The organism is Lentzea sp. NPDC051838 (assembly GCF_040681245.1).
GTDB lineage: Bacteria > Actinomycetota > Actinomycetes > Mycobacteriales > Pseudonocardiaceae > Lentzea.
The window spans coordinates 184-56,279 of record NZ_JBFAYI010000040.1; the positions used below are offsets into that span (position 1 = coordinate 184).

At 68.2% G+C, this 56,096-nt stretch carries 57 protein-coding genes and 5 tRNA genes (1 of these 62 running past the window's edge); 30 read left to right on the forward strand and 32 right to left on the reverse strand.

Going from position 1 to position 56,096, the window contains the following annotated elements; all coding sequences use genetic code 11:
- The 3 genes from AB0M24_RS42975 to AB0M24_RS42985 all read right to left on the reverse strand — a co-directional run.
- A partial coding sequence (locus AB0M24_RS42975; protein ID WP_363780198.1) for a YMGG-like glycine zipper-containing protein occupies window positions 1-100 on the reverse strand: 100 nt, incomplete at its 3' end.
- A 1,469-nt stretch (window positions 101-1,569) separates the two neighbouring features.
- Window positions 1,570-2,358: a M23 family metallopeptidase gene (locus AB0M24_RS42980; protein ID WP_363780077.1), complete on the reverse strand. Its 789-nt coding sequence runs from the start codon at window positions 2,356-2,358 to the stop codon at window positions 1,570-1,572.
- Window positions 2,359-2,566: 208 nt separating this feature from the next.
- Window positions 2,567-3,547 carry an alpha/beta fold hydrolase gene (locus tag AB0M24_RS42985; protein ID WP_363780079.1) on the reverse strand — a complete coding sequence of 327 codons (981 nt, stop codon included), beginning with the start codon at window positions 3,545-3,547 and terminating at the stop codon, window positions 2,567-2,569.
- A gap of 124 nt (window positions 3,548-3,671) precedes the next feature.
- Here AB0M24_RS42985 and AB0M24_RS42990 point away from each other — a divergent pair, with 124 nt between their 5' ends.
- The 7 genes from AB0M24_RS42990 (at window position 3,672) to purH (ending at window position 12,369) form a co-directional block, all read left to right on the forward strand.
- Window positions 3,672-5,360 carry a hypothetical protein gene (locus tag AB0M24_RS42990; RefSeq protein ID WP_363780081.1) on the forward strand — a complete coding sequence of 563 codons (1,689 nt, stop codon included), beginning with the start codon at window positions 3,672-3,674 and terminating at the stop codon, window positions 5,358-5,360.
- 208 nt (window positions 5,361-5,568) lie between these two features.
- Window positions 5,569-6,735: an ADP-forming succinate--CoA ligase subunit beta gene (gene sucC, locus AB0M24_RS42995; protein WP_189154469.1), complete on the forward strand. Its 1,167-nt coding sequence runs from the start codon at window positions 5,569-5,571 to the stop codon at window positions 6,733-6,735.
- Window positions 6,736-6,740: 5 nt separating this feature from the next.
- Window positions 6,741-7,628: a succinate--CoA ligase subunit alpha gene (gene sucD, locus AB0M24_RS43000; RefSeq protein ID WP_363780084.1), complete on the forward strand. Its 888-nt coding sequence runs from the start codon at window positions 6,741-6,743 to the stop codon at window positions 7,626-7,628.
- A 148-nt stretch (window positions 7,629-7,776) separates the two neighbouring features.
- Window positions 7,777-8,487 (forward strand): DUF5336 domain-containing protein, encoded by a 711-nt coding sequence (locus AB0M24_RS43005; protein WP_363780086.1) that lies wholly within the window; start codon window positions 7,777-7,779, stop codon window positions 8,485-8,487.
- A 120-nt stretch (window positions 8,488-8,607) separates the two neighbouring features.
- Window positions 8,608-10,128, forward strand: a complete 1,521-nt coding sequence (locus AB0M24_RS43010; RefSeq protein WP_363780088.1) for a DUF6350 family protein — start codon at window positions 8,608-8,610, stop codon at window positions 10,126-10,128.
- A gap of 52 nt (window positions 10,129-10,180) precedes the next feature.
- Window positions 10,181-10,801: a phosphoribosylglycinamide formyltransferase gene (purN, locus tag AB0M24_RS43015; RefSeq protein WP_363780200.1), complete on the forward strand. Its 621-nt coding sequence runs from the start codon at window positions 10,181-10,183 to the stop codon at window positions 10,799-10,801.
- The gene (purH, locus tag AB0M24_RS43020) at window positions 10,798-12,369 is read left to right on the forward strand and encodes a bifunctional phosphoribosylaminoimidazolecarboxamide formyltransferase/IMP cyclohydrolase (RefSeq protein WP_363780091.1); all 1,572 of its coding nucleotides are present in this window, start codon (window positions 10,798-10,800) and stop codon (window positions 12,367-12,369) included. The genes purN and purH overlap by 4 nt, the downstream gene beginning before the upstream one ends.
- A 56-nt stretch (window positions 12,370-12,425) precedes the next feature.
- Here the strand turns inward: purH and AB0M24_RS43025 are convergent, their stop codons facing one another.
- Entirely contained in the window at window positions 12,426-13,163 is a 738-nt protein-coding gene (locus AB0M24_RS43025) for a hypothetical protein (RefSeq protein WP_363780093.1), read from the reverse strand.
- A 224-nt stretch (window positions 13,164-13,387) separates the two neighbouring features.
- Between AB0M24_RS43025 and AB0M24_RS43030 the strand changes: the two genes are divergently transcribed.
- The 5 genes from AB0M24_RS43030 (at window position 13,388) to AB0M24_RS43050 (ending at window position 20,877) form a co-directional block, all read left to right on the forward strand.
- Window positions 13,388-14,131 (forward strand): hypothetical protein, encoded by a 744-nt coding sequence (locus AB0M24_RS43030; protein ID WP_363780095.1) that lies wholly within the window; start codon window positions 13,388-13,390, stop codon window positions 14,129-14,131.
- A complete protein-coding gene (locus AB0M24_RS43035) occupies window positions 14,128-15,630 on the forward strand; it encodes a DNA polymerase Y family protein (protein ID WP_363780097.1) in 1,503 nt (500 codons plus the stop codon). The genes AB0M24_RS43030 and AB0M24_RS43035 overlap by 4 nt, the downstream gene beginning before the upstream one ends.
- A 60-nt stretch (window positions 15,631-15,690) precedes the next feature.
- Entirely contained in the window at window positions 15,691-18,978 is a 3,288-nt protein-coding gene (locus AB0M24_RS43040; RefSeq protein WP_363780099.1) for an error-prone DNA polymerase, read from the forward strand.
- A 75-nt stretch (window positions 18,979-19,053) separates the two neighbouring features.
- Entirely contained in the window at window positions 19,054-20,163 is a 1,110-nt protein-coding gene (locus tag AB0M24_RS43045) for a serine hydrolase (protein ID WP_363780101.1), read from the forward strand.
- Between the two features lie 51 nt (window positions 20,164-20,214).
- Complete coding sequence (locus AB0M24_RS43050; RefSeq protein WP_363780103.1) at window positions 20,215-20,877, forward strand: Type 1 glutamine amidotransferase-like domain-containing protein; 663 nt, start codon at window positions 20,215-20,217, stop codon at window positions 20,875-20,877.
- Here the strand turns inward: AB0M24_RS43050 and AB0M24_RS43055 are convergent.
- The 5 genes from AB0M24_RS43055 to AB0M24_RS43075 all read right to left on the reverse strand — a co-directional run bounded on the left by AB0M24_RS43055 (window position 20,878) and on the right by AB0M24_RS43075 (window position 21,910).
- A tRNA-Ser gene (locus tag AB0M24_RS43055) sits at window positions 20,878-20,966 on the reverse strand.
- Between the two features lie 11 nt (window positions 20,967-20,977).
- Window positions 20,978-21,064, reverse strand: a tRNA-Ser gene (locus tag AB0M24_RS43060).
- A gap of 10 nt (window positions 21,065-21,074) precedes the next feature.
- Window positions 21,075-21,146 (reverse strand) — tRNA-Phe (locus AB0M24_RS43065).
- Between the two features lie 117 nt (window positions 21,147-21,263).
- Window positions 21,264-21,335 (reverse strand) — tRNA-Arg (locus AB0M24_RS43070).
- Window positions 21,336-21,559: 224 nt separating this feature from the next.
- Window positions 21,560-21,910 carry a nuclear transport factor 2 family protein gene (locus AB0M24_RS43075; protein WP_363780105.1) on the reverse strand — a complete coding sequence of 117 codons (351 nt, stop codon included), beginning with the start codon at window positions 21,908-21,910 and terminating at the stop codon, window positions 21,560-21,562.
- Window positions 21,911-21,974: 64 nt separating this feature from the next.
- Here AB0M24_RS43075 and AB0M24_RS43080 point away from each other — a divergent pair, with 64 nt between their 5' ends.
- Window positions 21,975-22,931: a YafY family protein gene (locus tag AB0M24_RS43080; protein ID WP_363780107.1), complete on the forward strand. Its 957-nt coding sequence runs from the start codon at window positions 21,975-21,977 to the stop codon at window positions 22,929-22,931.
- Here the strand turns inward: AB0M24_RS43080 and AB0M24_RS43085 are convergent.
- Window positions 22,916-23,479 (reverse strand): dihydrofolate reductase family protein, encoded by a 564-nt coding sequence (locus AB0M24_RS43085; protein ID WP_363780109.1) that lies wholly within the window; start codon window positions 23,477-23,479, stop codon window positions 22,916-22,918. The two genes, AB0M24_RS43080 and AB0M24_RS43085, sit on opposite strands and share 16 nt — an antisense overlap.
- 74 nt (window positions 23,480-23,553) lie before the next feature.
- On the opposite strand from AB0M24_RS43085, the gene AB0M24_RS43090 reads away from it, so the two are divergent.
- Window positions 23,554-24,123, forward strand: a complete 570-nt coding sequence (locus AB0M24_RS43090; RefSeq protein WP_363780111.1) for a TetR family transcriptional regulator — start codon at window positions 23,554-23,556, stop codon at window positions 24,121-24,123.
- Here AB0M24_RS43090 and AB0M24_RS43095 read toward each other — a convergent pair.
- From AB0M24_RS43095 to AB0M24_RS43105, 3 genes are read right to left on the reverse strand one after another with little or no spacing between them, the layout of a single operon-like run.
- Entirely contained in the window at window positions 24,113-24,406 is a 294-nt protein-coding gene (locus AB0M24_RS43095; protein ID WP_355559355.1) for a DUF3017 domain-containing protein, read from the reverse strand. The genes AB0M24_RS43090 and AB0M24_RS43095 overlap by 11 nt on opposite strands.
- A 13-nt stretch (window positions 24,407-24,419) precedes the next feature.
- Window positions 24,420-25,268: a bifunctional methylenetetrahydrofolate dehydrogenase/methenyltetrahydrofolate cyclohydrolase gene (locus AB0M24_RS43100; protein WP_363780113.1), complete on the reverse strand. Its 849-nt coding sequence runs from the start codon at window positions 25,266-25,268 to the stop codon at window positions 24,420-24,422.
- Window positions 25,265-26,221 (reverse strand): DMT family transporter, encoded by a 957-nt coding sequence (locus AB0M24_RS43105; RefSeq protein WP_363780115.1) that lies wholly within the window; start codon window positions 26,219-26,221, stop codon window positions 25,265-25,267. Before AB0M24_RS43105 ends, AB0M24_RS43100 begins: the two co-directional genes overlap by 4 nt.
- A gap of 87 nt (window positions 26,222-26,308) precedes the next feature.
- Here AB0M24_RS43105 and AB0M24_RS43110 point away from each other — a divergent pair, with 87 nt between their 5' ends.
- Window positions 26,309-28,972 carry a glycohydrolase toxin TNT-related protein gene (locus AB0M24_RS43110; protein WP_363780117.1) on the forward strand — a complete coding sequence of 888 codons (2,664 nt, stop codon included), beginning with the start codon at window positions 26,309-26,311 and terminating at the stop codon, window positions 28,970-28,972.
- On the opposite strand, the gene AB0M24_RS43115 is transcribed toward AB0M24_RS43110, so the two are convergent.
- Window positions 28,958-29,557, reverse strand: a complete 600-nt coding sequence (locus AB0M24_RS43115) for a pentapeptide repeat-containing protein (protein ID WP_363780119.1) — start codon at window positions 29,555-29,557, stop codon at window positions 28,958-28,960. The genes AB0M24_RS43110 and AB0M24_RS43115 overlap by 15 nt on opposite strands.
- 92 nt (window positions 29,558-29,649) lie before the next feature.
- On the opposite strand from AB0M24_RS43115, the gene AB0M24_RS43120 reads away from it, so the two are divergent.
- Together AB0M24_RS43120 and AB0M24_RS43125 are read left to right on the forward strand one after the other, a co-directional pair.
- Window positions 29,650-30,630 (forward strand): malate dehydrogenase, encoded by a 981-nt coding sequence (locus tag AB0M24_RS43120; protein WP_045313228.1) that lies wholly within the window; start codon window positions 29,650-29,652, stop codon window positions 30,628-30,630.
- Between the two features lie 21 nt (window positions 30,631-30,651).
- Complete coding sequence (locus AB0M24_RS43125; RefSeq protein ID WP_363780122.1) at window positions 30,652-31,464, forward strand: inositol monophosphatase family protein; 813 nt, start codon at window positions 30,652-30,654, stop codon at window positions 31,462-31,464.
- Here the strand turns inward: AB0M24_RS43125 and AB0M24_RS43130 are convergent.
- From AB0M24_RS43130 to AB0M24_RS43165, 8 genes are all read right to left on the reverse strand, one after another.
- Window positions 31,461-31,652, reverse strand: a complete 192-nt coding sequence (locus AB0M24_RS43130) for a DUF1918 domain-containing protein (RefSeq protein WP_363780124.1) — start codon at window positions 31,650-31,652, stop codon at window positions 31,461-31,463. The genes AB0M24_RS43125 and AB0M24_RS43130 overlap by 4 nt on opposite strands.
- 97 nt (window positions 31,653-31,749) lie before the next feature.
- Window positions 31,750-32,097: a hypothetical protein gene (locus tag AB0M24_RS43135; RefSeq protein WP_363780126.1), complete on the reverse strand. Its 348-nt coding sequence runs from the start codon at window positions 32,095-32,097 to the stop codon at window positions 31,750-31,752.
- A 46-nt stretch (window positions 32,098-32,143) separates the two neighbouring features.
- On the reverse strand, window positions 32,144-33,115 hold the full coding sequence (locus AB0M24_RS43140; protein ID WP_363780128.1) for an ATP-binding cassette domain-containing protein: 972 nt from the start codon (window positions 33,113-33,115) through the stop codon (window positions 32,144-32,146).
- A complete protein-coding gene (locus tag AB0M24_RS43145) occupies window positions 33,112-33,909 on the reverse strand; it encodes an ABC-2 family transporter protein (protein ID WP_363780130.1) in 798 nt (265 codons plus the stop codon). The genes AB0M24_RS43140 and AB0M24_RS43145 overlap by 4 nt, the downstream gene beginning before the upstream one ends.
- Entirely contained in the window at window positions 33,902-34,612 is a 711-nt protein-coding gene (locus AB0M24_RS43150) for an ABC-2 family transporter protein (protein WP_363780132.1), read from the reverse strand. Before AB0M24_RS43150 ends, AB0M24_RS43145 begins: the two co-directional genes overlap by 8 nt.
- A gap of 112 nt (window positions 34,613-34,724) precedes the next feature.
- Window positions 34,725-36,095 (reverse strand): serine/threonine-protein kinase, encoded by a 1,371-nt coding sequence (locus AB0M24_RS43155; RefSeq protein WP_363780134.1) that lies wholly within the window; start codon window positions 36,093-36,095, stop codon window positions 34,725-34,727.
- A gap of 38 nt (window positions 36,096-36,133) precedes the next feature.
- Window positions 36,134-37,060, reverse strand: a complete 927-nt coding sequence (locus tag AB0M24_RS43160; RefSeq protein WP_363780136.1) for a hypothetical protein — start codon at window positions 37,058-37,060, stop codon at window positions 36,134-36,136.
- A gap of 93 nt (window positions 37,061-37,153) precedes the next feature.
- Window positions 37,154-37,723, reverse strand: a complete 570-nt coding sequence (locus AB0M24_RS43165; protein ID WP_363780138.1) for an HhH-GPD-type base excision DNA repair protein — start codon at window positions 37,721-37,723, stop codon at window positions 37,154-37,156.
- Window positions 37,724-37,825: 102 nt separating this feature from the next.
- On the opposite strand from AB0M24_RS43165, the gene AB0M24_RS43170 reads away from it, so the two are divergent.
- A complete protein-coding gene (locus tag AB0M24_RS43170) occupies window positions 37,826-38,227 on the forward strand; it encodes a hypothetical protein (RefSeq protein WP_363780140.1) in 402 nt (133 codons plus the stop codon).
- Window positions 38,228-38,288: 61 nt separating this feature from the next.
- On the opposite strand, the gene AB0M24_RS43175 is transcribed toward AB0M24_RS43170, so the two are convergent.
- Both AB0M24_RS43175 and AB0M24_RS43180 read right to left on the reverse strand, forming a co-directional pair.
- Window positions 38,289-38,885, reverse strand: coding sequence for an RICIN domain-containing protein (locus tag AB0M24_RS43175; RefSeq protein ID WP_363780145.1), 597 nt, complete (start codon window positions 38,883-38,885; stop codon window positions 38,289-38,291).
- A gap of 214 nt (window positions 38,886-39,099) precedes the next feature.
- Window positions 39,100-40,215: a DnaJ domain-containing protein gene (locus AB0M24_RS43180; protein ID WP_363780147.1), complete on the reverse strand. Its 1,116-nt coding sequence runs from the start codon at window positions 40,213-40,215 to the stop codon at window positions 39,100-39,102.
- Window positions 40,216-40,321: 106 nt separating this feature from the next.
- Here AB0M24_RS43180 and AB0M24_RS43185 point away from each other — a divergent pair.
- The 4 genes from AB0M24_RS43185 (at window position 40,322) to AB0M24_RS43200 (ending at window position 42,612) form a co-directional block, all read left to right on the forward strand.
- Window positions 40,322-40,396, forward strand: a tRNA-OTHER gene (locus tag AB0M24_RS43185).
- A 147-nt stretch (window positions 40,397-40,543) separates the two neighbouring features.
- On the forward strand, window positions 40,544-41,779 hold the full coding sequence (locus tag AB0M24_RS43190) for a glycoside hydrolase family 18 protein (RefSeq protein WP_363780149.1): 1,236 nt from the start codon (window positions 40,544-40,546) through the stop codon (window positions 41,777-41,779).
- A gap of 92 nt (window positions 41,780-41,871) precedes the next feature.
- On the forward strand, window positions 41,872-42,132 hold the full coding sequence (locus tag AB0M24_RS43195; RefSeq protein WP_086669330.1) for a Prokaryotic metallothionein: 261 nt from the start codon (window positions 41,872-41,874) through the stop codon (window positions 42,130-42,132).
- A 9-nt stretch (window positions 42,133-42,141) separates the two neighbouring features.
- Entirely contained in the window at window positions 42,142-42,612 is a 471-nt protein-coding gene (locus AB0M24_RS43200; protein ID WP_363780151.1) for a DUF3995 domain-containing protein, read from the forward strand.
- Here AB0M24_RS43200 and AB0M24_RS43205 read toward each other — a convergent pair.
- Complete coding sequence (locus AB0M24_RS43205; protein ID WP_363780153.1) at window positions 42,531-43,145, reverse strand: helix-turn-helix domain-containing protein; 615 nt, start codon at window positions 43,143-43,145, stop codon at window positions 42,531-42,533. The genes AB0M24_RS43200 and AB0M24_RS43205 overlap by 82 nt on opposite strands.
- 60 nt (window positions 43,146-43,205) lie before the next feature.
- Between AB0M24_RS43205 and AB0M24_RS43210 the strand changes: the two genes are divergently transcribed.
- Entirely contained in the window at window positions 43,206-43,541 is a 336-nt protein-coding gene (locus AB0M24_RS43210) for a hypothetical protein (RefSeq protein WP_363780155.1), read from the forward strand.
- Window positions 43,542-43,544: 3 nt separating this feature from the next.
- On the opposite strand, the gene AB0M24_RS43215 is transcribed toward AB0M24_RS43210, so the two are convergent.
- The 3 genes from AB0M24_RS43215 to AB0M24_RS43225 are packed head-to-tail and all read right to left on the reverse strand — an operon-like array spanning window position 43,545 to window position 45,543.
- Window positions 43,545-44,069, reverse strand: coding sequence for an ABC transporter permease (locus tag AB0M24_RS43215; RefSeq protein ID WP_363780157.1), 525 nt, complete (start codon window positions 44,067-44,069; stop codon window positions 43,545-43,547).
- Entirely contained in the window at window positions 44,066-44,503 is a 438-nt protein-coding gene (locus AB0M24_RS43220) for a TetR/AcrR family transcriptional regulator (RefSeq protein WP_363780159.1), read from the reverse strand. Before AB0M24_RS43220 ends, AB0M24_RS43215 begins: the two co-directional genes overlap by 4 nt.
- Window positions 44,500-45,543 carry a medium chain dehydrogenase/reductase family protein gene (locus AB0M24_RS43225; protein WP_363780161.1) on the reverse strand — a complete coding sequence of 348 codons (1,044 nt, stop codon included), beginning with the start codon at window positions 45,541-45,543 and terminating at the stop codon, window positions 44,500-44,502. Before AB0M24_RS43225 ends, AB0M24_RS43220 begins: the two co-directional genes overlap by 4 nt.
- Window positions 45,544-45,644: 101 nt before the next feature.
- Here AB0M24_RS43225 and AB0M24_RS43230 point away from each other — a divergent pair, with 101 nt between their 5' ends.
- The 3 genes from AB0M24_RS43230 to AB0M24_RS43240 all read left to right on the forward strand — a co-directional run bounded on the left by AB0M24_RS43230 (window position 45,645) and on the right by AB0M24_RS43240 (window position 49,021).
- Window positions 45,645-46,265 (forward strand): TetR/AcrR family transcriptional regulator, encoded by a 621-nt coding sequence (locus AB0M24_RS43230; protein ID WP_363780163.1) that lies wholly within the window; start codon window positions 45,645-45,647, stop codon window positions 46,263-46,265.
- A gap of 76 nt (window positions 46,266-46,341) precedes the next feature.
- Window positions 46,342-46,839 carry a hypothetical protein gene (locus AB0M24_RS43235; RefSeq protein ID WP_363780165.1) on the forward strand — a complete coding sequence of 166 codons (498 nt, stop codon included), beginning with the start codon at window positions 46,342-46,344 and terminating at the stop codon, window positions 46,837-46,839.
- 250 nt (window positions 46,840-47,089) lie between these two features.
- On the forward strand, window positions 47,090-49,021 hold the full coding sequence (locus tag AB0M24_RS43240; RefSeq protein WP_363780202.1) for an NACHT domain-containing protein: 1,932 nt from the start codon (window positions 47,090-47,092) through the stop codon (window positions 49,019-49,021).
- A 2-nt stretch (window positions 49,022-49,023) separates the two neighbouring features.
- On the opposite strand, the gene AB0M24_RS43245 is transcribed toward AB0M24_RS43240, so the two are convergent.
- The 4 genes from AB0M24_RS43245 to AB0M24_RS43260 all read right to left on the reverse strand — a co-directional run bounded on the left by AB0M24_RS43245 (window position 49,024) and on the right by AB0M24_RS43260 (window position 52,879).
- On the reverse strand, window positions 49,024-49,968 hold the full coding sequence (locus AB0M24_RS43245; protein ID WP_363780167.1) for a ribose-phosphate pyrophosphokinase: 945 nt from the start codon (window positions 49,966-49,968) through the stop codon (window positions 49,024-49,026).
- Between the two features lie 11 nt (window positions 49,969-49,979).
- Window positions 49,980-50,462, reverse strand: a complete 483-nt coding sequence (locus AB0M24_RS43250; protein WP_363780169.1) for a hypothetical protein — start codon at window positions 50,460-50,462, stop codon at window positions 49,980-49,982.
- Window positions 50,459-51,916, reverse strand: a complete 1,458-nt coding sequence (locus tag AB0M24_RS43255; protein ID WP_363780204.1) for a PHP domain-containing protein — start codon at window positions 51,914-51,916, stop codon at window positions 50,459-50,461. Before AB0M24_RS43255 ends, AB0M24_RS43250 begins: the two co-directional genes overlap by 4 nt.
- Before the next feature lie 156 nt (window positions 51,917-52,072).
- Complete coding sequence (locus AB0M24_RS43260) at window positions 52,073-52,879, reverse strand: metal-dependent hydrolase (RefSeq protein WP_363780171.1); 807 nt, start codon at window positions 52,877-52,879, stop codon at window positions 52,073-52,075.
- A 115-nt stretch (window positions 52,880-52,994) separates the two neighbouring features.
- Here AB0M24_RS43260 and AB0M24_RS43265 point away from each other — a divergent pair, with 115 nt between their 5' ends.
- The 4 genes from AB0M24_RS43265 to AB0M24_RS43280 form a co-directional block, all read left to right on the forward strand.
- Entirely contained in the window at window positions 52,995-53,837 is an 843-nt protein-coding gene (locus tag AB0M24_RS43265) for an SDR family NAD(P)-dependent oxidoreductase (protein WP_363780173.1), read from the forward strand.
- An 89-nt stretch (window positions 53,838-53,926) separates the two neighbouring features.
- Window positions 53,927-55,150: an NADP-dependent isocitrate dehydrogenase gene (locus tag AB0M24_RS43270; RefSeq protein WP_363780174.1), complete on the forward strand. Its 1,224-nt coding sequence runs from the start codon at window positions 53,927-53,929 to the stop codon at window positions 55,148-55,150.
- Window positions 55,151-55,354: 204 nt separating this feature from the next.
- A complete protein-coding gene (locus AB0M24_RS43275; protein ID WP_363780176.1) occupies window positions 55,355-55,636 on the forward strand; it encodes an SH3 domain-containing protein in 282 nt (93 codons plus the stop codon).
- Between the two features lie 154 nt (window positions 55,637-55,790).
- Window positions 55,791-56,096, forward strand: the 5' portion of a protein-coding gene (locus tag AB0M24_RS43280; protein ID WP_363780178.1) for a LuxR family transcriptional regulator. 2,325 nt of this gene lie beyond the right edge of the window; the window shows 306 of its 2,631 coding nt (coding positions 1-306); its start codon is at window positions 55,791-55,793; its stop codon lies off the right edge, out of view.

Consider the following 56,096-nt stretch of genomic DNA (forward strand, 5'->3'; position numbering starts at 1 on the left):
CCAACGCACCCACCAACGCACCCACCAACGCACCCACCAACGCACCCACCAACGCACCCACCAACGCACCCACCAACGCACCCACCAACGCACCCACCAACGCACCCAGAAACGCAACCGGCAGCCGCCCAAAGCAACAGGCGTGCCATCAACCCGCGTATGGCGCTGGTGGGTCTTTGATCAGATTGGCGGGCAAGGGCAGAGCCCTCGCTTGAAACAGCACCCGCCCCACCCAAGGCGACCACCCACCAAACCCGCGATCGCAACCGCCGGGCACCCACGGAACCCGCCCACCCCACGGACACAAAACCGCCAGCCGCCAACACAAACCGGGGGACGACCTACGGAACCGGCGCGTGCCGCCAACGGCGGCCTCCAAGACCCACCCAACCCAAGACAAACCGGACAGCGCACACCACCCCTGACCAGCAAAAACCCAACCCAGCCAGAAATCTCAAGAAAATCCCAAGTTTCAGCGCAACGAACCCAACCTTCGTACGTCTATGTGGGTGTCGCAAGCAGCACAGCCGCGGGACGTTCGGGGCGATCCGCAGCAAGACGAGCAGCCTGCAGACACAAGGGGAGCGAAGGGAAGGCGGGGGCCTGACTTCGCGGCGAGTGCGGCCGGACCGAACGGGAGAGCGGTCCGGCCGTACGACAAGTTCCAAACATCAGCTTCAGGATCAGGCTTCAAGGCCCGGCCACAAGGCTGCCCAACTCAAGGCCCAGCCCAAGGCTCCGGTAGACGCTCAAGGTCCACCCCAAAGGCCAGCCCAAGGCCCAGCTAGGTGCTCCAGGTCCACCTCGAAAGGCCCAGCTCAAAGCCCCGGTAGACGCTCGATGTCCACCTCAAGGGCCGAGTTCAAGGCCCAGGTAGCTGCTCCGAGGCCCAGCTCAAGAGGCAAGCTCAAGCGGCCTAGCTCACGGCCCCAACTCACGGCCCCAGCGAGACGCTCACCCCCGGGCAGGCCCAAGTTCAAGCCATCCACGAGCCCAACCAGACCGCGACCCTCAAAAATTGTCAGACCCACGGAGCATCATCAACCGCGTGTGGACCAAATCCCCCGCGGGAGCGCTCTCAATGGATCACGTACTGGCCAACGTGCTGCACGAACGTGTGTTCGCAATCCTCAACCAGCTGGAATCCCCGGAGACCACCAGACTCACCACGGCCTGGCGCACCCTGCTGACCCTCCACGAGCCAACGGACTCCGGCGCCTGCAAAGCCTGCGGCCCGCGCTGGCGAAAACACATGTGCTCGGTCTGGCGAGTGGCGTCGGCCTACTTCGTCCGCCAAGACGCATGCCCACCATGACCCAAGCCCGCGATAGCCCGGACACGGACCTCGCGCAACAGGATCCGGCTCAACTCCGCCTCGAATCCGCCTCAAGCCGAGTAACGACTCGCGGAATACGAGCGACAGGAGCGCTGTTGGAGGCTTATGAGGCCCCTGGGGCCCCTGAACCGCTCACCCGCACCCCAGCGGGTGGGTCAACTCAATTCAGCCCGCGAGAAAGCTACTGAGCCGTAGTTCAGCACCGAGCGAACCGGCAGCGAATCAGCAGCAGATCAGACGGTCACACCGCGAGCGTTGAGCCACGTGAGCGGGTTGATCTTCTGGCCGCCGGGGTTCCACACCTCGAAGTGCAGGTGAGGGCCGGTGGAGAAGCCACGGTTGCCCATCCGCGCGATCTGCTGGCCTGCCTTGACCGCCTGGCCTTCGCGGACGCTGTAGGTGTCGACGTGGCCGTAGACGGTGATGGTGCCGTCCTCGTGCTGCACGCGGACCCAGAGGCCGAAGCCGGACGCGGGGCCTGCCTCGATCACGACGCCGTCGGCGGCGGAGAGGATCGGGGTGCCGATCGGGCCTGCGATGTCGATGCCGAGGTGCATGGTGCCCCAGCGGCCGCCGTAGCCCGAGGTGAAGTCGCCGGCGGCGGGGCGGACGAACTTCGGGCGCTTCTTCTCGGCCTCTACGGCCTCGCGCTCGGTGGTGAGCTGCTGGCTGCGCAGGAGCTTGGCTGCCTCGGCGGAACCCTCGGACGTGGTCTTGGAGACCGCGAGGATCTGCGGGGCGGGGGCGGTGTCGCCACCCTGGCCGGTGAACGCGGCGGAACCGTCGGTGTGGTTCGCGAGCTGGACGTCCTTGGCGTCGTCCGCGGCGGCCTGCAGGGTCTGGCCTGCGCCTGCTGCGGCGAATGCGCCTACTGCGACGGCGGCGACGACGATGCGTCCGCGGAGCGCGGACGGCGGCGGGGGGAGCCGGTGGGAGCTGACGGTGCGCGTGGAGGCGCGGTCGACTGCCTCGTCAAGCGCAGCACTGCGTTCATGGCCGCCGGGGGAGCGGTGGTGACTCAAAGCATGCCTTTCCGCCTTCGGGGAGCCTGATCGGTGGACTGCCGGGCGGGGGATTCCCGGTGAGTCAGATTTCGGGGTTCTGACTCGGTGTCCTTCTGTGATCAGACCGTGACAACGGACCGGGGGACAGTAACGGCGGGGAGCCTCGGAGGGCAAACCCCAGTTCGTTATGTCGTCTGAACGGGCGGCGACCAGGAGCTTTCAACTGTCAACTGTGACCGTCGGTCACTCCGGACGGGCGACACGCCTCACCGCCAGCGGCGATGGGGTGAGTCAGAGAGTCATCCGATCGGGTGATGGCGGTCACAACTACGTGAAGAGTCCTCGTGTCAACCGGCAAAGAAAGGTGACCTGAATCACGTATCTGGTGTTCCTCGACGAGTAACGACGAGTGCTCCAGTCGGGCGTTGCGCTGGGGCACGATGATCTGGTCCATCTCCGACCAGACCACGACGAACCGCGTGCGGCACGGGCGGCAGGGCTCGGCGAGTTCGGACAACAGCTCCGAACCGGGGCGCAGCTGCCGCGTCAGCGAGGTCGGCATCAGATAGGCGAGCAACGTGCCGTTGTGCGGCGTTCCGAGTGTTACGAGTGTGCGAACGCGTGAGTCGCCGTGCAGCCGTTGTACGTAATACCTGGCGATGAGCCCGCCGAGCGAATGGCCGACCACATGCACCTGATCCGCGCCGGTCTGCTCGCAGATCCGCTCGATGTGCGCGCCGAGCAGGGCGGCCGAGCGGCGGACGTCACCGGTCAACGCCGTCAGCACGCTGTAGTTGATGGCGTGCACCACCCCGAAGCCCCGCCTTCGCAGCGCCCCCGACAGCACCGCGAAGGCGGAGCGGTTGTCCCCGATGCCGTGCACCAACACGATCGGGGTGCCCACCGCGTCCAGCGCCGAAACCATCAGCCCGCGCTGGCGTGGCCCCAGCCCGTCGGTTCGGTAGTGCCGGAACTGGGCCTCCGGGCGAAGCTGCTCGGTGATCGCGCCCCATGGGTAGAGCACCGTGTGGGCCGTCAACCAGGCCGCTTCCCGCACGACTCCGCGCATCCCGCCGGGCGTGGCCATGGCGCGCAACGCGACCTTTACTTCTTCCGCGACGTCGCGCGCTGTGTGCACTCCCCAGTCGGCACGGTCGAGAACGGCGTCAGTCAGACGCGTCATCCACGACCGGCCGGTGTCGCTCATATGAGCGACGGTAAGTGATGGAGTCACCGACTAGGAGTACCCGCCGGATCTTTTCCACATGCGAACGAATTTCGTCTCAGTACGTCAACACAAGGGAACAACGGTGTTGCTAGGTTCGCCCGCGATGACTCGAACCGAGCTCGAGAACCAGACCCCTGCCGCCGCACGCCTGCGCACCTCCTGGGCCCTCGCCGCGGCGGGTGGTGTCCTCGCCGCTGTCGGCCCGCTGCTCGGCGTGGTCGACGGCGCGGAACCCGCCTTCACGTCGTGGCCGCTGCTCGCCCTGCTCGCGCTGGTGCCGCCGGCCGTGGCGGGTGTGCTGCTGTTCCGCGGCAGGCCTTTCGTGGCCGCGGGGCTGATCGCCGCGATCGGGGTCTTCGGCGTAGGACGCCTGCTGAGCGACCTCCAGGTCGTGTTCGCGCCGATGTCGGTGGCCCGCCCGGAGCTGTTCCGACCGGCCACGCTGGTCGCGGTCACGCCGTCGATCGGGCTGTGGGTGCTGATCGCCGGGCACGCGCTGGTGATCGCCGGTGGCGTGCTCGCGTCCGGCCGGGCCGGCATGCCCGCGGACGAGTCGGAGCCTCCTGGCCTCGTCGCGATCCACGTGATCATCGCCTTCTGGGTGACGGTCGGGCTGCTCGGTCAGCCGTTCACCTCGTCCGACCCGTTCCAGCTCGACCGCGGCCCCTGGGACCTGCCGGCGCTCGGACTGACCGGTGGCCTGCTGGTCGCACTGGCCGCGCCGCTCGCCACCGCTCTCGCCGCCAGCTCGCCCGACCCGGACACCCGCGAGGGCGGTATGTACGGCGTGACGCTCGCCGTGCTGGCCGTCGTGCTGCCGTCGCTCGTGGCCGGAGCGACCGTGCCCGGTCTCGGGCTGACTCCCGGCCCGTTCATCGCGCTGACCGCCGCGCTGCTGCTGCCCGCGGTGCCGCTGCTCGCCCGGCTCTGGCGGCTGGTGCGCGGCAAGCGCGACGAGACGCACGACCTCGCGTTGCCGACGGAACGGCGCATGCACGTCACGGCCGGTGTCTTCGCGATCCTCGCCGCTCTCGCCATGATCGGTGGTGCGATCGCGCCGCAGCTCGTCCTGACGACGGGCGACACCGCGCCGGAGCTGGCCTCCGCGAACCTGCTCTGGCCGGGCGCGCTCGCGTTCGGCGCGCTGGGCCTCGCCCTGTTCGTCCCCTCCATCGCGAGCACGGTTCGTCCCGCCCTGTTCTTCGGCTATCTCGCGATGCAGCTGGCCGCGGCGGGTGCGACGCAGCCGGTGCTGGCCGCCAGCCAGGCCGGCATCGCGCAGCCCGGCGCCGGCTTCTGGATCATGATCCTCGTCGCGCCGTTCGGCATCCTCGCCCTCATCTGCGCTGGTCTCGCGGGTGCCGGCGAGCGGGAGAACCTGGTGTCCGCCGCGCCTGCCAGGAAGCAGCAGGTGCCGATGCCCGAGATCGGCGCGGTGCTGCTGGGCGGGCTCTTCGCGATCGGCGCGTTCGCGTTGCCGAACGTGCTCGGCGACAACTACAAGGCGCCGACGCTGGTGCCGGACAACAACCCGGTGGTCTCGGCGGCGCTGCTCTCCTCTCTCGCCCTGTTGATCATCGGCCTCGTCATCGCGTTCCGGTCGAGGCCTGCTCGCGGTGCCGCGGTGTTCGCGGGCGCGGCGTTGCTTGTCGGCGTGCGGGCACTGGAGCTGCCGCTGACCGGAGCAGGAGTCGTGCGCGCGACCGCGGGTCCCGGCACGTGGCTCGCAATGGCGTCGGTGGCGGCGTTCGTGGTCGCGGCGGGGTTGACGGGAGCTCGCGCGACCCGCTGAAACGTGGCGAAGAACTCGTGTTTCCTTATATCGCGCGCGCACGCGTGATCGACCTCACCGCAGTTGAGACCGACCTCACCGAAGGTGGCGTGCGAGCAGTACGCGCAGCTCGATAGTGTCTGGGCCCAGCCGCGTCAAGTGGGTTCGCTTGGCCCCTTGAGGACCACCCAGGCGCGGTGTTCCGACACCGACGTCGCAGGAGACCCGAGTGGACCTGTACGAGTACCAGGCGAAGGACCTCTTCGCCGCCCACGGCGTCCCGGTACTGCCGGGCGATGTGGCCACCAACCCCGCCGACGCCAAGGCCATCGCCGCGAAGTTCGGCCAGGCCGTCGTCGTCAAGGCCCAGGTCAAGACCGGCGGCCGCGGCAAGGCCGGTGGTGTGAAGCTCGCTTCCACCCCCGAGGAGACCGAGGAGAAGGCGACCGCCATCCTCGGCCTGGACATCAAGGGGCACATCGTTCACCGCGTGCTGGTGACGCCTGCCTCGGACATCGCGGAGGAGTACTACTTCTCCTTCCTCCTCGACCGTGCGAACCGCACCTTCCTCGCCATGGCGAGCGTTGAGGGCGGCATGGACATCGAGGAGGTCGCGGCCACCAAGCCCGAGGCCCTCGCGAAGATCCACATCGACGCCATCAAGGGTGTCGACGTCGCCAAGGCCACGGAGATCGCCGACGCGGCGAACTTCCCGGCCGAGGTCAAGGACCAGGTCGTCGACACCATCGTGAAGCTCTGGGAGACCTTCGTCTCCGAGGACGCCACGCTGGTCGAGGTGAACCCGCTGGTCCGCGACCCGCAGGGCAAGATCGTCGCCCTCGACGGCAAGGTCACGCTGGACGAGAACGCCGACTTCCGCCACCCGGCCCACGCCGAGCTGGTCGACAAGGCTGCCGAGAACCCTCTCGAGGCGAAGGCCAAGGAGAAGGGCCTCAACTACGTCAAGCTCGACGGCGAGGTCGGCATCATCGGCAACGGCGCCGGTCTCGTGATGTCCACTCTGGACGTCGTGGCGTACGCCGGTGAGCAGTACGGCGTGAAGCCCGCGAACTTCCTCGACATCGGCGGCGGCGCGTCCGCCGAGGTCATGGCGAACGGCCTGGACGTCATCCTCGGCGACGAGGCCGTCCGTTCGGTGTTCGTCAACGTCTTCGGTGGCATCACCGCGTGCGACGCCGTGGCCAACGGCATCGTGAAGGCGCTGGAGATCCTCGGCGACTCGGCCACCAAGCCGCTCGTCGTCCGCCTCGACGGCAACAACGTGGAGGAGGGCCGCGCGATTCTCGCCGAGGCCAACCACCCGCTGGTGACCGTTGTCGACACGATGGACAACGCGGCCGCCAAGGCCGCCGAGCTCGCGGCTGCGGGGGTCTGACCGAAATGGCTATCTTCCTCAACGAGAACAGCAAGGTCATCGTCCAGGGGATGACCGGTGCCGAGGGCACCAAGCACACCAAGCGCATGCTCGCGTCCGGCACGAACATCGTCGGTGGCGTGAACCCGCGCAAGGCCGGCGAGAAGGTCGACTTCGACGGCACCGTGCTCCCGGTCTTCGGCACCGTCAAGGAGGCCATGGAGGCCACCGGCGCGAACGTGACCGTGATCTTCGTGCCGCCGGCCTTCTCCAAGGCCGCGGTCGTCGAGGCGATCGACGCGGAGATCGGCCTGGCCGTCGTCATCACCGAGGGCATCCCGGTGCACGACACCGCCTACTTCTGGGCGCACGCCGTCGCGACCGGCAACAAGACCCGCATCATCGGCCCGAACTGCCCCGGCATCATCAGCCCCGGCAAGTCGAACGCCGGCATCATCCCGGCGAACATCGCGGGCAGCGGCAAGATCGGTCTGGTGTCGAAGTCCGGCACCCTGACCTACCAGATGATGCACGAGCTGAAGGACTTCGGCTTCTCCACCGCGATCGGCATCGGTGGCGACCCGATCATCGGCACGACGCACATCGACGCCCTCGAGGCCTTCCAGGCCGACGACGAGACCGTCGCGATCGTGATGATCGGTGAGATCGGTGGCGACGCCGAGGAGCGTGCGGCCGCGTACATCAAGGAGAACGTGACCAAGCCGGTCGTCGGCTACGTCGCGGGCTTCACCGCTCCCGAGGGCAAGACCATGGGCCACGCCGGCGCCATCGTCTCCGGCTCGGCGGGCACCGCGCAGGCGAAGAAGGAGGCCCTCGAGGCCGCCGGCGTCAAGGTCGGCAAGACGCCGTCCGAGACCGCCGCTCTGATGCGCGAGATCATGAGCGCTCTCTGAGCACTTTGAGCACCACCAAGGGCCGGATTCCGAGTACTTTCGGAGTCCGGCCCTCGCTCGTCTGGCGGAACCGGCATGATCCGGTCATCGTCTGAGCATGTGCGTCAAGTAGCGTTTTGAAGCATCACTCGGTTGGAGGAGACCTGACATGTCCGTGCCTTACGGCGCACACCAACAGCAGCCGCCGGGTCCGGCACAGCACCAGGCACCGCCGCCGGCCCACGGGGCTCCCGGCACCAACAACATCAACCTGGGCCTGATCCTGCCGCTGGTCGGCGCCGGCCTCGGCCTCGTCGCCTACCTCGTCGCCTTCGCGGACGACGTGAGCAGCGGCAACGTCGTCTACCTGCTCGCCGCGGGTGCGCTCGCGGGCCTGTCGATCCTGCCGAGCATCCCGAAGGGCTTCGTGCCGGTCGCCGCGGTGCTGGCGGCCGTGCAGACGCTGCTGCAGCTGCAGGTGATCATCAAGTCGCCGTCGGTGCAGGGTCTCGACATCGTCCTGCTCATCGTCGCGCTGCTCGAGACCGCGGCGATCGTGCTCGCCTTCCTGCTCGCCGAGGGCATCGTGAAGTTCGAGCCGAAGCCGGCGAACCCGTACGCGGGTCAGCAGGGTCAGCCCGGTGGCTGGAACCCGCAGTCCGGCGCGTTCCCGCAGCAAGGTCAGCACCCGCAGCACGGTGCGCCCCAGCAGCAGGCACAGCCGCAGCAGCCGTCGTTCGGCCAGCAGCAGTTCGGTCAGCAGCCGCAGCAGCCCGCGCAGCCGGGTCAGCCGCCGCAGCAGACGAGCTTCATGCCGCAGCCCGGCCAGTTCGGTGCTCCGGGCACGCCGCCCGGCGGCTTCGGCGGACCGCAGCAGTAAGCAGTCCTTCAGGGCGTCTGCAAGTACTGCCAACTCGCAGTTGGTGGTACTTGCAGACGCCTTTTCGCATGACCGGCGTGCCTCACCCGAACGGCTCAGCTCGCCTGACACAGTGGAGAAGTGCCCGTGCTGCAACGCGATGTGACTCGCGAGGTGAACATCGTGCGCCCGCCGGAGTTCTCGCGCTCCGAACGCATGCGCGTGCTCGTCGCGGCCGCGATCGGGTCGGTGGTCGTCGGGTACGCGGCGGTGGCCGCGCTGCTCGCGCTGATCTCCGCGACGGCCACGTACGCCGCTTTCTCCACGGCCGGTGTGCTCAGCGCCGCGGCACCCGCGTGGCTCGCCGCGCACCACGTGCCGTTGCGCTTCGACGCGGGTCAGCTCGGCGTGCTGCCGCTGCTGCCCACCGCGTTGCTGATGCTGCTCGTCGCCCGTACCGCCGCCAGTGCCGCCGACCGGCTCGGGCTCTACGAACCACTCCAGGCTCGTGGTGTCGTGCTGAGCATCGCCGGTGCTCACGCGGTCGTCGGCGGCACGATCGCGCTGATCATGGGTGACGGCGTCGTGCGCGCCACACCCGCGGTGGCGTTCTTCGGCTGTGCGGCCGTGTCCGGTCTGGCCGCGACTCTCGGCGTCGCGCGCCGCTGCGGTCTGGTCGAGATCGTCTTCGACAAGCTGGATCCGGTGGCGCTGCACGGTCTGCGCGCCGGGTTCATGGCACTGTTCGCGCTGATCAGCGCGGGTGCGTTGGCGGTGGGGGCCGGGCTCGCGATCTCGTGGCCCAGGACCAGCGAGCTCTTCGCGGGAGCGGGTCCGTCGGTCGGCGTGGGCCTCGGCGTGTTCCTGCTGTGCCTCGGCTATCTCCCGAACGCGATCATCGCCGGCCTCTCGTACGTCGCGGGTGCCGGGTTCTCGATGGGCGCGGTCGAGATCACGCCCCTGCGGTTCGTCCCCGGCCCGGTGCCGTCGGTGCCGCTGCTGGCGGCGATGCCGGAAGAAGCGGTCGTGTGGAGCCCGGCCGTGCTCGCCGGGGCGGCGCTGATCGGCGGGTTCGTCGGCTGGACCTGCCGCAAGGTGTCGGACCGGCCGTCGTCGCGGTTCCGCGCGGTGCTCGTCGCCGCGATCACCGCCGCTGTCGGCTGCCTGGTGCTCGCCGCGACCGCCGGTGGACGGCTGGCGTCCGGCGCGTTCGACCCGGTGACGGTGCCCGCCGGTCTGCTCGCCCTGATGGTGGCGCTGTGGGTGCTGGTGCCGGGTGTGCTGGTCGCGTGGCTCGCCGGTTCGAAGGCCAAGCCCGCGGTGGTGGCCGACGACGCCGAGTTCGTCGAGTCGGACTTCGACGAGGAAGAAGCCGTCGACGAAGACGTCGTGTTCGAGGACGACGAGCTCACGGACCAGTTCGAACAGCTCGAAGTGGTGGACGAGGACGAGTTCGAGGTCGACGAGGACCTCGAGGACGACGACTACTACGACGAAGACGAGTACGACGAAGAAGAGTTCGAAGAGGACGTCGTCGACGAAGAAGAAGACGACGAAGAGCCGGAAGACGTTGAGGAAGAAGAGGAAGACCTCGACGCGGAGTTCGACGAGATGCTGGGCATGGAGCCCGAGGAGGACCTGGACGGCAAGCCGGAACGGTGACGGCCTAAACTGCCCCTGAGCTGCTACAACACGCCACGCCCAGGAGTAGACGCTGAGCACCGAACTTCGGCTTCCGACACCGGCGCGCGTCGTCGTACTCGTCTCCGGTTCCGGAACCCTCATGCAGGCCTTGCTGGACGCCACCGACCTCCCGATCGAGGTGGTCGCGGTCGGCGCCGACCGGGAGAACATCGAGGGTCTCAAGCGCGCCGAACGTGCCGGGGTGCCGCACTTCGCCGTGAAGCTGCGCGACCACGCGGACCGCACCGCCTGGGACGCCGCGCTGACCGAGGCGGTGGCTTCCTACGAGCCCGACCTCGTGGTGTCCGCCGGTTTCATGAAGATCATCGGCGAGCAGTTCCTCGCGCGCTTCGGCGGCCGCATGATCAACACTCATCCCGCTCTGCTGCCCGCGTTCCCCGGCGCCCACGGCGTGCGGGACGCGCTGGCGTACGGCGTGCACGTCACCGGATCGACCGTGCACCTGGTCGACGCGGGCGTGGACACCGGGCCGATCCTCGCGCAGGAGGCCGTTGTCGTCGAACCCGACGACACCGAGGAGACCCTGCACGAACGCATCAAGGTCGTCGAACGCCGGCTGCTCGTCGAGACGGTCGGCAGGCTGGCCCGTGAGGGCTGCACCGTGAACGGACGAAAGGTGAGCATCCCGTGAGCACTCCTGCCGAGAGGCGACCGGTTCGCCGGGCCCTGATCGGGGTTTCCGACAAGGCCGGCCTGCTGGAACTGGCCACCGGCCTGCACGCGGCCGGAGTCGAGATCGTGTCCACCGGCGGCACCGCGAAGGTGCTGGCCGACGCCGGCGTCCCGGTGACGCCGGTCGAGCAGGTCACCGGGTTCCCCGAGTGCCTCGACGGCCGCGTGAAGACGCTGCACCCGCGCGTGCACGCCGGGCTTCTGGCTGACCTGCGCAAGGAGTCGCACGTCCAGCAGCTGCGCGAGATGGACATCGCGCCGTTCGACCTGCTGGTCGTGAACCTGTACCCGTTCACGCAGACCGTCGCGTCGGGTGCTTCCGCGGACGACTGCGTCGAGCAGATCGACATCGGTGGCCCGGCGATGGTCCGCGCGTCGGCGAAGAACCACGCGAACGTCGCCGTCGTCGTCGACCCGGCGCGCTACGAGTGGGTCCTTTCGAACGTTCGTGACGGTGGCTTCACCCTGGCCGACCGCCAGCACCTGGCCGCGGATGCCTTCCGCCACACCGCTTCCTACGACGTCGCGGTGGCGTCGTGGATGGGCAACGTGCTGGCGCCCGACGACGAGGGCAGCGGCTTCCCGGGCTGGGTCGGCGCGACCTGGAACCGGTCGAACGTGCTGCGCTACGGCGAGAACCCGCACCAGAGCGCCGCGATCTACACGCAGGGCGACGGCCGTTCCGGTCTGGCGTCGGCGAAGCAGTTGCACGGCAAGGAGATGTCGTACAACAACTACCTCGACGGCGACGCCGCCTGGCGTGCCGCGTGGGACCACGAGCTGCCGTGCGTCGCGATCATCAAGCACGCCAACCCGTGCGGCATCGCGGTGTCCGAGGTGAGCATCGCGGACGCGCACCGCAAGGCGCACGAGTGCGACCCGGTCAGCGCGTTCGGCGGCATCATCGCGGCCAACCGCGAGGTCACGGTGGAGATGGCCGAGTTCGTCTCGGAGATCTTCACCGAGGTCATCATCGCTCCGTCCTATGCGGACGGTGCGGTGGAGGTGTTGCAGCGCAAGAAGAACGTGCGCATCCTCGTGGCGGAGGCACCTGCTCGCGGTGGTGCGGAGATGCGTCCGGTGTCCGGTGGCCTGTTGCTGCAGCAGCGCGACGCGATCGACGCTTCGGGTGACTCGCCGGCCAACTGGACGCTGGCGTGCGGCAAGCCCGCGGACGAGAAGACGCTGGCGGACCTCGAGTTCGCGTGGCGCTCCATCCGCGCCGTGAAGTCGAACGCGATCCTGCTGGCGGACGACGGCGCGACCGTCGGCGTCGGCATGGGCCAGGTCAACCGGGTCGACTCGTCGCACCTCGCGGTGAAGCGCGCGGGCGAGCGCGCCAAGGGTGCCGTGGCGGCGTCCGACGCGTTCTTCCCGTTCCCGGACGGCCTCGAGGTGCTGCTGGAGGCCGGTGTCCGCGCGGTCGTGCAGCCGGGTGGCTCGGTGCGCGACCCCGAGGTCATCGCCAAGGCCGAGGAGCACGGCGTGACCCTTTACCTCACCGGCACCCGCCACTTCGCGCACTAGCTCGATGAAGGGAACCTTCATCCACCTCACGTGGATGAAGGTTCCCTTCATCGTTTTCAGAGCTTGGTGACCATCTCTTCGACGATGGTCCGTGCGGCGGCCTCGAACTCCGGGACGTCCGGTTGCACGTTGGTGAACAGGCCCGCGTCCCAGCCGGAGTAGTCGATCTCGACGATGGTGTCGCCCTTGCGCACGATGATCCAGATGTCCGTGTACGCCGAGTCGCCCAGCACCAGCACCGCCGCGGCCTGGTCGCCGAGCCCGTCGAGCTTCTTCTGCTGAGGCACGCCCCTGGTGGACATGTGCTGCGACACCGACCGGTCGAAGTCGACCTCCGCCTGCTCCAGCCCGCTGGTGACGTAGACGTCGGTGCTGCGGTGGCCGGTGCCGTCGACGCCCTTGGTCTGGTTCCAGGCGCAGATCGTGCGCGTGCCGGTGGACAGCTTCGACTCGGACGAGCCGACGCTGTTCGGGTTCGTCGTGCGCGCCTCGGCCAGCGCGGCCTCGGAGATGTTGCCGCACAGCGAGGGCAGTTTGTCAGCGCGCTTGGGCGAGCCGCTGTCCTCGTGGACGTCGAGGTACAGCACGAGCGCGGTGATGCCGCCGCCGAGCAGCAGCACGACGGCGGCGATGATCCCCACGATCATCGGTGCCTTGCTCTTCTTGGGTGGCTGAGGCGGGCCCCAGCCCGGTTGCGGCGGGTAGCCCTGCTGGGGCGGGTAGCCCTGCTGCGGCCAGCCCTGCGGTGGCGGCGGCTGCTGCTGATGCCAGCCGTGCGGTGGTGGTTGGTTCACGGTTTCCCCAGTTCCCAATGGCGCTGAGGGCACCGTAGATGACCTTCCGGAGTCGTGTGGCGGTGTCCCCCAAAAGGGTGACGCCTTGGCATTGACACAAGGGTGTGTCCGCGCGCTACGATCATCCCGTTCGTTCGAACAGGAGTTCGAATAAGCAAGTCGCCGAACTTCCCGCGGCGGCCGTGCACAGGGGTGCGCACGGTCCGAGACGGGAGGTGGGTGGAGTGTCCAGGTCGGCAACGGCGTCGCTGTCCGAGCTCGGGGTGAACCCGGCCAGCGAGCTGACCAGCACCACCACCGACCACACCACGGGGCGGGTCTTGCCGGTTCGCGGGGAACTGGCGGGCCTGCTGCCGTGGGGCGGCTTGCGGCGAGGCAGCACGGTGTCGGTGGGCGGATCGACATCGCTGCTGCTCGCCCTGCTCGCGGGCGCGACCGCGGACGGCTGCTGGGCCGCCGTGGTCGGCCTGCCGCAGGTGGGCGTGCTGGCCGCGGCCGAGCTCGGGGTCTCGGTGCAGCGGCTGGCACTCGTCCCGCGTCCCGGATCCGACCCCGGCCCTGTCATCGCGGCCCTGCTGGACGGCATCGACCTCGTCGCTGTCGCCTGCCCACTTCCTCCTTCACTCGCTCGCCGGCTGACGGCCCGTGCCCGTCAACGTCGTGCCGTCCTGATCGCTTTCGGTTCCTGGCCCTCGGCGGACGTGGAGCTGACCGCGGAGTCGGTGCGCTGGAACTCGCTCGACGACGGCGCGGAGACGTTGCGGCGTCAGGAGATCAGCGTGCGCAGCGGTGGGCGCGGCTCGGCGGGCAAACCGAAGCACGTGCTGCTCACGTTCGGCGCGGAAGAGATCGAGCTCCCGCTGGTGGCCGGTACCGCGGCCGAGTCCGACGAGCCGGCTGATGCCGGTCCGGACGAGGTCGACGAGCTGGCTTCCAGGCGGGCTACAACCCGGGGTCGTCCTGCGTGAAGGACACCCGCCTCCTCGCGATCTGGTGCCCGGACTGGCCCGTGGTCGCGGCCTGCACCGCCACCGGCACCGGCCAGCACCTGCCGGTGGCGGTCCTCGACGGCAACGAGATCGTCTCCACCTCGGCCGTCGCGCGGGCCGAGGGCATCCGCAGAGCCATGCGCAAACGCATGGCCGAGGCGATGTGCCCCGAGCTCGTCACGTTCGAGCACGACCCGCAGCGCGACGCGAAGTTCTTCGAGCCGGTCGCCGAGGCCGTCGAGGAGCTCGCGCCCGGTATCGAGGTCGTGCATCCGGGACTGGTCGCCGTGCCTGCCCAGGGCCCGGTCAACTACTTCTCCTCCGCCGAGCAGGCCGCCGAACGCATCGTCGACCACATTGCCCAGCAGACCGGCACCGAAGCCCAGGTGGGCGTGGCGGACAGCCTTTTCGCGGCAACGATTGCCGCGCACCGCAACGTGATCGTCCCGCCGAGTCAGACCGCCGAGTTCCTGCGACCGCTGGGCGTGCACGAGCTCGACGCGCCGGAACTGGTCGACCTGCTCAGAAGACTCGGGCTGAAGACGCTGGGCTCCTTCGCGGACATCCCGGAGAACGCGGTGGCGTCGAGGTTCGGCGGCCCGGCCACGCGCCAGCACCGCCTGGCCCGCGGCCTGCCCGAACGTCCGCTCGACAAGCGCAAACCCGCGCCCGAACTGGCCGTCACGGAGACCTTCGACGACCCGGTCGAGCGCATCGACGCGGCCGCGTTCGCCGCGAAGATCCTCTCCGAACGCCTCCACGAGAACCTGAGCGCCAGGAGCCTCGCCTGCACCAGGCTCGGCATCCACGCCCGCACCGAGAACGACGAGGAGCTGCACCGGGTGTGGCGGGCCGCGGAACCGTTGACACCACGGGGAATCGCGGACCGCGTGCGCTGGCAGCTCGACGGCTGGCTCACCCGCGAGCGCCTCACGTCCGGCATCAGGACGCTCACCCTCGAACCGGTCGAGGTCGTCGACGGCACGGCGTTGCAGCTCGGTTTGTGGGGCCACGACGACGAACGCGCGGTGCGCGCCCTGCTGCACGTCCAGGGTCTGCTCGGCCCTGACGGCGTGCTCACCCCGGTGCTCGACGGCGGCCGCGGCCCGAAGGAGCAGGTCAGGCTCGTGCCGTGGGGAGACGAACGCGCCCCGGCGCACAACCCGGACCACCCGTGGCCGGGCCGCCTGACCAGAGCACCCGCGACTCTCGCCGACGACCTGGCCGACCTGAAGGACGCGGACGGCAACGAAGTTGGTGTGACCGGTCGCCTCGAACTCACCGCACAGCCGAAAAGCCTTGCCGTCAGAGGAAGAACGCAGGAGGTGACCGCGTGGGCCGGTCCGTGGCCGGTCGACGAGCGGTGGTGGGCACCGGATCCGCACCGGGCGGCGCGCATCCAGGTGCAGACGCAGGACCAGGCGTTCCTGCTGATCCGCAGGGACCAGAGGTGGTTTCTGGAAGGGGTGTACGACTGATGTACGACGAGTACTGGGATCTGCTGGAGACCCTGATCCCGTTGCCGCGCAAGGCACCCGATGGGCTGGAATAACCCGCCGGTCCGCTGGAGGGAGCTCGAACGCGCTCTGTCCGGCAAACCCGTCGAGCAGAAACCCGACGGCGGCGACGGTCCCGGCTTCTCACGCCACCGCGACCGGTACACCGCGCCGCCGGGTTTCGAGCTGCGCGTGGACGATCTCGCGGTCACCCGCAAGCGCGTCCCGTACGCGGAGCTGCACTGCCACAGCAACTTCAGCTGGCTCGACGGGGCGAGCCACCCCGAGGAGATCGTCGAGGAGGCGCAACGGCTCAAGCTCGACGCCATCGCGATCACCGACCACGACGGCATGTACGGCGTGGTCCGGTTCGCCGAGGCCGCGAAGGAGCTCGGCATGCACACGGTGTTCGGCGCCGAGCTGAGCATCGGGCTGTCGAAACCCGCCAACGGTGAACCGGATCCCGAGGGTGATCACCTGCTTCTTCTTGCCCGCCAACAGGAGGGCTACCACCGGTTGTGCCGCACGCTCACCACCGGCCATCTCCAGGACGACGCGGAGAAGGGCAAACCCGTCTACGACATCGACAAGATCGTCGCGGACACCAAGGGCGAGGTCGTGGTGCTGACGGGCTGCCGCAAGGGAACCGTCCGCAGAGCTTTGACCAGGGAGGGCCCGGAGGCGGCGTACCGGGAGATCGTCCGGCTCACCGACCTGTTCGGCACCGGACGCGTCCACGTCGAGCTGACCGACCACGGCCTGCCGGAGGACAGCAAGCGCAACGACCTGCTCTTCGCGATGGCGCAGGACCTCAAACTTCCCGTCGTGGCAACGAACGCCGTGCACTACGCCACTCCGAGCCGAGGCAGGCTGGCAGCCGCGATGGCCGCGGTGCGCGCCCGCAGCAGCCTCGACGACATGGCCGGTTGGCTGCCGCCGTCACCCGCCGCGTTCCTGCGCAGCGGCGAGGAGATGTTCCACCGGTTCCGGCGTTATCCCGGTGCCGTGCACAACGCCGCGTTGCTCGGCATGCAGCTGGCGTTCGACCTCAGGCTCGTCGCGCCGCGGCTGCCGCCGTTCGACGTGCCGCACGACCACACCGAGAGCAGCTGGCTGCGCAAGCTCACCTACGAGGGTGCGCGAAGCAGGTACGGCGACGACAACGAGAAGGCGTTCCTGCAGATCGAGCACGAGCTGAAGATCATCGAACAGCTCGGCTTCCCGGGATATTTCCTGGTGGTGCACGACATCGTGAAGTTCTGCAAGGACAACGACATCCTCTGCCAGGGCCGGGGCAGTGCCGCGAACTCCGCGGTGTGCTTCGCGCTCGGCATCACCAACGTCGACGCGGTCAGCTACGACCTGCTCTTCGAACGGTTCCTCGCCCCCGCCCGCGACGGTCCTCCCGACATCGACGTCGACATCGAGTCCGACCGGCGCGAGGAGGTAATCCAGCACGTCTACACCAAGTACGGCCGCCGGCACGCCGCGCAGGTCGCGAACGTCATCACCTATCGCGCGCGGTCCGCCGTGCGCGACATGGCTCGCGCGCTCGGCCACTCGCCGGGCCAGCAGGACGCGTGGAGCAAGCAGATAGACCGGTGGGGTCCGCTGACGACCACGACGGACGACTGCGACATCCCGCGTGACGTGCTGGAGCTGTCCGCGCAGCTGGAGAACTTCCCGCGGCACCTGGGCATCCACTCGGGCGGCATGGTGATCTGCCACCGGCCGGTCAGCGAGGTGTGCCCGGTCGAGAAGGCGCGCATGGACAAGCGCACGGTTCTCCAGTGGGACAAGGACGACTGCGCCTCGATCGGACTGGTGAAGTTCGACCTGCTCGGTCTCGGCATGCTCTCGGCCCTGCACTACGCGATCGACCTGGTCCGCGAGCACGAGGGCGTCGAGGTCGACATGGGCAAGGTGCCGCTGGACGACCATCGCGTCTACGAGATGTTGCAGAAAGCCGATTCCGTCGGGGTTTTCCAGGTGGAGAGCCGCGCGCAGATGGCGACGTTGCCACGCCTGAAGCCGCGGAAGTTCTACGACCTCGTCGTCGAGGTGGCGCTGATCAGACCCGGGCCGATCCAGGGCGGCTCGGTGCACCCGTACATCCGGCGCCGCAACGAGGTCGAGAAGTGGGACTACGACCACCCGTTGCTGGAGAACGCACTGCACAAGACCTACGGCGTGCCGTTGTTCCAGGAACAGCTGATGCAGATCGCCGTCGACGTGGCCGGCTTCACCGCCGCCGAGGCCGACGAGCTGCGCAGGGCGATGGGCGCCAAACGTTCGACGGCGCGCATGGAACGCCTGCGCGACCGCTTCTACGAGGGCTGCGCTGCGAACGACATCGACGAGGAGCTGGCCGGTCGCATCTACGCGAAGCTGCTGGCGTTCGCGAACTTCGGCTTCCCCGAGTCGCACGCTCTGTCGTTCGCGCACCTGGTGTTCGTGAGCGCGTGGTTCAAGCTCTACTACCCGGCGGCGTTCTGCGCGGCCCTGCTCCGCGCCCAGCCGATGGGGTTCTACTCGCCGCAGTCGCTGGTGATCGACGCCCGCCGTCACGGCGTCACCGTGCACGGTCCGTGCGTGAACCTGTCGCTGCCGTGGGCGGGGCTGGAGATGCACGAGGGAGCGAACGCCGTGCGCATCGGCCTGACCGCGGTGCGCGGCATCGGAGACTCGGATGCCGAGCGGATCGTTGCGGCACAGCCGTTCCGCGACATGGAGGACTTCGGCTCGCGCGTGCAGCTGACCACGGCTCAGGTGGAGGCGCTCGCCACGGCCGGTGCGTTCTCGTGCTTCGGGTTGGAGCGCCGTGAAGCGTTGTGGGCAGCGGGTGCGGTGGCCGCGATCCGGCCCGACCGCCTGCCCGGTACCACGGTCGGGGTGGACGCGCCGTCGTTGCCCGGCATGGACGACGTCGAGCTGGCGGTGGCGGACGTCTGGGCCACGGGCCTGTCGCCGGACAGCTTCCCGACCCAGTTCGTCCGGTCGCAGCTGGACGCGATGGGTGCGCTGACCGCTGCCCAACTGTCCTCTGTGGAGCGTGGCACGAGGGTGCTCATCGGTGGTGCGGTGACCCATCGGCAACGGCCGGCGACCGCGGGCGGTGTCACGTTCCTCAACATCGAGGACGAGACGGGCATGGTGAACGTCGTGTGCTCGCCGGGGTTGTGGGCGCGGTACCGGCGGGTGGCGCGCAGCAGCGGGGCGATGCTCGTGCGAGGCGTGGTCGAGTCGGCGGAGGGCGTGGTCAGCCTGATGGCGGACCGGTTGCAGCACCTCGACCTGCGCATCCCGTCGAGGTCGCGCGACTTCCGCTGACCTGGGGCCAGCACCAGGGGAGAGCCGGTGGTCATCCCCATGGAGCGGAGCTCGCGGTGACGAGAGGCTGGGAGCATGGGGACCTTCAAGCTGCTGGTCGTGGCGGCAGTCGTGCTGGGCTGTGTGCCCGCGGCGGCTGCCTCGACCTCGACACTTCAACGCGACGTGAACACCTTGTCCGCCACCGGAACCACCGGCGTGCTCGCCGAGGTCAGCGACTCCTCGCGGGCACGTGCGGGCGGTGTTCCGTGGAACGCCAAGCACCGGATCGCGAGCACCACCAAGCCGTTCACCGCCACCGTCGTCCTGCAGTTGGTCGGCGAGGGCGAGTTGCATCTCGACGACACCGTCGAGCAGTGGTTGCCCGGACTGGTCGCAGGCAACGACAACCACGGTTCGAAGATCACCGTGCGGCAGCTGCTGGGGCACAAGAGCGGGCTGCGCGACTACCTGGACGACCTGCCGCTGGAACGCGCCACCACCCCTGAGGAGTTCAAACGGGAGCGCTTCCGCGCGTACCGTCCCGAACAGCTGGTCGCCATGGCCGTGAGCCGGCCGCCGGTGTTCCAGCCGGAGGAAGACAAGTGGAGCTACTCCAACACCAACTACGTCCTGGCCGAGATGATCATCGAGAAGGCCACCGGTGCGTCGTGGCAGCAGGCGGTGCACGAGCGCATCGTCGAACCCCTGGGGCTGGCGGACACCATCCTCACCGGCACGTCCGCCTACCTGCCGTCGCCGCGCCTCGCTCCGCACAAGCGCCTGCGGCCGGGCGGCCCGGAGGTCGACGTGTCGACCTATGTCGCCGGCCACGGTGACGCTTCCATCATCAGCACGACGAGTGACGTCAACAGCTTCTTCCGCGCGCTGCTGGGTGGTCGGCTGTTGAAGCCGGCGCAGCTGGCGGAGATGCAGAAGACCACACCCGCCGAGCAGTACGAGCCCGTCTGGGACGAGCCCGGCTACGGGCTGGGGCTGATGAAACGCCGGCTGTCCTGCGGCGAGCACGTCTGGTTCCACGGCGGCGGGTTCCTGAACGCCATCACCGACAACGCCGTCACAACCGACGGCCGCCGCGCTGTCACGGTGTTCGTCGCCAGCGCCCTGGAAGCGGGCCAGGACCCGATCCCGCAGTACCGCGCGTCGGCCGCGCTGATCGACCACGCGCTGTGCGGCAAGCGATGAGTTTCAGTCCGCTCTCTGGTCTTCAGGTACATCCACGTTTTGGAGGTACCTGTGAAGCTCTTGCTCACCTCAGGCGGCGTCACGAACCCGAGCATCCACTCGGCGCTCGTGGGGCTTCTCGGCAAGCCGATCTCCGAGTGCCACGCCCTCTGCGTGCCGACAGCCCAGTGGGGTCACCCGATGTCCGCCCCGGTGTCGGTGCGGGGATTCGTGGCCGCCGAGCCCCGGTGGCGGAACTTCTCCGGCCTGGGCTGGGCGTCGCTCGGTGTCCTGGAGCTGACCGCGCTGCCCACCGTCGGCGCACAACGATGGGTTCCCTGGGTCGAGGAGGCGGACGTGCTCCTGGTCGGCGGCGGCGACGCGACGTACCTGTGCCACTGGATGAGGGAGTCCGGGCTGGCCGATCTGCTGCCTTCGTTGCCGGACAAGGTCTGGGTCGGAGTGAGTGCGGGCAGCATGGTGATGACGCCCCGGATCGGGACGGACTTCGTCGAGTGGCCGTCCGCGCCGGACGACCGCACTCTGGGAGTAGTCGACTTCTCGATCTTCCCGCACCTGGACTTCTTCCCCACGAACACCATGGCCGACGCTGAACGGTGGGCCGCGGAGATCGGTGTCCCGGCCTACGCCATCGACGAACAGACGGCCATCCAGGTCGTCGACGGGTCCGTCGAGGTGATCTCCGAAGGACGATGGAAGACGTTCGGGGTGTAGCGGAGGATGCAGGATTCGAACCTGCGCGGCGCTCGCGCGCCGACCACCGTTTTCGAGACGGATGCCTTACCGGACTCGGCCAATCCTCCTTACCAGGACGCGGAGGGCGCGCGGGTCGAACGCGCGCCGGGGGTGAACCCGGACCACGGCTTAGCAAACCGGTGCCTTACCACTCGGCCAGCCCTCCTCGTCCTGCGTGGCTCCCCAGGGAGTCGAACCCTGACCGCCGAGTCTTCACCCCGGTGCTCTGCCAGTTGAGCTAAAGAGCCTGGCGCGCATTCCAAAGAATGGAGTGCGCCTTTCACAAAGTCGGATGCCCGCGAGTCGAACGCGGTATGTCCTCATCCCAAATGAGGCGGGTTAGCCGTCTCCCTCGCATCCGCGAGCACCCCTGCCAGGAGTCGAACCTGAATCTCGGCGTTCGTAGCGCCGCACTCTTTCCATTGAGCTACAAGGGCGAAATGAAAGCACGCTGAATACAAGAAGCCGCCCTGCTCGGTCTCCCGAGGGGCGGCTCCCTGAACATAACGTTCTACCAGGTCATGGCGGGGAGCCGGCGCCGCTCTCCGACGAGAACGGGCGCGAGGACGGTCGGCGTGAGCTAAATCGGCTGCCGCTCATGTCGTTTCCCTTCCGTCTCGGTGTTGGTACGAACATTACGGGTGGTCGCGGTGTTCGTCAATCATTTATTCGACATCGGCAGACGGTCGAACACGCTGATGATGTGCGTGATGCTTCCGTTCTCGACGGTGAAGTGGTCGATTCCGCGGAAGTCCTGCACGAACGGGGTGTCCGTCGTGTACACGGCCACGGCGCGGTTGCCGTCGCCCAGCACGTCGATCACCGAGGCGCTGGTGACCATGCTGACGAACCGCGAGAGGAACTCCCGGTAGCGGTCGACTCCCTCGAACCGGCCGCTCGGGGCCTCGCACACGACGTCGGGAGCGAGGAGGCTCAGGGCCTTGTCGACGTCGCCGCTGGTCCACGCCCGGACGAAGTCGTCGGCGGTCTGCTGTGCAGTGCTCGTAGTCATGTGCGGCAGCATCGCAACGGATATAAGACATCCTCCGTCATATATTTCTGAGATTCTCGACGGCATGAGATCCGACCGGCTGCTGTCGATCCTGCTGCTGCTCCAGACCCACGGGCAGCTGTCGGCGGCCGACCTCGCCGAGCGCCTGGAGGTGTCGACGCGGACGATCATGCGTGACGTGGAGGCCCTGTCGGCGGCGGGTGTGCCGGTCTACACCGAGCGCGGACGTGCCGGCGGAATCGCCCTGCTGCCCGGCTATCGCACCGACGTCACCGGTCTGACCGCCGACGAGTCACGCGCCCTGTTCGTCCTCATGACCGACCAGGCCCACAGCGATCTCGGGCTCGGGCAGGCACTGGGTTCCGCGCTGCGCAAGGTCATGGCTGCCCTGCCGGCGCTCCAACGGCCTGACGCCGACCTGGTCAGCCGCCGCGTCCTCGTCGACCCCGCCCGCTGGCGCACCAGTCAGCAGCCCGTCGACCTCGAGTTGCTCCAGCGCGCGGTCTTCAGCGACCGCCGGCTGAAACTGACTTACCGCCACGGCCGCGACAGTCAGGTCCGCAGCTACACGCTCGATCCCTACGGCCTCGTCAACAAGACCGGCGTCTGGTACCTGGTGGCCGATCACCGCGGGCAACCGAAGCTGTTCCGCGTCGACCGCATCCTCTCGGCCGCGGTCGTCGACGAACCCGTCCAGCGCCGCGATGGACTTGAGCTCGCCGACGTCTGGGAGCCGCTGAGGCGGGTCATCGACGACATCCCCGACCCGATCTCCGTCACGGTCAGCGTGCGCAGAGAGGTCCTCGGCAAGTTCCTGCGCATCCACGCCGCCGACCTCGCCGCTCCGCCGGTCGACGACGGCGCGGAAACCGTTGTGCTGGAACTGCACTTCCGCGCACTCCGCGCCGCCGAGACCCTGCTCGCCTTCGCGGGTGACGCGGAAGTCCTTGCCCCGCAAGAACTCCGCGACCTCCTCGCCCGCAAGGCCGCCGAAGCCCTTGCCGTCTACGAACGCTCGTAGGTCATGAACGAAACTCCGCTCTCGAACAGCTGCGCGTTGGTCCGCGCGAACTTCGTGATGTCGGCTTTCCCGTCGAACAACGGGATTCCGCGCCCGAACACCACTGGGTGGATCTTCAGCAGCAACGTGTCGATCAACGGCAGCAGCTCGGCGGCGAGCTTGCCGCCACCGCACAGCCAGATGTCGAGGCCTTCCTCTTCCTTGAGCTCACGCACGCGGCCGACGACGTCCTGACGGATCACGGCGACGTCGTGCGGGGTGTCGATCAGCGACGACGACACCACGAACTGCCGCAGGTGCGCGTAGGGCGACGGCAGACCGCCCGGCACCTGGTAGGTGTGGCGGCCCATCAGCACCGTGTCGAAGTGCCGGTTCGGTGCGTCCTGCAGTCCCAGTGCCTCGCGGAACTGGGTGGGCAGCGTGTCCGGGTACTCGGCGTTGATGCCGGCCATGTGGTCGCCTTCGAAGACGAACCCGTCGAAGGTCCCGTCCTCGGCCGCGATGAACCCGTCCAGCGTCACTGCCACGTAGTAGACGAGCTTTCGCATCTAGATCATCCCCTCAGATGTTTGAACCACGACAACTGTAGTACTATGGCTGTAGTGGTTGTCAAGGAGGAAACGTGGTCCGCAACGAAGCACGGCGAACGGCACTGCTGGACGCGGCGATCGACGTCCTGGCCGAGGAGGGCGCGCGGGGCCTGACCTACCGCGCGATCGACGCCAAGGCGGAGGTGCCCGCGGGCACGGCGTCGAACTACTTCGCCAACCGCGACGACCTCATGTCGGAGGTGGCGATCAGGGTCAACCAGCGGCTCATGCCGTCCGACGAGTCGATCGCGGAGTCGCTCGCCCTGCCCCGCGACAGGGCGCTCACGCTCAAGTTCATGCACGACATCATCAAGCGGGCGGACGCCGACAAGGCCTGCTATCTCGCGATGATGGAGCTGCGGCTGGAGGCCACCAGGAGGCCCGACCTGCGGACCGCGCTCACGAAAACGGTCGCCGACAACCTCGAGTTCAACGTGAGCTTCCACCTGGACTCGGAGCTGCCCGGCGACCGGATGACCGTCGTCTCGCTGTACTTCGCGATGACCGGGTTGATCTACGAACGACTGACGCTGCCGGACATCACCGCGCCGATGGACCTCGACGAGCTCATCGAGGTCCTCGTCGACCGCGCTATCGGCTGAGCGGACCGCCGGTGATCGTCAGCGAAACCGCGATCACCACGATGCCCAAGGTGGAGTAGAGGAACGCGTCCATGCCACGGCCGCGGATCTTGATCAGACCGGCCTGCTCGTCGGTCACCAGGATCCGCAGCACGGCCGCGACCAGCAGCGACACGCCGAGCAGCACGGCGCCCTGCCGCCAGTGGTACTGGAAGATCCGCACCAGCCCGAGCACACCGACCCCGAGCACCAGCGCGAACGGCAGGTGCTTCCCGGGGCCCGAGCGCCAGCGCTGTTCCGGCATGAGCGCCTCTGCGTCAGACCGTCGCATGGGCGCGCTCGGCGGCTTCGACGGTGTTGGTCAGCAGCATCGCGACGGTCATCGGGCCGGCGCCGCCGGGGATCGGGGCCAGCCAGCCGGCGACCTCGCGCACCTCGGGGGCCACGTCGCCGACGAGCCCGGCCTCGGTGCGGGTGATGCCGACGTCGACCACGGCCGCGCCCGGCTTCACCATGTCCGCGGTGATCAGGCCGGGGCTGCCCGCGCCCGCGATCACGATGTCCGCGCGGCGCACCTCGGCGGCGAGATCCTTGGTGCCGGTGTGGCACAGCGTCACGGTGGCGTTCTCACTGCGGCGGGTCAGCAGCAGGCCGATCGGGCGGCCCACGGTGACGCCACGGCCGATGACCGTGACGTTGGCGCCGGAGATCGGCACGTCGTAGCGGCGCAGCAGTTCCACGATGCCGCGCGGGGTCGCGGGCAGCGCGGCGTCGATGCCGAGCACGAGCTTGCCCAGGTTGACCGGGTGCAGGCCGTCGCCGTCCTTGCGCGGGTCGATGCGCTCCAGGATCGGGCCCGCGTCGAGGTGCTTGGGCAGCGGCAGCTGAACGATGTAGGCGGTGACCTCGGGGTTCGCGTTCAGCTCGTCGATGACGGCCTCCAGCTCCTCCTGCGTGGTCTCCTCGGGCAGGTCGCGGCGGATCGACTTGATGCCGACCTTCTCGCACGCCCTGTGCTTGCCCCTGACGTACGAGTGCGAGCCGGGGTCGTCGCCGACCAGCACGGTGGCCAGACCGACCGAGCCGGGCAGCGCGGCGACCCGCGCCTTGAGGTCCTCGAACAGCGCGTTCCGGGTTTCGTTGCCGTTGAGCAGCGTCGCAGTCACGTCTTCATCCTCCCACTGGGCAGCGCGGCCACGCCCACCGACACCAGCGTCAGCACCACGCCGATGATCGTCGGCAACACCAGGTGCCCGCTGACGGCGTCCAGCAGCACAGCCCCGATGAGCTGCCCGCACACCGCGCACAGCCCGACCATCAGCACGCCGATGAACCGCACGGACACGATCGCCCCGCCCACGCCGACGATGCCGAGCAACCCGCCTATGTAGAGCCACCACTGCGACGGGAACGCGGCCGCTCCACGCGCCGCCACCAGGTTGACCACCGCCAGCACGACCGTGCCCGTGGCGAAGTTCACCATGATCGTGACCAGCGAGTGGCCGGACGCCTCGCGCACCAGTCCGTTCACGGCCTGCTGCCAGCCCATCAGCAGTCCGGCGACCAGCGGCAGCACCGCGAGCCACAACGCGCCGGGCGACGTGAAACGGGTGGACACGGCGACCACCACGGCGACGACACCGACCGCCGCCCCGGCCACGCGGGTCCACGTCAGCGGCTTCGGCTCGCCCGGCCCGATCCCGCTCCGGTCGACGACCAGGCTGCTCACGACCTGCCCGACGACCACCGCCACCGTGAACACCGCCACACCGATGGTCGCGATCGCGAGGCCCTGGGAGGCGACGAGGAACGCTCCGCAGGTGCCGCCGATGCATTCCCACCAGCGAATTCGCCTCTGCCTCAACGCATCCCGCAACCGCAGGAGGCCGGCTCTGCCCGACTTCGCCGGCAGCACCGCGGTGATCAGCACGAGCAGTCCACCGCCGAATGAGACGAGAGCCGCCAGCAGTCCGTTGTGCAGTTCCTGTGCCAACGAGCCGTTGATCCGCCCCTGCACCGCGATCGCCACACCGCCCAGTGCGGCGAGGAGACCGCCTGTCACCTGCGAGGACCGCGACACCGGGCCTCCGGGGTTCTTGATCAGCTTTAACGCGGGCACACGACCAGGTTATGGTCGGGCCTCCACCGTTCGGCGCAGCGGCGGGGGACGTGTGCGATCCGGCGAGTTGCGGGGGAAGATGTTGGCGTGTCCGAGCCGAAGCCGTTGAACCCTACTGAGCAGGACGCTCTGGTCAAGCAGATCGGCCTGACTCTCATGCGGGCCGCACCAGAGGACTGGCGCAGCGTGATCGCGCAGTACCGAGCCACCGGCCGGTACTTCGAGCTGGAAGCCGAGATGCGGCTGCAGGACGGCTCCTCGCACTCCTGGGCGCCGCCGCAGGACGTCGCGTCCTTGTTCGCCCGGCTGCGGGCGGGCATGCACCGCGAGGGCAGGGGCAGCTGGACGAACGCCCGCTACCAGCTGGATCACCCGTCGAGCTACAACCTCGACTTCGACCGAGCCGAGCCGAGCTGGCAGACGCCTCCTCCGCAGCAGGCGTACTTCGACGAGATGCGGTTCTTCCCGCGTGCCGACGAGAACCTGCCGGACTGGCTGCGCCGCAGGCTGAACCCGCCGACGCCGACGTTCCGCACGGTCCGGGTGTTCGACGGGGCCGGGCAGAACGGCCGTCCGTCGGTCAACCGCCCGCCGGTGCCCGAGGCCGAGGTCGCGCCGCTGCTGACGTACCTGTCGAACGCGCCGGTCGCCGTGGCCGGACGCGGGTTCGACGCGGACGTGCTGGCACCGGACGCGCCGCAGGTCGTGCCGTCCGGGTTCCAGACCGACGGCGGGTGGATCTGGCCCGCGGGTGTCTCCTACTACCTGCGCAAGTACGGCGTGCCGCCCGAGCCCGAGCTGGTCGAGCGCGCCCGTGCCGCCGGTTTCAGCCTGCCCGAGGTGTCCGAGGAGTCGAGGCTGGCCGCGGCCGCGAACATCGGCGCGCCCGCCGCGCCGCCCGGAACCCAGCTGCTCGAACCCGAGCCGGAACCGGAGCCCGAACCGGAACCGCAGGCCGACGCCACGCAGTTCGTGCAGGCGCCGACCTTCGAGCCCGCGGAGGAGCCGGAGGAGTACGACTTCGAGCCGATGTACCCCGAGCCGCGGGCTGCCGAGGTCACGACCGAGCAGCCGCAGGTCTCCGAGGAGGACCACGGCGCGACGGTCGCCGTCCCCGTGCCGCTGCCGACGAGCGACGGCCCGCCGTACCGCGTGGTCTTCGACTCCGACGGCGTGCCCGACCACGTCGACGAGCGGCGCCTGCGCGACACCTACGGCGCCGGCATGGACCTCTTCGCGCCGCACCCGAGCGAGGAAGAGGCGCCGGAACCCGTCGTCAAGGCGGTGCCCGACCCCGAACCGATCGCCGAAGAATCGAACGAAATCGGCCCCGGCGACGAACACGAAGTCGTGGACGCCGCCGACGAACCCGAGATCCCGACCGCAGGGCCGGACGAGCCCGTGCTCCTCACGCACCACCGCGAGGCGGAGCTGACGGACACCATCGAGGCCGAGACCGAGGAACGCCCGCGCGACGCCATGCAGGACACGATGGCGTGGAGCCCGGTCCTCGACGAGCCCGCGGAGACCCCGGCCGAGGTGACCGAGGAGCACCCGGTCGTCGCGGTCGCCGAGGACGAGCCGGACCTGGCCGAGGAGGAGATCGAGTCCACCACCTCGTTCGAGCCCCAGGCCTTCGAGCCCCAGGCCTTCGAGCCCCAGGCCTTCGAACCGCAGGCCTTCGAGTCCCAGGGCTTCGAGTCCAAGGCATTTGAGTCCCAGCTCGACGTGCACTTCGACCCGGAGCCCGTCGCCGAGCCCTCGCCGGTGCCGCCTCCTGTGGTGCCGGTCGTGCCGGTGCCGGTTCCCGCGCCCGCTCCCGTCGAGGAGACGACCCAGTTCGACGCGGCGCTGTTCAACGAGCCGGAGCCCGAACCGGAACCCGAGCCCGAACCGGAGCCGGTGAAGCCGCCGCGCACCGTCACGCCGGAGGAAGACCGCGAGCTGTCGGGCACCCGCCGCGCGCTGGACGACCTCAACGTGCCGCACGGCGTCTTCCGCATCGGTGAGCCCGCCGACCGCACCTGGACGCTGCACCTCGACGGCGACCAGTGGGAGGTGTGCTGGTTCGACCACGGCCCGAAGAGCCCGGTGCGGTTCGACAAGGTCGAGGACGCGTCGGCGTACCTGGTCGGCAAGCTGGTGCTGGGCAACTTCCGCACGATTCCGCGGGCTCCCCAGCCGCCGCCACCGCAGCGGCCGATGACCAACGGTTTCCGCGAGGAGCCGCGCCGGCCCGTTCCGCCGCAGCGCCCGCCGATGCCGGCCCCGCAGGCGCCGATGCCCGCCCCGCAGGCCCAGCAGGCACCGCCGCCCCCGCCTGCTCCTCCGCAGATCCCGGCACCGGCTCCGGCACCCTCGCCGGTCGCCGCCGCCGTGGCCCAGGAGGAGCCGTCGAAGCGGAAGTTCCCGATCTCGCCGCTCGCGGGCGAGCCGCCGCTGACGTTGTTCCGCCACAAGCAGATGTTCGAGCTGCCGGCGGGCACCGAGGTCGACCGCTACGGCGACCAGAGCGGCAACCTCGTCTACGTGGCGGGCACCCCGTTCCCGGAACGCAGCCTCGTGCCGTCGTGGATCAACCGCCCGTACCGCGTGTACCGGTTGCGCCGCCCGCTCGAGGTGCTGACGGGTGTCGCGGTGCCGTGGTTCGAGCAGCCGGGTGGCGGAACCGCCTACCTGCTGCCGAAGGCCGTCGAGGAGATGGTCGCCGACGGCATCCTGGTGGAGATCACGGGATCAGCTGACAACTAGTCCGTAAGCCGCGGCGAAAGCGATCGCCGTGTCGATGTCGATCAGGGCTCCGGCGAGCTTGGCTTGCCGGAGCCCGTTCGCGTCGATCTTCGCTCCGCGCAGGTCCGCGCCTTCGAGCTTGGCGTCGAGCAGCCGCGCGCCCATCAGGTCCGCACCGCTCAGATCCGTGTTGCGCAGATCGGCTTCGCTGAGGTTGGTCTCGCGGAACCGCTGACCTGCCAGCTTCAGGTCGTACAGCGGCGCCTTCACGAACGACGCCAGCGTGAAGTCCACCTCCGTGAAGGTGACCGGCCGCAGCACGCAGTCGACGAAGTTCGACCCCATGAGGCTGCACGAGTTGAACGTCGACCGCGTCAGCACCGTGCGGTCGAAGGTGCACTGGCGGAACGCCGTCGCCTGGTGCTTCGACTCACCGAGATCCGTCCGGGTGAAGTCGCACCGGGTGAACGTGCACCCCGCCGTGACGAGCTCGCGGAGATCGGCTTCGGTGAAGTCGCAGTCGGTGAAAGACCGCTTCTCCCAGTGCTGATTGGGCAAGTTGGCGTCGGCGTAATCTTCGCCAACCTCTTCGACCGGGTTGTCCACTCTCACACTCTGCCATTGGCCACGTGTTGGTAACGTGCGGGTCGCCGGGCGACCTGCCCGACGTCAACGAGGACCGTCATTCGGGAAGGCTCATGACCCGCACGCCCGTGAACGTCACTGTCACCGGTGCAGCCGGCCAGATCGGCTACGCACTGCTCTTCCGCATCGCTTCCGGCCACCTGCTGGGCCCGGACACCCCGGTCAACCTGCGGCTGCTGGAGATCACCCCCGCGCTGAAGGCCGCCGAGGGCACCGCGATGGAGCTCGACGACTGCGCCTTCCCGCTGCTCAAGGGCATCACGATCACCGACGACGCGAAGACCGCGTTCGACGGCGTGAACGTGGCCCTGCTCGTCGGCGCCCGCCCCCGCACCAAGGGCATGGAGCGCGGCGACCTGCTCGAGGCCAACGGCGGCATCTTCAAGCCGCAGGGCGAGGCGATCAACGCCGGCGCCGCGGACGACGTGAAGGTGCTCGTGGTCGGCAACCCGGCCAACACCAACGCCCTCATCGCCCAGCAGCACGCGCCGGACGTCCCGCGCGAGCGCTTCACCGCGATGACGCGCCTGGACCACAACCGCGCCCTGTCGCAGCTCGCCAAGAAGCTGGGCGTCGCGGTCACCGACATCCAGAACATGACGATCTGGGGCAACCACTCGGCCACCCAGTACCCGGACCTGTTCCACGCCAAGGTCGGCGACAAGACCGCCGCCGAGGCCGTGAACGACCAGGCGTGGCTGGAGAACGACTTCATCCCGACCGTCGCCAAGCGCGGTGCGGCGATCATCGAGGCCCGTGGCGCGTCGTCGGCCGCTTCCGCCGCGAACGCCGCCATCGACCACATCTACGACTGGGTCAACGGCACCGAGTGGACCTCGATGGCCATCCCGTCGGACGGTTCGTACGGCGTGCCCGAGGGCATCATCTCGTCGTTCCCGGTCAAGTGCTCCGGTGGTTCGTACGAGATCATCCAGGGCCTGGAGATCGACGAGTTCTCCCGCGGCCGCATCGACGCCTCCGTGGCCGAGCTGGTCGAGGAGCGCGACGCGGTCAAGGGCCTCGGCCTGATCTGATTTCGTGAGAGTGTTGGGCACGTGCGCATTCCATGGGACGTGCCCCAGCCACAGCTCTCCGATGACGTGCATCCTGCGCTCGCTGACGCCGCCCGCGCGGCGTCAGCGGCGTACGGACGCGCCCGATCTCTGCACACGCGCCTGGAGCTCCGCGAGGACGTCGCGGACGGCGCCGACGGAACACCGACGATGCGCGTCGATCGCATCGTCGAAGACGCGATCCTGGAATCCATCCACCGCAGTCGCGTGAACCTGCTCTCCGAGGAAGCCGGGTTCGTCGACAACGCCTCCTCGATCACCCTCGTCATCGACCCGGTCGACGGGTCCGCGAACGCCGCGTTCGGTGTCCCTCTCTCTTGCTTCGCCGGTGTCGTCGTTGAAGACGGTGTCGCTCACGAAGCTTTGACCACGTGGTTCGACACGGGCCGTGCGTGGCACGCGCGCGCAGGAGTACCGACGTCGTTCCGCACCACCGGACGCACGTCGTTGGACGGCGCGTCCGTGTGTTTGATGCGCCCCAAGACCGGCACGCAGGACGCGTGGCTGCGCATCGCGAACCGCGCGGACCGCATCCGGGTGCTGTGCACGACCTGCCTGGAAACCATGCTGGTGGCCGAGGGCACCGTCGACGCGTTCATCGACCCTGGCAGCGACACGCACCGGATCATGGACCTCGCGACGGCCCTGGTCACCGTGCCCGCCGCGGGTGGCGTGCTGGTCGACCTGCACGGCCGGCCGTTCACGTTCGAACCCGACCTGACCCACCGGTGGTCAGGGGTGGCGGCAGCGACTCCTCAGCTGGCCGAGGAGCTGATCGCGACCGTTCTGGGTTAGATCTCGCCGCGTGGTTCGACGATGCAGTCGGGTCCGGGGAAGACCAGGCCCTCGTGGCCGTCGTTGAAGCGGACCAGGTACGGCGGCTGGCCGTCCATTCCGCGCACTTCGAGGATCTCGCCCAGGCGCTCCTCGAGTCCTACGGAGCGGCTGTGGACGTGGAGCCTGTCACCAACGGTTGCTTGCATGATGCTGCGACACCTCCGGTGTGCGGCGTGAGGCATGGCGCGCTGAACGCGTTAAAGCCTAGGCCGACACCGGAGGTGCGCAACAGGGCTCAAGTGCTCATCCGCCGCAGGCCGAGGAAACCTTCGCCACGAGGTCGGCCTTCTGCTGCACCCAGTCCGCCGCGGAGCCGACGTTCTGCATGCCGTTGGCCGCCTCTTCCAGGGCCTTCTTCACCTGCTCGTCCGGAGAGGAGCTCGCGAGCTTCTCCAGCTCGGCGGCCTTGGCCTTGGTGTCCTCCAGCGCCTTCTGCGGGTCGCTCAGGTCCGGCGAGAAGCCCAGGAGCTGGATCGCGTCGGCGCACAGCTTCACCTTGTCCGCGGTGTCGCTGACTCCCTGGATCGCGTCGCACGCCGTCAGGCTGCCCAACGCGATGACGGCTGCTGCCAGCGTTCCAACTACGCGCATTCGCTCTCCCTCATGCCCGATCTGTCCGTTTGTGTCACTCATGACTCTACCGATGCGCGTCCGCTGAGACCTGGCGTTGGTAGAGCTTGCGGATGACGTCGTCGATTTCCGGCTCCACGACGGCGAGGTCGTGGACCTCCACCTGCCGCACCACCTGGGTGATCAACTGTGCCGCCGTCGTCTCCGCTCTCCTGAACGTGAGGTGGTGCCGCAGCCCTCCCGCCTCGCTGCGCACCGCCGTTACTCCAGGGACGTCCGGCGCCGGGCCGGGTTCCCTGAGCTCGATGACCAGCACGCGGTCCGGGGTGACCTCGGCGCGCAGTTCGTCCAGCGGTCCGTCGGCGAGCACCCGGCCGTGGTCGATCACCATCAGCCGCGGGCAGAGGCGTTCGATGTCGTCGAGGTCGTGGGTGGTGAGCAGCAACGTCGTGCCGCGGCGGGTGTTGATGTCCTGCAGGAACTCCCGCAGGCGTTCCTTCGACTCCAGGTCCAGGCCGATCGTCGGTTCGTCGAGCACCAGCAGCTCCGGCGCGTGCAGCAGAGCCGCCGTGATCTCGCCGCGCATCCGTTGGCCCAGCGAGAGCTGACGCACCGGCGTGACCAGGAACTCTTGCAGGCCAAGGAGTTCGACGCACTCGTCGAGCCTGCGCCGATAGTCCTGCGCCGACACCCGGTAGATCGACCTCAGCAGGTCGAAGCTGTCCTGCAGCGGCAGGTCCCACCACAGCTGGCTGCGCTGGCCGAACACCACGCCGATGCGCTTGGCGAGATCGCGGCGCTGCTTGGACGGGTCCACGCCGCCCACCCGGATGTGCCCGCTGGTCGGCACCAGGATCCCGGTCAGCATCTTGATCGTCGTGGACTTGCCGGCCCCGTTCGGCCCGACGTACCCGACGGCCTCGCCCGCCTCCACCCCGAACGTGACGTCGTCGACCGCCGTGACGGTCTTGTAGTTGCGCCGCAAGCCTTTCGACGTGGCGACCTTGAACTCCCTGCGGAGCTCCCTGACCTCGATCATGATCCCGTTCCCCGGTAGTGCCTGACCGCGAACCGCCACACGAACCCGGCAACCCCGGCTGCCAGTGCCGCGACGAGCGGTGATGTCCAACCGACCCAGCCCGGCAGGCCGAGCGGGTCCTGCTTCCCGAGCAGCGCGAGGCTCGGGTAGTACGCGACGAACGCCCCCGGCACCACGTACGCCATCACCCAGCGCAGCGGCCGGGAGTAGACGTTGATCGGGTACGACGTGAAGGCGTTGCTGCCGTAGGTCACCGAGTTGGCGAACTCGCGTCCCTCGACGATCCAGAAGCAGATCGAGCAGGCGACCACCCAGACCGAGCTGTAGATGACAGTGCCCGCCAGCGGTGTCACCACGGTCAGCAGGATCTTCGCCGCCGACCAGTCGATCGGAACCTGCGTCAGCGCGTAGATCATCACGCCGAGCGCGCTGGTGATCCGCCCGATCCTGCGCAGCCTGATGTCCGAGCACATGATCTGCGGCAACGTGCCGAGCGGCCGCATCAGCAGCACGTCGAAGCTGCCCGTGCGGATGTAGGTCGGCAGGTTGTCGAGCTGCCCCGCGAAGAGGTCCGCCACTCCGAACGCCGTGCCCGCGAACGCGTACATCAGCAGCACTTCGTTCCTGGTGAACCCTCCGAGCGCGTCGATCTGGCTGAACAGCACCAGGATCACGATCAGCTCGTAGCACTGCGCCAGCACCTGCGACACGAAGTCCACCGCGAACGAGGCGCGGTAGGACAACTGGCTGCGCAGCTTCGCGCCGATGAGCTTGGGGTAGATGAACTCAGCCACCCTGCACCACCACCTTGCGCACCGCTCGCTGCAGCGCGAGGTGCCCGATCCCGAGGATCACCGCGGCCCAGAACGCTTGGTACAGCAGGAGTTTCACGACGTTCCCATGACCGAGGAACACGTCGATCGGTGCCTGGATCAACGCCGGGAACGGCGACATCCACAACGCTTCCCGCGCCCACTCGGGGAAGAACGAGATGGGCACAGTCAACCCGCACAGCAGGCCGGACGAGACGTTCCAGAACCCGTACAGCCCGCGGTTGTCGAGCAGCCAGAACGCGCTGAGCTCCACCAGAAACCGCACCCCGAAGCTGATCGTGAGCGCGATCGTCGCGCTGATCAGGAACAGCGGCCACCGGATCGGGTTCTCCGGGAACTGGAACGGGAACAGCAGCATGCCGAACACCACGGGCGGCGCGAGCCGGACGAAGAACGCGAACCCGCCGCGCCCGATGTCCTGAGCGAGCAGTGCGCTCTGCAGATGCCAGGGCCGATAGAGGTCTACTACTACGTCACCGGATCGCACGCGCTCGGCGAGCTCGTTGTTCCCCCACAGAAGGACGAACCCGAGCAGCCCCTGCCCGATCCAGACGTACGTGTTGGTGGCAGCGATGTCGTAGTCCGCGATCTCGCCGTTCGCAGCCGTGAGCGCGGCAGCGAGGATGGCGACCCGCAGCAGGCCGAAGACCACGTTCGCGGTCATTCCGGCCAGCATCGCTTGTCGGTAGGTCGAGTACCTTCGAAATCCAGCAATGATCAAATCGGCGTGGACACGCACGTCGTTCTACGTTAGTGACCGTCGCAAGTGGATTTGTTCAACTGCCGAAAGCGCTGTTCACGACCTCGCCCTCCTCGGGATCGGACCCGAGGCAGAGGAAGTAGTTGCGGGTGCCGTCGGCGAACCCGACCGCGGTGATCTCCCAGCCGGTGGTGTCGACGGTCGGCCGGGTGCTGGCCTTCATCACCGCCGCCGTGCAGACGTTCTTCACCTCGGCGGAGGCCAGCAGCTCGTCGGAGTCGACCGCGGGGATCGCGCCGGAGAGCCAGCCCCCGCCGAACGCCTCCCAGTAGTGCTCGTCCGCGCAGCTGCCGACCTTCCGCGCCGTGGCCGCCTCGCCTCCGACCGTGGTGATCCCGCGGTAGCAGGTCGACTTGTCGATGCAGAACCCGCTGTCGCACTTCTTGAGGAACGGCGGGACGTCCTCGGCCCCTCCCTGCTGCGTCGTCTGTGGTCCGGGGCCCTGGGCACCGGCTTTTTCGTTGTCGAAGAGGTTCCACGCGAGCACACCTGCGCCGATCGCGACGACGAGCCCGCCCGCCGCGACCAACGGCCACACCTTGCGCTTCGGCGGCTGAGGCACCGGAACGGTCGGCTGGCGCATCGGGTCGAGCAGCTCGTCACGCAACTGCGCGGCGCTCGGCGTGCGCAGGTTGGCGTCGGGGTGCAGAGCCCGCGCCAGGGTCTCGTGCAACGCGGCCGGCACACCGGGCACCGCCGTGACGGGCCTGCGCAGGATCTCGCCGAGCTGGTCGAACGACGTGATCGGCCACGGCACCGGACGTGGCGGCTTGCCCGCGAGCAGCGTGTAGAGCGTCGCGGCGAGCGAGTAGACGTCGGCCTGCGGCGTGGGTTCGGCCATCGCGAACGCTTCCGGCGGCGCGTAGCTGGGGCTCAGGGCGTCACGCGTGACCGTGCTGCCGCCCTGCGCGTCGAGCAGCGCCGCGAGCCCGAAGTCGGCGAGCTTCGGCGTGCCGTAGCGGTCGACGAGGATGTTGCCGGGCTTGATGTCCCGGTGCAGCACGCCTTCCGCGTGTGCGGCGGCGAGTGCGTCGGCGAGCTTCACGCCGAGGTCGCGGACCTGCTCGTGCGGCAACGGCCCGCGCTGGTCGAGCTGGTCGGCGAGCGAGCCGCCCGTGCACAGCTCCATGACCATGTACGGCGTGCCCTGCGCGGTGATGTGCGCGTCGTGCACCCCGACGACGTGCGGGTGCCCGGACAGCCTGGCCGCCGCGTGCGCCTCGCGGAGGAACCTTCGCTTGTCGCGCTCGTCGACGAGCACGCGATTGTCGATCTTGACCGCGACGTCGCGGCCGAGCTGGGCCTGATGGGCGCGGTAGACGGTGGCGAACCCGCCTGCGCCCAACGGTCTCAGGTCGGTCAGGCCGGGAATGCGGGGTGCGGTCACGCGCGGCACTCTAGCTCCGCACCCCGACACTCCTCGGGTTAGGCCGTGCAGTTCAGCGAACCGCTCCTGAGCGCGTGACTGCTCGTGTTGTCGTCGTCCGACCACAGCACGACCTTCTTGCCCGCACTGCAGGTCGGCGAGATCGCGAACCCTTCGAGGTTCACGTTCGAGAGCCCGGACGGCCGGTTGTACGTCGCGGTGACCTTGAAGTTGCCGCTGCTGATGGCGAGGGTGGTCGTCCGGCCGCTGCAGTTGTTGTCGCAGATCGTCCACAGCTTGCTGCCGTCGAACTCCAGGTCCATGACCTGCGCCTGCCCGCTCGCGAACTTCCTGAGCAGCTTGGCCTCGCCGCCCTGCAAGGCATACACGTACACCTCGCCGGTCGCCTCGAGCCCGACGAGGAACAACCCGCTGCCGTGACCGGGGTAGTCGGCGGGGTTGTAGGTCTTCCCGCTGCTGTCCTTGAAGCCGTTGGCGGTGAGGTACGAGTCCGGCACCCACGAGATGCCCTCGGGCCCGTCGTTGGGGTCGACGTCGGGCATGCCGCCGAGGTCCCACTCCGCGACCGCGTTGCTGCCGCTGCCGTACTTGAGGATCATCGGCCTGCTCACGTCACCGTCGTCGTTGTCGCGCTCGACAGCGACGAAGAGCCCGTCCGGCGTCGACACCACACCCTCGGCATCGGGATCGCCCTGCCCGTCGGCGAAGTTGAGCGACCGCTTCTGGTCCACCTTCCAGGTGCTGCCACTGGGCACGAGCCGGTACAGCGTCGAGGGGCTGTTCTTCACCGCCCACACGACGTTCGCGCTCTCGAACGAGAGCCCGCTGAGGTTCTTGCCGAAGACGCTCGTCCCGTCAGCCGTCTTGGTGGCCGAATCGCCGGGCCACGTCGTAGCGGCCTGCGCCGGGGTAACGGTGAGGCCGAGGGTGAGGACCGTGAAAACGCCAATCGCCTTGATGCGCAACGCAACCGCCCCTTCTCGCACGAGGTGGTCAAGATCGCACCTCGTTCGGGCTGGCGGCGTTCATCCAGTGGACCAGACGATGAACAGCGTGCGCTACTTCGCCTTCGCCGCGGCCTTGGCGGCCTTCTTGAAGTCGCGGACCTCCAGCAACGACTTCTGATCCGTCACATCCGCGACGCTGCGCCGACTTCCGTCCTCGCCGTAGTGCCCGGCGGCCTCGCGCCAGCCGTCCGGGGTGACGCCGAACTGTTTGCCCAAAAGGGCCAGGAAGATCTTGGCCTTCTGGTCGCCGTAGCCGGGCAACGCCTTGAGCCGCTTGAACACCGAGGCCCCGTCCCCGTCGGCCCAGATCCTGGTGACGTCGCCGTCGTAGTGCTCGACGACGAACTGGCTGAGTGCCTGCACGCGCTTGGCCATCGAACCGGGGAAGCGGTGCACGGCGGGCGGCGTGGCCATGATCGCGGCGAACTCCTCGGGGTTCGCCTCGGCGATGCGGTGGACGTCCAGGCCGCCCATGCGGTCGGCGAGCACCTTGGGGCCGGAGAACGCCTTCTCCATCGGGATCTGCTGGTCCAGCAACATTCCCAAGAGCAGCGCGAACCGGTCGGAGGCGAGCAGCGCGTCCGCGTCGGGGTTCTGCGCGAGGCAAACCGTGCGGGTCATGGCGGCAATCCTGACACGCGCCGAATCGGAACGCCGTGCAACCCGGCGTCACGTGCACCCCGTCTCCCTGACAACGCAAGGGTCTGATCAGGGGGAACCATCATGAAACGCATCGCGAGACTCGCTGCCGCCGCGGTCCTGATGGCAGGGCTGACCGCAGCCACCGCCGGTACCGCGCACGCCTGCAGCTGCGTCCCGTTCACCGAGGAGCAGTTGCTGGAGCGCGCCGACCACGTGTTCCAGGCGCGGGTGCTGTCGAAGTCCGAGGAGCCGGACCAGATGATGCGGTACCGCGTTGTCGTGTCGCAGGAGCGCAAGGGAGACGTGCCGCGGTACCTCAGCGTCATCTCGCACCGGAGCAGCGCCACGTGCGGGGTGGAGTTCGTCGTCGGCAAGGACTACGTGGTCTACGCGACCGGTGACGCGAAGGACCGCAGGGTCGAGACGCACCTCTGCAGCGGTACGCGGGTGGCCGATCTCGCCAGGCCCGCCTGCGGGAACTAGAAATGGCAATTGGCCGCCCGCGCAAATGTGCGGGCGGCCAATTCAGGTGTACTTCAGGTTATTAGCCGTAGATGGAGTCGGAGTTGTACGGCTGGAACAGCTGGTTGTCCGAGCCCTTGCAGTCCCACTGGATGAATGCGGTGCCGTTCGCGCTGCTGCCGCCGTTGAGGTCGAGGCACTTTCCGGTGGCGAGGTTGCGGAACATGATCGGGCCGTCGTAGGTGCCCGGGTCGACACCGGTGGGCAGCACGATGTCCCAGCGCTGGTTCGAGCCGTTGTGGCAGTTCCACTGGATCACGGTGGCGCCGTTGTCGACCGATCCGCCGTTGAGGTCGAGGCACTTGCCGGAGCTGCGGTTCGCGAAGATCACGGTGCCGTACTCGCTGTTGCCGGCGACGCCGATCGCAGACCAGTGCTGGTTCTGGGCTGCCGTGCGGCAGTCCCACAGGATGACGGGTGCCCCGTTGTTCTGCGAGTTTCCGAACACGTCGACGCAGCGGTCGACGCTCGCGCCGAAGGAGCTGTCGGTCACCTTGGGCTGGAGGTAGTTGTACGTGGCCGGGCCGAGGGCGGCCTTCGACTGCACGCCGACGTTCGGCGTGAGGTCGACGGGGTTCTTCGTCGTGTCCGCCGAGGCCGGCGAGATCACGATGGACATCAGTGCGGCTCCAGCCGCAATGGCAACAGAAACTCTGCGAATGACGTTCTTCACGTCTAGCCCCCATGTTTGCTGATCACAAAGTACATGGGAGAGCGTCCCCCGACGCATAGTTGCTCCCCCAAGCAGTGGGGATAATCTTTCAGCCCCTCACGCGCGAGTCAAGAGTCTTTTTGTCTCAACTCGGACGGATATTCGTGAGGGGTGAAACAAGTCACGCGCCGGCGACGCGAACCTCCGACACGACCTGTCGGACGAGCACGCGCAACGCCTCGCGGTCGACTGTGGACGGGTCGTCGGCGAGCCAGTCGCCGATCTCGTTCACGAACTGCTCCGGGGTCATCGGCGGGATCTCGAAGTCGAGGTCGTCGTCGCACGTGACCTCGCCGGCGCGGCTCGGGTAGACGATCAGGGCGCCGCGGATCTCGAGCCACGGCAGGAGCTCGGCGAAGCGTTCGACGCCGTCGAGCAGTTGCGAGCCCCCGCCGCGGAACGGGTGGCCGTTGCGCCAGAGCTCGCCGTCCTCGTCGCAGTAGTAGTGGCCGGGCAGCCACGACTTCGACTCGATCAGCACCAGCCGGCGTCCGCACAGCAGCGCGTGGTCGACGTCGGTGAAGACCGAGCCGGGCCACGCGAGGCCGTGGAAGATGCGCACACCCGGTAGCTGCGTCAGGTACTCGGTCAGCAGTCCGGCGGTCAGCCGTTCGCGTCTGTTTTCACCCGGACGGCCGAAAATCGTGTTCCCGTCGTACTCCCCGGCGAACGCCCGTTCGGCCCTCGCCACCGCCAGATACCGGCGTGCCAGTCGGAACGCCGCGTAACCGGCGCCTGCCACGAGAGGCAGCCAGACGGCGATCAACAGCGGCGACAACGGCAGCGCCAACGGGATCAGCAGGACGAACCACCCGCCGATCGCGGCGGCGACCGGGGCGTGGCCGAGGCTCGTCGCGGGCACGTAGCGGACCCGCGCGCCGAGGTCGATGCGGTGCCACCAGTCCATCGAGCCGAGGTCGACACGGGGCCGCGGTGCCATGAAGCTCGGGTCGTCGCCGAAGTCGCGCAACCGGCCCGTGTGACCTGTTCGACGAGGTCGCGGGCGGGTCGCGGGGCGCACGACGGGAGGAGGGGGAGCGACCGGGCGGTCGTAGTCGGCGCGGCGGACCGGGTCCTTCAGCGTCTCGTAGGCCTCCTGGAGCAGGCGGAAGCTGCCAGACGTCCCACCCGCGTCGGGGTGCATGACCTTGGCGAGAGAGCGGTATGCGGACTTGATCTCCGAGGCGCTGGCGCCCCGGCTGACACCGAGCAACTCGTAGTAGTCGATCCCTGGCACGACACCGTCCAGTCCGAGGTTGGTGCATGAACCTTATTGGGTCCAACACTTTCGCAGGGCATACGGCCTGAGTTTGACGGTCTAGTGTGTTCGTACGCAGTGCGAAGGGGCCTGTAGCGCAGTGGTCGTCGCGCCCACCCACATGGGTGGGAACACGCCGGTTCGAATCCGGCCGGTCCCGCCGAGAACCTCGACCCTTCTCGGCTTCCTCCTTCCCTCCTCCCGGTACGGCCCGGTCGCGTTCCCGGTTCAGCTGTTGACGGCAGTGGTCTAGTCCACCTAGCTTGAGTGCAAGCGCCGCCGCGCCGTCACCCCCTGAGGAGACCGCATGTTCAGGCGCAGAATCATCGCCGCCGCGACAGCACTCTTAACGGCAGCGACCCTCGCGGCACCAGCCTCACAAGCCGCGCCACAGACCGACATCGGCGCTCAAGCGATCACCAACCGCGTCGTCGGCTACTTCGTGCAGTGGGGCGTCTACGCCCGCAACTACCACGTGAAGAACATCCGCACGTCCGGCTCGGCGAGCAAGCTGACGCACATCAACTACGCGTTCGGCAACGTCTCCGGCGGCCGGTGCGTCCTCGGCGACACCTATGCCGACTACGACAAGTTCTACGACGCGGCGTCCTCTGTGGACGGTACGAGCGACACGTGGGACGCGGGCGCCCTGCGCGGCAACTTCAACCAGCTGCGCAAGCTCAAGAAGCTCAACCCCGGCCTCAAGGTCCTGTTCTCCTTCGGTGGCTGGACCTGGTCCGGCGGCTTCCCCGCGGCGGCGGCGAGCCCGAGCGCGGCGGCGGCGTTCGCGGACTCCTGCTACAAGCTCGTCGAGGACCCGCGCTGGGCGGACGTGTTCGACGGCATCGACATCGACTGGGAGTACCCCAACGCGTGCGGGCTCAGCTGTGACACCAGCGGGTTCAACTCGTTCAAGACGCTGATGTCAGCCGTGCGCAGCCGCTTCGGCTCCGGCAACCTCGTCACTGCGGCGATCACCGCGGACGCGTCCACCGGCGGCAAGATCGACAAGGCGGACTACGCCGGCGCCGCGCAGTACGTGAACTGGTACAACCCGATGACGTACGACTTCTTCGGCGCGTGGGCAGCGCAGGGCCCGACCGCCCCGCACTCGCCGCTGACCTCGTACGCGGGCATCCCGCAGCAGGGGTTCTGGACGGACGCGGCGATCCAGAAGCTCAAGAGCAAGGGCATCCCGGCCAACAAGATGTTGCTGGGCCTCGGATTCTACGGCCGCGGCTGGACCGGCGTCACCCAGACGGCACCCGGCGGCACGGCAACCGGTGCGGCGCCTGGCACCTACGAGGCCGGCATCGAGGACTACAAGGTCCTGAAGGGTCGTTGTCCTGCCAACGGCACCGTCGCCGGCACCGCGTACGCCAAGTGCGGCAGCCAGTGGTGGAGCTACGACACCCCGGCCACGATCCGCAGCAAGATCTCGTGGGCGAGCGGCCAGAACATGGGCGGCGTGTTCTTCTGGGAGCTCTCCGGTGACACGTCGAACGGCGAGCTGATCAGCGCGATCCGCTCCGGCATCGGCTGACGACCTCTATCGGGTGATTGCCCCGCAGACGCCCGGTCGGCAACTCGACGATCGAGTTGCCGACCGGGCTGACCTGCCGCAGTCTTCCGCGCATGGCGACCTGTGACGTCTGTGGCAACGAGTACTGGATGGCCTTCGAGGTGCGCACCGTCGGCGGCGGCGTGCACACGTTCGACAGCTTCGAGTGCGCGATCCAGCGCCTCGCCCCGCGCTGCGAGCACTGCGACTGCCGCGTGATCGGGCACGGCGTGGAGGTGGAGGGCCGCTTCTTCTGCTGCGCCCACTGCGCGCGTTCGGCGTCCACCGACCTGGGCGCGATGATCCGCGACACCGTCGGGGCCCATCCGGGTTAACTGGGTGGCGTGAAGACCTGGGGGATCGCGGCCGCGACGTGGTGCGCGCTGTTCGCCGCACTGCACGTGTACTGGGCGCTGGGCGGCTCGGCCGGCCTGGCCGAGTCAGCCGGCGCCGGGCTGGCCGCGCAACGGCCGGCCTGGTTCGTGCTCGGCGGGCTGTGGGGCGTCGCGGCGCTGTTGCTCGTCGGCGCCTGGTTCTGCCTCGACCTCACGCGAAGGTGGCGGCGCCTGCTGACGTTGCTGGGCGGCGCGGCCCTTCTTCTGCGCGGACTCGCCGTCGAGATCGCTTTGCTGACAACGGATCTGCCGCAGCAGGTCGGCGAGCGGCAGACCAGGTGGAGCCTGTGGCTCTGGAACCCGTGGTTCGTGCTCGGCGGCGTGCTCGTGCTCGCCGCCTACTGGAGCACCAGGTCGAGGCTCAACGGCACGGGCGGCGGCAGTGCGTCCGTGCCGGTCCTGAACGACTCCAGCAGGTAGGCGACCAGGCGTTGTGACGCCGCCACCGCCACCTCGACCGGCGCGCCCGCGAGACCGCTGTTGGCCAGGAGCACCAGCGTCAGGTCGTGCGGCGAGAAGTCCGCGCGCAGCTGCCCACCGGCTCGAGCCCGGTCCACCAGCTCGCCGAAGCAGTGCCACGTCCGTTCCCGCACCTCGGAGTGCATCTCGGGGAACGTCGCGACGAACGCGGCCGTGAACCCGCGGTCCGTCGCCTGCAGCAGGCAGACCTTCTCGATCACGGTGCAGAACCCGCGCCACGGGTCGGGATCCACCAGCGCTTCCTCGATGACGGCTTGGCAAATGGCGAACTGCTCCGTGAACGCCTCCACCACCAGCGACTCCTTGGTGGGGAAGCGCCGGTACAACGTCGCCACGCCGACACCCGCACGACGTGCGATCGCGGCCATCGGCACGTCCAGGCCGCGTTCGGCGAACAACTCCCGTGCGACGGCCAGCACCCGTGCGCGGTTTTCCTGGGCATCGGCGCGCAACTGAGACTGCGAGGCGGTCATTTCTTCTCACTTCGAGCCAAGTGGAGGGGGTTCTCCACTTACGAGACTACGTTGGGAGCCATGAACTTCAAGGGATCGTTCGTCCGCGGCGTGAACAGGATGATGGTCGGACTGCGCGACGCCCCGGTCGTCGGGAAGCTCGTGCGCAAGGGGATCACCGTCGTGTCCTACACGGGACGGCGCTCGGGTCGCACGTTCTCCACACCCGTTGGCTACCAACGAAAAGGCGACGTTGTGAGCATCCAGGTGATGATGCCGGACGCCAAGACGTGGTGGCGCAACTTCAACGGCGAGGGCGGTCCGCTCACTCTCGACCTCGATGGCGCGCAACAGACTGGACACGCGACATCGCACCGTGACGACAAGGGTCGTGTCACGGTGCGAGTGAAGCTGTAGTCGTCATACCGCAACGCGACGGCGTTCCAGCAGCGCGGCCACCAGGTAGGCGCCGCCGCCGAGCACGGCCAGCACGGCGAACAGGCCAGGTGCGGGCAGGAACAACGAAGCGGCCGCGACCAGCGCCAGGAACGTCCCCAGGTTGTAGTGCAACGCATTGCGGCGTACGGCGCCTTCGGCGATGTAGATCAGGCCAACCACGATCGTCGACCCCGCAGGCCACAACACGGTCTGCAGCTCGGGTTTGTCGAACACCGTGCTCAGGCCCGTGATCGCGAGCCCCAGTGCGACGAACCCGGTCACCCACGCCGTGCCGACGAGCTTCTCGGCGCGGCGCTGGTCGGCCGATGCCGTGCGCTGGACGTGCAGCGACACCCTCGTGGCGAGGATCGTGCCGACGAGAAGCCCGCCGCCGAGCAACCCGAGCGGCAGCCATCCCGGCAGGGGCAGCGAACCTGTCTTGGACAGCAGGTTGGCGCCGTGGCCGAAGACGTAGGCGAACGCGAAGCCGAGGTAGGCGGCGATCATGGTGGAACCTCCGAGAGTGAAGTGATCAGGCGCGGGGCGACGGCGGAGAACACGTGCGTGCGGCGGCTTGACGAGCGTTGGTGGGCGAGACCGTGCAGGCCGAGCCAGAGCGCGGTGTTGCCGGAGAACAACCGGACGGCCGGTTCGGCGAGGTCCGCCACGCCGAACATCAGCCGGTAGCGGCGGGGATGGCGAGCGGCGAAGTCCAGGTAGGCGAGGCCTGCCGCGTGGACGTCGGCTGCGCTGAGGACTGCTGCTTCGAGCTCGGCGAAAGCGTTGCGGCACACGGCCAGCAGGATCGCCGCGGGGTCGGGGAAGTGCTGGTAGATCGACGAGGTGGGGAGGTCCGCCTCGCGGGCGACGGCGCGCAGGGTGACTGCCCGGCCGCGGTCGACCAACGCGGTCGCGGCCGCGACGACGAGCGGCTCGCTCACGGCTCCGGGACGATGACGACCTTGCCGAGAACGGTGCGCGACTCGGCCAGCGCGAGCGCGGAAGCCGCTTCGGACAACGGGATGCGCGCGGCGATCTGCGGCGTGAGCACACCCTTGCCGACCAGTTCCAGCACCTGCGTGAGGTCGTCGCGCAGCCGAGCGCGGAAGGCGGCCGGGCGGAAGCGCTTGCCCGCCCAGAAGTTGTAGAAACCCGCGCGCTTGCCGTTGGGCAGCAGGTTCCACAGCATCAGCTGACCGAAGAGCTTGAGCACCGGCAGCATCGCGTTGCCCGGCTCGTCCTTCGTCGCGGCCGAACCGTAGTTGACCAGGCACCCGCCTTTGCGCAGCAGCTTCCAGGACTCCTGCAGAGCGGGGCCGCCGACGTGGTCGAACACGGCGTCCACCCCGTCCGGCGCGATCTCGCGGATCCGGTCGTACATGTTCGGGTCGCGGTAGTCGACGGGAATCGCGCCGAGCGCGCGCACCGCGTCGTGGTGACGCTTGGAGGCCGTGCCGATCACCTTGATCCCGGCGTGGCGGGCGAGCTGCACCAACGTCGAGCCCACGCCACCGTTCGCGCCCAGCACGACGATCGTGTCGCCGCGCTCGACCTTCGCCGTCCGGTACATCATCTGCCACGCCGTGACTCCGTTGACCACAACGGTTTCCGCCGCGGCCGCGTCCACCCCGTCCGGCACCGGCACCAGGTCGGCGGCCTCGACGATCAGATGGCTGGCCCACCCGCCGACCTTGGTGACGACGGCGAACCGGTGCAGCTTCAGGCTTTCGTCGACGCCCGGCCCGGTCGCCACGACCGTGCCCACCACGTCGTAACCGGGCACGAACGGGAACGGCGGCTGGTCGAAGTACTTGCCCAGACGCATCTGCTGCTCGGCGAACGAGACGCCGGTCGCGTCCATCCGCAGCACGACCTGCCCCTGTGCCGGCGCGGGCAGCTCGCGAACCTGCACCCGCAGGCCGTCGGGCTCGACGATGCCCGGCAGGACGATCTCGGTCGTGGTGGCGGTGGTGGCGTTCATCTTGGCTCCTCTGGTTCGTGCTGACAGGCGTAAGCTAACGCCCGTAAGTCTACGAACGCAAGACCTAACACCGATAAACTTTCAGGTGTATGGTTACGCGTGTGACGAGCACCGAACCGCGCAGGCGCAACCGCCGAGGTGAAGGCGGCAAGCTGCGAGAAGAGATCATCGCCGCAGCTCAGGCCCTCCTGGACGAGGGCGGCGACGAACGAGCGGTCACCCTGCGCTCGGTAGCCCGCAAGGCGGGAATCGCCGCGCCGTCGATCTACGCGCACTTCGCGGACCAGCCGTCGATCATGCTGGCGGTCGTCCAGCAGGAGATGGACCGGCTGGCGGTCGCGTTGCGCGAGGCCAACGTGGGCCCGGACCCGCGCACGAGGCTCTTCGCGGTCTGCAACGCCTACCTGGACATCGCGCGCGAACACCCGCAGCGCTACCGGATCATGTTCGGCGGCCTGTGGACCCCGTCGGTCGACGACACCTCGATCACCGACGCCGACCTGGACTCACTGGGCGCCGAGGCCCTCACCGTGCTCGCTTCGGTGCTCGGCGATTGCGTGGACGCCGGGATCGCTGATGGGAGCGACGACCTCTACGGCGACGCGGTGGCGTTGTGGCTCGGACTGCACGGCCTTGCGCACCAACGGGCCGTGGTGCGCAAGATGCCGGGGCCGGCGGACGTGGCGGACCGGCTGATCAAGGCGTTGGCGCACCTGAAGTAGGGCGTGCCCTGCTGCATTCGGGTCAGATCCCGGTAGCAGCGGAGTCGAACCGGTCCGAATGAGTTTTGATGGGCCGATGCCCGTCGAAACCGCCTTGATATCGCTCGGCACCGTCGCGGTCCGCACAGCCACCAAACTGTGGCTCGGCGACCACAAGATCGCTGCCGAGCTGGGCGGCGCCGCGGTCGACCAGCTGTCCGCCAAGCTCACGAAGGAACGGGACCGGCGCAAGTTCGTCCGCCTGATGGACGATTTCGCGGAGGCCGTGGTCGATCGGCTCGAACCCATCATCGAAACGGAGTTCCGCACTCTCGCGGAGAACGACCAGCTCGCCGCGATCGAGGCGGTGCGCGACACCTTCGACGGTGCCGCGCTGGACGACACCGATCTGTTCGCCGCCGATCTCGACGCGGGTCATCTGGACCCGGTCGATCCGCCGACGGGTGCCCAGCCAGACGACATTGCTGTCCGCGGACTCCACGGCGTTGTACGACCTGCTGCTGCGAGAGTGCTGTGGCTATGTCATCGAGATCTCCCGCGGACTGCCGTCGTTCTCGGCGAACGCACTGACTGAGTTGCTGCGCAGGGATCGCGAGATGCTCGACGGCATCCGCGAGGTCCTCGCCCGCCTGCCACAACGCGACCGCAGCGCCGGCTTCGACTACGACTACCGGCAGCTGGTCGCCCGCAAGTTCGACCAGGTAGAGCTCTTCGGCGTCACTCTGGCCGACGCGAGCAGGCGGTACCCGCTGTCCGTCGCCTACATCAGCCTGACCGCGTCGTCCGATGAGGTCGGCGATGTCCGTCGGGTCGAGCAACTGCTCATGGATGCTCGAAGGGTCTTCATCCGCGGTGAGGCAGGGCTCGGCAAGACCACCTTGCTGCACTGGATCGCCGTGCGAAGCGCCCTGGGCGACTTCCCCGAGGGCTTGGCGGACTGGAACGGGACGATCCCCTTCTTCATCCCGCTGCGGAGGTACGCGGGTAGGGAGCTGCCGGCCCCCGAGCAGTTCCTGGACGAGATCGGCAGGTTCATCACGGATGAGCTTCCGCGTGGCTGGGTGCAGCAAAAGCTGCGTGACGGCAGCGCGGTAGTGCTGATCGACGGTGTGGACGAGCTCACGGCCGACCGTCGTGAGGAAGCCCGTACGTGGTTGCGAGACTTGGTCGGCGCATTTCCACTGACCAGGGTGGTTGTGACGTCTCGGCCCGGCGGCGCGCCTCCGCAGTGGCTCCTCGACGCCCGGTTCTCGGTGATGAACCTGCTGCCCATGAACCGCGCCGATGTTCAGCTGTTCGTGGAGAGATGGCACGGCGCGATGCAGCTGATGTGCGTCGACGACGAGTCGCGGCAGAAGCTCAAGGACTGCGAGGCGGGCCTGCTCGACCTCCTGGTCAACCGTGCGCACCTGCGCAAGCTTTCCGGGTATCCGTTGTTGTGCGCGTTGTTGTGCGCGCTGCACCAGGATCGCCGGGCGACGCTACCGAGCAACCGCATGGAGCTGTACGAGGTCGCACTGCAGATGTTGCTGGAGCGCCGCGACCTCGAACGCAAGATCGGCGCGGTCGACGGGCTCGGCAGGACCGAGAAGTTGCTGCTTCTCGGAGATCTCGCGTATTGGCTGATTCGCAACGGCTACACCGACGTCGAGGTGCCGAGGGCGTTGTACCGCATCTCCCAGCGTTTGCACCACATGCCGCAGGCCAAGGCCGGCAACCAGGACGTGTACCGGCATCTGCTCGAACGCTCAGGCCTGATTCGTGAGCCGGTGGAGGGCCGGGTCGACTTCATCCACCGGACGTTTCAGGAGTACCTGGCCGCCAGAGACGCCATGACCATCGATGACGTGGGCACGGTTGTGCAAAACGCTCATCTCGACCAATGGCACGAGGTTGTCGTCATGGCGGTGGGACACGCCTCGCAGAGACAACGCGAGGAACTGCTGCGTGGCCTGCTGAACCGCGGCGATCTGCAGCTGCTGGTGCTGGCGTCGCTGGAGACCGCGCCGGAGCTGGATTCGGACCTGCGTCGCGAGATCCAGCTCAAGACGTCGAGTCTGTTGCCACCGAGGTCGATGAGCAAGGCGAAGACGATCGCTTCCGCGGGTGAGTACGTCATCGATCTGCTCGCCGACTGCAACCCGCAGACGATCGAGGAGGTGACAGCCACGATCCGGGCGCTGGCCGAGACCCGCTTGGACGAGGCGCTCCCGGTGCTGGCCGGGTTCGCTGCCGACCCGCGGGACCGGGTGTTCGAGGAAGTGCTCCGGTGCATGGCGTACTTCGAAATGCGGGACTACGGCGAGGCGGTCCTCGGAACCCTGCCCCGGAAAGCGTTGTACGTGAAGGACCAGGCAACACTGATTGCCGCCCGGCACATGCGATCGCTGAACAAGCTGACCCTCGGCTACTTCCTCGACAAGGAACCGCCGTTGTCACTTTTCGGCATGTTGCCTCAGGTGCCGAGCCTCGAACTCGACCGCTGGCAGGAGAAGGACCTCGACGTGATCAAGACGAGGTTCCGTCTCGCCGAGCTCACGATCGACTCGATGGAGCTTGAAAGCCTTCACGCGTTCGACTTCGTCGAGTCGGTGGCGGAGATCAGGTTCGAAGGAAGTTGGTTCGAGTCGCTCGACGGCATCGAGCGATGGCGCGACTCGCTGAAGAAGGTGTCGGTCGTGAGTGTTGAACGGATCAACCGTGATGCGCTGAGCGCGCTCAAGCGTGAGATGCCGCATTTGGCCGTGTCACCCTGACATCAGGGCGCCTCGAACAGGGTTGAGACCGACTCGCCGACGTTGATCCGCCGCATCGCCTCGGCCATCGCCGGCGCGATCGACAACACCTTCAACTTCGGCACGACCTTCTCGGCAGGAATCGGCACGGTGTTCGTCGCGACGATCTCCAGCACGTCGTCGAACGCCTGCAACCGATCCAACGCACCAGAAGAAAACAGCCCGTGCGTACAAGCCACCCGAATCGGCCCGGCCCCGCGCTCCCGCAGCTTCCCCAGCAGCTCGATCACCGTCGACCCCTTGGCGATCTCGTCGTCCAGCACGATCACATCGCGCCCGGCCACGTCGCCGATCACGGTCTGGATCTGCACCTTGTCGTCCGCGAACCGCTGCTTCGCCCCAGCCGCGACAGGCAGACCGAGGATCCGGGCGAAGTGCGCCGCCTCCTTGGCATTGCCCAGGTCCGGCGACACCACAACGGTGTTCGACAGGTCGTAGCGAGAGAAGTGCGCCGCCAACTCGCGCAGAGCGTGCAGGTGATCGACCGGCACCGAGAAGAACCCGTGCACCTGCGGCGAGTGCAACGTCATCGCCAAAACACGCGACGCCCCCGCGGCCACCATCAGGTCCGCGACCAGCCGTCCGCCGATCGAGATCCGTGGCGCGTCCTTCTTGTCGGAGCGTGCGTACGCGTAGTGAGGCAAGACCACCGTCGTGCGCGCGGCGGAGGCTCCACGGGCAGCGTCCAGCATCAGCAGCAGTTCGACGAGGTGTTCCTGCACCGGCGGCACCAGTGGCTGGATCAGGAACACGTCCCGTTCCCGGCAGTTCGCCTGCAGCTGCACCTCGAGGCAGTCGTTGGCGAACCGGGTCAGGCGGCTGGGCGAGAGGTCGACTCCGAGATGACCACAGATCTCGGCGGCGAGTGACGGGTGGGCGGAACCGGTGAAGACAGCGATGTCACGCACACCAGCAGAACCTACTCGACGACCAGCACCAGCTTGCCGTCCTGGAAGAACGGTGTGAGGTTGCCGCGCGTGTCGACCGTGTGCACACCACGCGGCAAAACAGCCTCTATGGCCGTGAACGCCAGGATGTCCGACACGCCGTGACGGCCGCGCAACGACCGTTGGCCTTGGTAGCGCAGAGCGCGCCCCTCGCGGCGGTATTGGTGGGCCTCGGCAGCAACGGAGGCGCCTGCTCGCAGCGCCTCCGGTCCTACCAAACGCCCTGATGACGCGCCACGTACCGCAACTCCGAAGCCCTGCTGGACCAGTGAGTTCACCACTGCGTCCGACGGCGGGACCGGAACGAGGAAGGACATCGCGTAGTGCTGCTCGACCTCGTGCACCACGACGGTTCGCGCCGTGGTCAGCAGGGTGTCGTGCAGTTCCAGAGCGATTTTCTCCGCTTCCCAGCGGTTTTCGTAGCCGGCGTCGACGCCGATGAAGGTGCTGGTCACCTGACCTCCACGAAGATCGGGTTGGTGTAGCACCACAGGTCCTCCCACGGGTTCGCGGCTCCCGGAGTGTCCGCCTGGGGTTCGAACGCGCCGCGGTTGCCGTCGGTTCCGCGCAATCGGAGGTAAAAAGGCTCCCGGACGTTGCGGAACGTGTGCGTGAAGACCGCATAGTGCCAGCGCGGCTCGTAGGATCGCTCGACCTTCACGTGTGGCGTGGACAACGTTTCAGATGGGGCCGGACCGGTTACCAGGCCCTTGATGAGGTCCAAACGACGAAGCCGCGGCACGAATCCCGCGCTGTTCGGGCGGGTTGCCAAACGTGCCTTGACCAGCACCGTCACGTCGGATCCACGGCGCACGCGCAGCCGTTCGCCCAACGTCGCCGAGCCGCCGGTGCCGTAGATCGAGAACTCGAGGTTGTCCACCAGACCGCCGTGCGAAACCCATGCCCGTCCGGCCCGCAGACCCTCCATCACGGCGCCGCGCGTCCGTCGGGTGGCGCCCACGACGGTCCGGGAAAACTCGCACGGGAAGAAGTCGACGTACGGCGGCAGCACCTGGGGCGGGCCGATGTCGAGCGGGTCGAGGTGCTTGCCGGTGAGGTCGAACTGGTTGCCCGGCTCCGGCACGCGGACGATGGTGTCGCGCGAGTTGAAGTGCGAGTCGGAGTTCGACGTGATCCACCAGCCGCGGCCCTCGGCGAGCAGCGAGTCCCAGACGCCGCCGAGCTTCGCCGTCATCCAGTCGAAGCCGCCGAAGGTCTTGTAGGCCTCCGCCGGATAGGCCGGATAGGAGTTCGAACCTGGGCTGTTCGCGTAACCGCCGCGGTGGCCGCCGGGTCCTCGCAACGGTGAGCCGTCGCCTTGCGCACCGGGCGCGCCCTCCATGCCGACAACGATGTCCGGTGCCAGGTCGCGCATGTTCCGCAGCTCGTAGGGAGCGACGCGGCCGTTGCGCATCGGGTGGTTCACGAACACCAGCGCGGACTTCATCGTGCCGTTGCGGATCTTGGTCTGCAAAAACCGGATCGCGTCGAGGGCCTTCTTCTCGTTGGCCGGGTTGGAGGCCTCGGCACCGTTCAACCGCCAGTCGAACTGCCGCTCGAAGTCGCGCAGCACCCCGGCCTCGTCCCGGCAGTCCTCGAGGAAGAGGGTCGCGTGCTCGGCGCCGGGAACGTTCCACTCCATGCCGTGCCACAGCAGCAGCTGAGGGAACTTCCGCCGAGCCCGCGCGATGTCCGCCGCGGTCGCCTCGACCGAGTGCGCCTCGTGCGACGCGTGCCCGTGGTCGGTGATCACGAGCCAGTCCGTGCCGTGCCGCAACGCACCGCGGATCTGCTGCTCGATCGTGTACATGCCGTCGTACGAGTACTGCGTGTGCGTGTGGTGGTCGCCGGAGAGCCAGTGGTACCGGGACGACGCGGAGGCCGTTCCAGCCCCCAGCACCCCAGCCACACCCAGCGCACTCGCGCCCTGCAAGAAACGTCTGCGGGCTACTTCGGGCACGGCTGATCCTCCACACGACTGGTCCGGGTTCGTGGAACCTAGACCGATCGGGTGAGCCCCAGGTAGCCGCTGAATGGCTGGTGGAAGAACGATTGAGTGAACGATCTAGATCGGCAGCAGGTCGACCCAGTCCAGGAACGGCAGAGCGCCCGTGGCCTGCAGCGCGGCGAGTCCGAGCCACACCGACAGGATCGTCACGACCGGTCCGACGATCGCCATCTCCACCACGCCACCGGTCTTCATCCGCATGATCTTCGGCGGCGCCACCGGGAACCACGTCTTGCCCATGATCGGGATCGGCCACAGCATCGGGCAGCCCTGCTCGGTGATCGCGTCGCCGACGTAGTGCGCGAAGCACCCGACGCCGACCGCGATTCCGCACGCCGCGGCGGACGCGTTCGTCCGCGAGGTCCACGCGATCATCGCCCACGTCACGCCCGCGGACACGACGGTGATCATCAGCGCGTCCTGCTTGGGGTTCCAGTCGTTCAGGATCCCGCGCACGGCCAGGCCCGCGAACACGAACATCAACGCCGGCAGCGCCCACTTCTGGCTGTTCTGCACGACGGCGGTGGTGAACAACGCCGCGATGACCGCGAAGACGAGCGTGTGCGTGAGACCGCGATGTCCGCCGTCTCGCTTGGAATCCTTCTTCAGACGTGTTGTCCGGTAAACGAAGCTGCTGACCACGTTGATGCCCGCCGACAGCCCGCCGCTCAATGCTCCGAACGTGCGCGAGATGGTCGATCCGGGGTGGTCGAGGTCGGGCAGAAGTGCCGCTCCGGTAGCGAGAACTGCTCCAACAGCCCAGCTCTGCGGCGAGAGTTGGCCGATCGGGTGACTCGACGCGAGTGCGGTGACAGCGCTCCAAGCGAGCAGCCCGCTCATCGCATGTGTTGGCCCAGTTGACACTTACGCCCCTTCTGGTGATCACCCGACGGGTGAAAACAGTAGCTGCCGGTATCAGCGTCTGAAGCCAGAACTCCATATGTCCGGACAACTGATCGCTGACGAATGGAGCACGGACATGGCGCAGGTTTGGCTCATCACCGGCAGTTCCCGCGGTATCGGACGCAAGACCGCGGAGGCCGTTCTCGCCGCCGGGCACCGGCTCGTCGCCACCGCGCGCAACCCGCGCGATCTCGACGACCTCGTCTCTCAACACGGCGACCGGGTCAGATCTGTTGCACTCGACGTGCGTGACGCTTCCCAAGCGAGACGGGCCGTGGCCACCGCGGTCAGTGAGTTCGGCCGCCTCGACGTCGTCGTGAACAACGCGGGCGCCGGCCGCGTCACGTCGATCGAGGAGTGCTCGGAGGACGACTTCCGCGACCAGCTGGAGATCAACCTCATGGGCGTCGTCAACGTCACCAAGGCCGCGCTGCCGGTCCTGCGCGCCCAGCGGTCCGGCCACTTCCTGCAGATCGGCTCGACCGCGGGCCACACCGCGCTGGGTGGCGGGCTCGCGCCGTACGTCATGGCCAAGTTCGCGCTGCGCGGCTTCACCGAGTCGCTGGCGGCCGAGTGCGCGCCGTTCGGGGTGAGGGCGACGATCGTCGAGTGCGGCGGGTTCCAGACGGACTGGACCGGCCCCTCTCTGGTGGTGACCGAGCCGGGAGAGGACTACGTTCCGTCTGTCGGGGCCCTCCTCGACATGGTGCGTGGCGCGCACGGCAACATGCCCGGTGATCCGGCCAGGGCCGCGCGGGTCATGCTCGACGTGGTAGCCATGGAGGAACCACCGCTGAGTCTGCTGCTCGGCGGCGACGCGGTGGACATGATCCGGATGGCCGACCAGGCACGGAACGCGGAAATCGACAAGTGGGAGCACGTGAGCCGCTCGACGGACTTCGATCTTGAAGACGCCTGAATCGGTGTAACCAGGGTCGCAGGCACACCCGAGCGGTTTACCAGTACGCTTGTCTTGCTTGCATCGTCGCGAGAGGAGCGCCCGGAGTTATGGGCAAGATCAAGGTTCAGGGCACCGTCGTCGAGCTCGACGGCGACGAGATGACCCGGATCATCTGGCAGTTCATCAAGGACAAGCTGATCCACCCGTACCTGGACGTCACCCTTGAGTACTACGACCTGGGCATCGAGCACCGGGACGCCACGGACGACCAGGTCACCATCGACGCCGCCAACGCCATCAAGAAGCACGGCGTCGGCGTCAAGTGCGCCACGATCACGCCGGACGAGGCGCGCGTCGAGGAGTTCGGCCTGAAGAAGATGTGGGTCTCGCCGAACGGCACGATCCGCAACATCCTCGGCGGTGTCGTCTTCCGCGAGCCGATCATCATCTCGAACGTCCCGCGCCTGGTGCCTGGCTGGACGAAGCCGATCATCATCGGCCGTCACGCCCACGGCGACCAGTACAAGGCCACCAACTTCAAGGTGCCCGGCGCCGGCAAGCTCACGATCACGTTCCAGCCGGAAGACGGCTCGGAGCCGATCGAGCACGTCGTCACCGAGTTCCCGGCGGAGGGCGGTGTGGCGATGGGCATGTACAACTACAACAAGTCCATCGAGGACTTCGCCCGCGCCTCGTTCTCCTACGGCCTGCAGCGGGGCTACCCCGTCTACATGTCGACGAAGAACACGATCCTGAAGGCCTACGACGGCGCCTTCAAGGACATCTTCGAGCGCGTGTTCAACGAGGAGTTCAAGGCGGAGTTCGACGCCAAGGGCCTCACCTACGAGCACCGCCTGATCGACGACATGGTCGCCGCTGCCATGAAGTGGGAGGGCGGCTACGTCTGGGCGTGCAAGAACTACGACGGTGACGTCCAGTCCGACACGGTCGCGCAGGGCTTCGGCTCGCTCGGCCTGATGACGTCGGTCCTGATGACCCCGGACGGCAAGACGGTCGAGGCCGAGGCCGCGCACGGCACCGTGACGCGTCACTTCCGCCAGCACCAGGCCGGCAAGCCGACCTCCACGAACCCCATCGCGTCGATCTACGCGTGGACCCGTGGCCTCATGCACCGCGGCAAGCTGGACAACACCCCCGAGGTGATCCGCTTCGCCGAGGCGCTCGAGGAGGTCGTGATCGAGACGGTCGAGGCCGGTCAGATGACCAAGGACCTCGCCCTGCTGATCAGCAAGGACCAGGCGTGGCTGACCACCGAGGACTTCCTCGCCGCGCTCGACGAGAACCTCAAGAAGAAGATGGCGTCGTTCTGATCGCCTGATTCGAGTACGTGAGAAGGCCACCCCGGTCACACCGGGGTGGCCTTTCTCGTTCCCGTGTCACCCGACCGGTTCCTCTTGCGGGTGGTTGCCGCGCCGACGCGTCCACGAGGCCTGTTGAGCCGCTATATCTGCTGGTCCAGGCAGTGCGGTATCTCGGAGGCGGCGATGTTGGGTGTACCGGTCAGGGGATTGATCGTGATTGGGGTGCTCGGCGTCGCCGGGGTGATGTACCTCGCGAACGGCGGCAAGCCGATGGGCAGCGACAAGAGCGCCCAGATCTGCAAGGTCACGGTGACGGCGGACATCCTCAACGTCCGGTCCGGCCCCGGTGACATGCAGCCGATCGTCTCCACGATGCAGCGCGACGCCGTGGCCGACGCCCAGGCGCGCGTCGAGAACGGCTACCGGATGCTGAGCGACCGGCGCTGGGTCAGCCAGCAGTTCGTGGCGTTGACGAGCGACTCCAACTGCACCTGAGGACTGCTCCGAAAGTTCGAGGTGTTTCCCGGTCCGGTAAGCCCTTTCCAGGCCGGGTGGGCCTCCATAGGATTGAGCTGGCTGGACTGGTTGGAACGGCCTAGAACGCGCCGCCACGTGTTCGAACTGCGTTGCGGCGAAGGGGCGTATCCAGGTGGCGGTCACGAGTTCCGTGGTGTCCGACCGCAAGCGCGAGCTGACGGCAGTGCGGCACGCGCTGGAGGAGGCCGCCGCGGGCGTGCCCTCCGTGGTGTGCGTCGAGGGCCGGGTCGGCATGGGCAAGACGTCGGTGCTGACCGAGACCGTGCGGATGGCTCGCGAGCTCGGCTTCGAGGTGTACCGCGCGCAATGTTCGGTGTCGGAGTCCCGGTTCCGGTTCGGGGTTCTCGCGCAGCTCTTCGAGAGCGAGGCCGACGAGATCCTCGACGGCGACGCGGACCAGGCCGCGATGCACCGGCTG

Coding starts and splice junctions, on each gene's coding strand:
- AB0M24_RS43195 (WP_086669330.1), top strand. CDS start 41,872: ATGGCGACCTGTGACGTCTGTGGCAACGAGTACTGGATGGCCTTCGAG.
- AB0M24_RS43045 (WP_363780101.1), top strand. CDS start 19,054: ATGGGGACCTTCAAGCTGCTGGTCGTGGCGGCAGTCGTGCTGGGCTGT.
- AB0M24_RS43170 (WP_363780140.1), top strand. CDS start 37,826: ATGAAACGCATCGCGAGACTCGCTGCCGCCGCGGTCCTGATGGCAGGG.
- AB0M24_RS43085 (WP_363780109.1), bottom strand. CDS start 23,479: ATGCGAAAGCTCGTCTACTACGTGGCAGTGACGCTGGACGGGTTCATC.
- AB0M24_RS43120 (WP_045313228.1), top strand. CDS start 29,650: ATGACCCGCACGCCCGTGAACGTCACTGTCACCGGTGCAGCCGGCCAG.
- AB0M24_RS42985 (WP_363780079.1), bottom strand. CDS start 3,547: ATGAGCGACACCGGCCGGTCGTGGATGACGCGTCTGACTGACGCCGTT.
- AB0M24_RS43175 (WP_363780145.1), bottom strand. CDS start 38,885: ATGTCCATCGTGATCTCGCCGGCCTCGGCGGACACGACGAAGAACCCC.
- AB0M24_RS43095 (WP_355559355.1), bottom strand. CDS start 24,406: ATGCCGGAACAGCGCTGGCGCTCGGGCCCCGGGAAGCACCTGCCGTTC.
- AB0M24_RS43215 (WP_363780157.1), bottom strand. CDS start 44,069: ATGATCGCCGCCTACCTCGGCTTCGCGTTCGCCTACGTCTTCGGCCAC.
- AB0M24_RS43210 (WP_363780155.1), top strand. CDS start 43,206: ATGAACTTCAAGGGATCGTTCGTCCGCGGCGTGAACAGGATGATGGTC.
- AB0M24_RS43265 (WP_363780173.1), top strand. CDS start 52,995: ATGGCGCAGGTTTGGCTCATCACCGGCAGTTCCCGCGGTATCGGACGC.
- AB0M24_RS43135 (WP_363780126.1), bottom strand. CDS start 32,097: ATGCGCGTAGTTGGAACGCTGGCAGCAGCCGTCATCGCGTTGGGCAGC.
- AB0M24_RS43150 (WP_363780132.1), bottom strand. CDS start 34,612: ATGACCGCGAACGTGGTCTTCGGCCTGCTGCGGGTCGCCATCCTCGCT.
- AB0M24_RS43140 (WP_363780128.1), bottom strand. CDS start 33,115: ATGATCGAGGTCAGGGAGCTCCGCAGGGAGTTCAAGGTCGCCACGTCG.
- AB0M24_RS43040 (WP_363780099.1), top strand. CDS start 15,691: ATGGGCTGGAATAACCCGCCGGTCCGCTGGAGGGAGCTCGAACGCGCT.
- AB0M24_RS43080 (WP_363780107.1), top strand. CDS start 21,975: ATGAGATCCGACCGGCTGCTGTCGATCCTGCTGCTGCTCCAGACCCAC.
- AB0M24_RS43270 (WP_363780174.1), top strand. CDS start 53,927: ATGGGCAAGATCAAGGTTCAGGGCACCGTCGTCGAGCTCGACGGCGAC.
- AB0M24_RS42990 (WP_363780081.1), top strand. CDS start 3,672: ATGACTCGAACCGAGCTCGAGAACCAGACCCCTGCCGCCGCACGCCTG.
- AB0M24_RS43165 (WP_363780138.1), bottom strand. CDS start 37,723: ATGACCCGCACGGTTTGCCTCGCGCAGAACCCCGACGCGGACGCGCTG.
- AB0M24_RS43225 (WP_363780161.1), bottom strand. CDS start 45,543: ATGAACGCCACCACCGCCACCACGACCGAGATCGTCCTGCCGGGCATC.
- AB0M24_RS43130 (WP_363780124.1), bottom strand. CDS start 31,652: ATGCAAGCAACCGTTGGTGACAGGCTCCACGTCCACAGCCGCTCCGTA.
- AB0M24_RS43240 (WP_363780202.1), top strand. CDS start 47,090: ATGGATGCTCGAAGGGTCTTCATCCGCGGTGAGGCAGGGCTCGGCAAG.
- AB0M24_RS43190 (WP_363780149.1), top strand. CDS start 40,544: ATGTTCAGGCGCAGAATCATCGCCGCCGCGACAGCACTCTTAACGGCA.
- AB0M24_RS43075 (WP_363780105.1), bottom strand. CDS start 21,910: ATGACTACGAGCACTGCACAGCAGACCGCCGACGACTTCGTCCGGGCG.
- sucD (WP_363780084.1), top strand. CDS start 6,741: ATGGCTATCTTCCTCAACGAGAACAGCAAGGTCATCGTCCAGGGGATG.
- AB0M24_RS43005 (WP_363780086.1), top strand. CDS start 7,777: ATGTCCGTGCCTTACGGCGCACACCAACAGCAGCCGCCGGGTCCGGCA.
- AB0M24_RS43235 (WP_363780165.1), top strand. CDS start 46,342: ATGCCCGTCGAAACCGCCTTGATATCGCTCGGCACCGTCGCGGTCCGC.
- AB0M24_RS43205 (WP_363780153.1), bottom strand. CDS start 43,145: ATGACCGCCTCGCAGTCTCAGTTGCGCGCCGATGCCCAGGAAAACCGC.